54 protein-coding genes and 1 other RNA gene (2 of these 55 running past the window's edge) are annotated in these 56,419 nt (G+C 62.8%); 15 read left to right on the top strand and 40 right to left on the bottom strand.

What is annotated here, in order from left to right:
- The 12 genes from murC to rnpB all read right to left on the bottom strand — a co-directional run.
- On the bottom strand, positions 1-321 hold the start of the coding sequence (gene murC, locus CD932_RS14945) for a UDP-N-acetylmuramate--L-alanine ligase (protein WP_094443320.1). 1,083 nt of this gene lie to the left of the window's left edge; the window shows 321 of its 1,404 coding nt (coding positions 1-321); it begins with the start codon at positions 319-321; its stop codon lies off the left edge, out of view.
- A gap of 10 nt (positions 322-331) precedes the next feature.
- Positions 332-1,423: an undecaprenyldiphospho-muramoylpentapeptide beta-N-acetylglucosaminyltransferase gene (gene murG, locus CD932_RS14940; RefSeq protein WP_254926588.1), complete on the bottom strand. Its 1,092-nt coding sequence runs from the start codon at positions 1,421-1,423 to the stop codon at positions 332-334.
- On the bottom strand, positions 1,420-2,631 hold the full coding sequence (gene ftsW / locus CD932_RS14935; protein ID WP_094443319.1) for a putative lipid II flippase FtsW: 1,212 nt from the start codon (positions 2,629-2,631) through the stop codon (positions 1,420-1,422). Before ftsW ends, murG begins: the two co-directional genes overlap by 4 nt.
- Positions 2,631-4,175, bottom strand: coding sequence for a UDP-N-acetylmuramoyl-L-alanine--D-glutamate ligase (gene murD / locus CD932_RS14930; RefSeq protein WP_094443318.1), 1,545 nt, complete (start codon positions 4,173-4,175; stop codon positions 2,631-2,633). The genes ftsW and murD overlap by 1 nt, the downstream gene beginning before the upstream one ends.
- The gene (gene mraY / locus CD932_RS14925; RefSeq protein WP_094443317.1) at positions 4,175-5,350 is read right to left on the bottom strand and encodes a phospho-N-acetylmuramoyl-pentapeptide-transferase; all 1,176 of its coding nucleotides are present in this window, start codon (positions 5,348-5,350) and stop codon (positions 4,175-4,177) included. Before mraY ends, murD begins: the two co-directional genes overlap by 1 nt.
- Positions 5,351-5,352: 2 nt before the next feature.
- Positions 5,353-6,798 (bottom strand): UDP-N-acetylmuramoyl-tripeptide--D-alanyl-D-alanine ligase, encoded by a 1,446-nt coding sequence (gene murF, locus CD932_RS14920; protein ID WP_094443316.1) that lies wholly within the window; start codon positions 6,796-6,798, stop codon positions 5,353-5,355.
- The gene (locus CD932_RS14915) at positions 6,798-8,321 is read right to left on the bottom strand and encodes a UDP-N-acetylmuramoyl-L-alanyl-D-glutamate--2,6-diaminopimelate ligase (protein WP_094443655.1); all 1,524 of its coding nucleotides are present in this window, start codon (positions 8,319-8,321) and stop codon (positions 6,798-6,800) included. The genes murF and CD932_RS14915 overlap by 1 nt, the downstream gene beginning before the upstream one ends.
- An 8-nt stretch (positions 8,322-8,329) precedes the next feature.
- Complete coding sequence (locus CD932_RS14910; protein WP_094443315.1) at positions 8,330-10,111, bottom strand: penicillin-binding protein 2; 1,782 nt, start codon at positions 10,109-10,111, stop codon at positions 8,330-8,332.
- The gene (gene ftsL, locus CD932_RS14905; RefSeq protein WP_094443314.1) at positions 10,108-10,380 is read right to left on the bottom strand and encodes a cell division protein FtsL; all 273 of its coding nucleotides are present in this window, start codon (positions 10,378-10,380) and stop codon (positions 10,108-10,110) included. The genes CD932_RS14910 and ftsL overlap by 4 nt, the downstream gene beginning before the upstream one ends.
- Entirely contained in the window at positions 10,377-11,354 is a 978-nt protein-coding gene (gene rsmH, locus CD932_RS14900) for a 16S rRNA (cytosine(1402)-N(4))-methyltransferase RsmH (RefSeq protein ID WP_094443313.1), read from the bottom strand. Before rsmH ends, ftsL begins: the two co-directional genes overlap by 4 nt.
- A gap of 9 nt (positions 11,355-11,363) precedes the next feature.
- Complete coding sequence (gene mraZ / locus CD932_RS14895; protein ID WP_094443312.1) at positions 11,364-11,792, bottom strand: division/cell wall cluster transcriptional repressor MraZ; 429 nt, start codon at positions 11,790-11,792, stop codon at positions 11,364-11,366.
- Positions 11,793-12,416: 624 nt separating this feature from the next.
- An RNA gene (gene rnpB, locus CD932_RS14890) (RNase P RNA component class A) lies at positions 12,417-12,756 on the bottom strand.
- Positions 12,757-12,930: 174 nt separating this feature from the next.
- On the opposite strand from rnpB, the gene CD932_RS14885 reads away from it, so the two are divergent.
- Complete coding sequence (locus CD932_RS14885) at positions 12,931-14,628, top strand: thiamine pyrophosphate-binding protein (protein ID WP_094443311.1); 1,698 nt, start codon at positions 12,931-12,933, stop codon at positions 14,626-14,628.
- Between the two features lie 9 nt (positions 14,629-14,637).
- Here the strand turns inward: CD932_RS14885 and CD932_RS14880 are convergent, their stop codons facing one another.
- The 3 genes from CD932_RS14880 to CD932_RS14870 all read right to left on the bottom strand — a co-directional run bounded on the left by CD932_RS14880 (position 14,638) and on the right by CD932_RS14870 (position 18,149).
- Positions 14,638-15,198, bottom strand: a complete 561-nt coding sequence (locus CD932_RS14880) for a hypothetical protein (RefSeq protein WP_094443310.1) — start codon at positions 15,196-15,198, stop codon at positions 14,638-14,640.
- Positions 15,199-15,349: 151 nt separating this feature from the next.
- Complete coding sequence (locus CD932_RS14875) at positions 15,350-16,429, bottom strand: porin (RefSeq protein ID WP_094443309.1); 1,080 nt, start codon at positions 16,427-16,429, stop codon at positions 15,350-15,352.
- 1,156 nt (positions 16,430-17,585) lie between these two features.
- Positions 17,586-18,149 carry a chalcone isomerase family protein gene (locus CD932_RS14870; protein ID WP_094443308.1) on the bottom strand — a complete coding sequence of 188 codons (564 nt, stop codon included), beginning with the start codon at positions 18,147-18,149 and terminating at the stop codon, positions 17,586-17,588.
- A gap of 247 nt (positions 18,150-18,396) precedes the next feature.
- Here CD932_RS14870 and CD932_RS14865 point away from each other — a divergent pair, with 247 nt between their 5' ends.
- The 5 genes from CD932_RS14865 to rpoH all read left to right on the top strand — a co-directional run bounded on the left by CD932_RS14865 (position 18,397) and on the right by rpoH (position 23,603).
- Positions 18,397-19,347 (top strand): MerR family transcriptional regulator, encoded by a 951-nt coding sequence (locus tag CD932_RS14865; RefSeq protein WP_254926587.1) that lies wholly within the window; start codon positions 18,397-18,399, stop codon positions 19,345-19,347.
- Between the two features lie 141 nt (positions 19,348-19,488).
- A complete protein-coding gene (gene ftsY / locus CD932_RS14860) occupies positions 19,489-20,556 on the top strand; it encodes a signal recognition particle-docking protein FtsY (protein WP_094443307.1) in 1,068 nt (355 codons plus the stop codon).
- A 12-nt stretch (positions 20,557-20,568) separates the two neighbouring features.
- Positions 20,569-21,312 carry a cell division ATP-binding protein FtsE gene (locus CD932_RS14855; protein WP_094443306.1) on the top strand — a complete coding sequence of 248 codons (744 nt, stop codon included), beginning with the start codon at positions 20,569-20,571 and terminating at the stop codon, positions 21,310-21,312.
- Entirely contained in the window at positions 21,309-22,229 is a 921-nt protein-coding gene (gene ftsX / locus CD932_RS14850; RefSeq protein WP_094443305.1) for a permease-like cell division protein FtsX, read from the top strand. The genes CD932_RS14855 and ftsX overlap by 4 nt, the downstream gene beginning before the upstream one ends.
- 483 nt (positions 22,230-22,712) lie before the next feature.
- Entirely contained in the window at positions 22,713-23,603 is an 891-nt protein-coding gene (rpoH, locus tag CD932_RS14845) for an RNA polymerase sigma factor RpoH (protein WP_094443304.1), read from the top strand.
- A 46-nt stretch (positions 23,604-23,649) separates the two neighbouring features.
- Here rpoH and CD932_RS14840 read toward each other — a convergent pair whose 3' ends face one another.
- Entirely contained in the window at positions 23,650-23,913 is a 264-nt protein-coding gene (locus CD932_RS14840) for a hypothetical protein (protein WP_094443303.1), read from the bottom strand.
- Positions 23,914-24,051: 138 nt separating this feature from the next.
- Here CD932_RS14840 and CD932_RS14835 point away from each other — a divergent pair, with 138 nt between their 5' ends.
- Positions 24,052-24,498, top strand: coding sequence for a hypothetical protein (locus CD932_RS14835; RefSeq protein WP_094443302.1), 447 nt, complete (start codon positions 24,052-24,054; stop codon positions 24,496-24,498).
- 72 nt (positions 24,499-24,570) lie between these two features.
- Here the strand turns inward: CD932_RS14835 and CD932_RS14830 are convergent, their stop codons facing one another.
- Positions 24,571-25,545, bottom strand: coding sequence for a hypothetical protein (locus tag CD932_RS14830; protein WP_094443301.1), 975 nt, complete (start codon positions 25,543-25,545; stop codon positions 24,571-24,573).
- A 76-nt stretch (positions 25,546-25,621) separates the two neighbouring features.
- On the opposite strand from CD932_RS14830, the gene CD932_RS14825 reads away from it, so the two are divergent.
- Genes CD932_RS14825 through CD932_RS14815 form a run of 3 tightly spaced genes read left to right on the top strand, consistent with a single transcriptional unit; the run spans position 25,622 to position 29,425 of the window.
- Positions 25,622-26,311 carry a helix-turn-helix transcriptional regulator gene (locus tag CD932_RS14825; protein ID WP_094443300.1) on the top strand — a complete coding sequence of 230 codons (690 nt, stop codon included), beginning with the start codon at positions 25,622-25,624 and terminating at the stop codon, positions 26,309-26,311.
- 46 nt (positions 26,312-26,357) lie between these two features.
- Entirely contained in the window at positions 26,358-27,101 is a 744-nt protein-coding gene (locus tag CD932_RS14820; RefSeq protein ID WP_094443299.1) for an ABC transporter ATP-binding protein, read from the top strand.
- Positions 27,098-29,425, top strand: a complete 2,328-nt coding sequence (locus tag CD932_RS14815; RefSeq protein WP_094443298.1) for a type II CAAX endopeptidase family protein — start codon at positions 27,098-27,100, stop codon at positions 29,423-29,425. Before CD932_RS14820 ends, CD932_RS14815 begins: the two co-directional genes overlap by 4 nt.
- A 100-nt stretch (positions 29,426-29,525) precedes the next feature.
- Here CD932_RS14815 and CD932_RS14810 read toward each other — a convergent pair whose 3' ends face one another.
- From CD932_RS14810 to CD932_RS14800, 3 genes are all read right to left on the bottom strand, one after another.
- Complete coding sequence (locus CD932_RS14810) at positions 29,526-30,107, bottom strand: TerD family protein (protein WP_094443297.1); 582 nt, start codon at positions 30,105-30,107, stop codon at positions 29,526-29,528.
- A 76-nt stretch (positions 30,108-30,183) separates the two neighbouring features.
- Positions 30,184-30,759, bottom strand: a complete 576-nt coding sequence (locus CD932_RS14805) for a TerD family protein (protein ID WP_094443296.1) — start codon at positions 30,757-30,759, stop codon at positions 30,184-30,186.
- Between the two features lie 152 nt (positions 30,760-30,911).
- On the bottom strand, positions 30,912-31,982 hold the full coding sequence (locus CD932_RS14800; protein WP_094443295.1) for a DUF475 domain-containing protein: 1,071 nt from the start codon (positions 31,980-31,982) through the stop codon (positions 30,912-30,914).
- A gap of 111 nt (positions 31,983-32,093) precedes the next feature.
- Between CD932_RS14800 and CD932_RS14795 the strand changes: the two genes are divergently transcribed.
- Positions 32,094-32,999 carry a LysR family transcriptional regulator gene (locus CD932_RS14795; RefSeq protein ID WP_094443294.1) on the top strand — a complete coding sequence of 302 codons (906 nt, stop codon included), beginning with the start codon at positions 32,094-32,096 and terminating at the stop codon, positions 32,997-32,999.
- Here the strand turns inward: CD932_RS14795 and CD932_RS14790 are convergent, their stop codons facing one another.
- Positions 33,000-34,019, bottom strand: coding sequence for a serine hydrolase (locus CD932_RS14790; protein WP_094443293.1), 1,020 nt, complete (start codon positions 34,017-34,019; stop codon positions 33,000-33,002).
- A gap of 456 nt (positions 34,020-34,475) precedes the next feature.
- Between CD932_RS14790 and CD932_RS14785 the strand changes: the two genes are divergently transcribed.
- Positions 34,476-35,816: a hemolysin family protein gene (locus tag CD932_RS14785; protein WP_094443292.1), complete on the top strand. Its 1,341-nt coding sequence runs from the start codon at positions 34,476-34,478 to the stop codon at positions 35,814-35,816.
- On the opposite strand, the gene CD932_RS14780 is transcribed toward CD932_RS14785, so the two are convergent.
- From CD932_RS14780 to CD932_RS14755, 6 genes are read right to left on the bottom strand one after another with little or no spacing between them, the layout of a single operon-like run.
- Positions 35,813-36,892 carry an AI-2E family transporter gene (locus CD932_RS14780; protein ID WP_094443291.1) on the bottom strand — a complete coding sequence of 360 codons (1,080 nt, stop codon included), beginning with the start codon at positions 36,890-36,892 and terminating at the stop codon, positions 35,813-35,815. The two genes, CD932_RS14785 and CD932_RS14780, sit on opposite strands and share 4 nt — an antisense overlap.
- Before the next feature lie 44 nt (positions 36,893-36,936).
- Complete coding sequence (locus tag CD932_RS14775) at positions 36,937-37,521, bottom strand: SCO family protein (protein WP_094443290.1); 585 nt, start codon at positions 37,519-37,521, stop codon at positions 36,937-36,939.
- Positions 37,518-38,417: a heme o synthase gene (cyoE, locus tag CD932_RS14770; RefSeq protein ID WP_094443289.1), complete on the bottom strand. Its 900-nt coding sequence runs from the start codon at positions 38,415-38,417 to the stop codon at positions 37,518-37,520. The genes CD932_RS14775 and cyoE overlap by 4 nt, the downstream gene beginning before the upstream one ends.
- On the bottom strand, positions 38,414-39,589 hold the full coding sequence (locus tag CD932_RS14765; protein ID WP_094443653.1) for a heme A synthase: 1,176 nt from the start codon (positions 39,587-39,589) through the stop codon (positions 38,414-38,416). The genes cyoE and CD932_RS14765 overlap by 4 nt, the downstream gene beginning before the upstream one ends.
- An 18-nt stretch (positions 39,590-39,607) precedes the next feature.
- Complete coding sequence (locus CD932_RS14760; RefSeq protein WP_176460956.1) at positions 39,608-40,216, bottom strand: cytochrome C oxidase subunit I; 609 nt, start codon at positions 40,214-40,216, stop codon at positions 39,608-39,610.
- Positions 40,197-40,928: an SURF1 family protein gene (locus CD932_RS14755; RefSeq protein WP_094443287.1), complete on the bottom strand. Its 732-nt coding sequence runs from the start codon at positions 40,926-40,928 to the stop codon at positions 40,197-40,199. Before CD932_RS14755 ends, CD932_RS14760 begins: the two co-directional genes overlap by 20 nt.
- Before the next feature lie 36 nt (positions 40,929-40,964).
- Here CD932_RS14755 and CD932_RS14750 point away from each other — a divergent pair, with 36 nt between their 5' ends.
- Positions 40,965-41,165 carry a twin transmembrane helix small protein gene (locus CD932_RS14750; RefSeq protein WP_065308323.1) on the top strand — a complete coding sequence of 67 codons (201 nt, stop codon included), beginning with the start codon at positions 40,965-40,967 and terminating at the stop codon, positions 41,163-41,165.
- A 119-nt stretch (positions 41,166-41,284) separates the two neighbouring features.
- Here the strand turns inward: CD932_RS14750 and CD932_RS14745 are convergent, their stop codons facing one another.
- From CD932_RS14745 to CD932_RS14720, 7 genes are all read right to left on the bottom strand, one after another.
- Entirely contained in the window at positions 41,285-42,154 is an 870-nt protein-coding gene (locus tag CD932_RS14745) for a cytochrome c oxidase subunit 3 (RefSeq protein WP_094443286.1), read from the bottom strand.
- A gap of 22 nt (positions 42,155-42,176) precedes the next feature.
- A complete protein-coding gene (locus tag CD932_RS14740) occupies positions 42,177-42,380 on the bottom strand; it encodes a DUF2970 domain-containing protein (protein ID WP_094443285.1) in 204 nt (67 codons plus the stop codon).
- An 8-nt stretch (positions 42,381-42,388) separates the two neighbouring features.
- On the bottom strand, positions 42,389-42,979 hold the full coding sequence (locus CD932_RS14735; RefSeq protein ID WP_094443284.1) for a cytochrome c oxidase assembly protein: 591 nt from the start codon (positions 42,977-42,979) through the stop codon (positions 42,389-42,391).
- Position 42,980: 1 nt separating this feature from the next.
- Positions 42,981-43,085 (bottom strand): cytochrome oxidase small assembly protein, encoded by a 105-nt coding sequence (locus CD932_RS29160; RefSeq protein WP_217907263.1) that lies wholly within the window; start codon positions 43,083-43,085, stop codon positions 42,981-42,983.
- A 6-nt stretch (positions 43,086-43,091) separates the two neighbouring features.
- Positions 43,092-44,729 (bottom strand): cytochrome c oxidase subunit I, encoded by a 1,638-nt coding sequence (gene ctaD, locus CD932_RS14730; RefSeq protein WP_094443283.1) that lies wholly within the window; start codon positions 44,727-44,729, stop codon positions 43,092-43,094.
- Between the two features lie 13 nt (positions 44,730-44,742).
- Positions 44,743-45,951: a cytochrome c oxidase subunit II gene (gene coxB, locus CD932_RS14725; protein ID WP_094443282.1), complete on the bottom strand. Its 1,209-nt coding sequence runs from the start codon at positions 45,949-45,951 to the stop codon at positions 44,743-44,745.
- Positions 45,952-46,411: 460 nt separating this feature from the next.
- Entirely contained in the window at positions 46,412-47,302 is an 891-nt protein-coding gene (locus CD932_RS14720; protein WP_094443281.1) for a methyltransferase domain-containing protein, read from the bottom strand.
- Between the two features lie 78 nt (positions 47,303-47,380).
- Here CD932_RS14720 and CD932_RS14715 point away from each other — a divergent pair, with 78 nt between their 5' ends.
- Complete coding sequence (locus tag CD932_RS14715) at positions 47,381-48,103, top strand: ComF family protein (RefSeq protein WP_094443280.1); 723 nt, start codon at positions 47,381-47,383, stop codon at positions 48,101-48,103.
- Between the two features lie 26 nt (positions 48,104-48,129).
- Positions 48,130-48,600 carry a tRNA (uridine(34)/cytosine(34)/5-carboxymethylaminomethyluridine(34)-2'-O)-methyltransferase TrmL gene (gene trmL, locus CD932_RS14710; RefSeq protein WP_094443279.1) on the top strand — a complete coding sequence of 157 codons (471 nt, stop codon included), beginning with the start codon at positions 48,130-48,132 and terminating at the stop codon, positions 48,598-48,600.
- 6 nt (positions 48,601-48,606) lie between these two features.
- Here trmL and CD932_RS14705 read toward each other — a convergent pair whose 3' ends face one another.
- The 6 genes in view from CD932_RS14705 to CD932_RS14675 are tightly spaced (at most 47 nt apart) and all read right to left on the bottom strand, a layout consistent with a single transcriptional unit that may run on beyond the window.
- Positions 48,607-49,359, bottom strand: coding sequence for a hypothetical protein (locus tag CD932_RS14705; RefSeq protein WP_094443278.1), 753 nt, complete (start codon positions 49,357-49,359; stop codon positions 48,607-48,609).
- 17 nt (positions 49,360-49,376) lie between these two features.
- On the bottom strand, positions 49,377-50,564 hold the full coding sequence (locus CD932_RS14700) for a hypothetical protein (protein ID WP_141213255.1): 1,188 nt from the start codon (positions 50,562-50,564) through the stop codon (positions 49,377-49,379).
- Positions 50,565-50,577: 13 nt separating this feature from the next.
- Positions 50,578-54,267: a tubulin-like doman-containing protein gene (locus CD932_RS14690; RefSeq protein WP_094443275.1), complete on the bottom strand. Its 3,690-nt coding sequence runs from the start codon at positions 54,265-54,267 to the stop codon at positions 50,578-50,580.
- 40 nt (positions 54,268-54,307) lie between these two features.
- The gene (locus tag CD932_RS14685) at positions 54,308-54,742 is read right to left on the bottom strand and encodes a hypothetical protein (RefSeq protein WP_094443274.1); all 435 of its coding nucleotides are present in this window, start codon (positions 54,740-54,742) and stop codon (positions 54,308-54,310) included.
- 47 nt (positions 54,743-54,789) lie between these two features.
- Positions 54,790-56,271, bottom strand: a complete 1,482-nt coding sequence (locus CD932_RS14680) for a hypothetical protein (protein ID WP_254926586.1) — start codon at positions 56,269-56,271, stop codon at positions 54,790-54,792.
- Positions 56,268-56,419: the 3' end of a hypothetical protein gene (locus CD932_RS14675; RefSeq protein WP_094443273.1), read on the bottom strand. It continues 1,339 nt past the right edge of the window; only the last 152 of its 1,491 coding nucleotides appear in the window; its start codon lies beyond the right edge, outside the window; the stop codon is at positions 56,268-56,270. The genes CD932_RS14680 and CD932_RS14675 overlap by 4 nt, the downstream gene beginning before the upstream one ends.

Here is a 56,419-nt window from a genome sequence, read left to right as displayed (position 1 = left end):
ACCGCGTTTGAGGCGCATCAATTCGCCCAGCATCACGGCGCGCGGCACCAAAGGGATCTTGCGCGCACGCGCAGCGGCCACTTCGGGATTATCTTGCGGCACCGCACCCGAGGTCACCACCGCGTCGGCGTCGCCGATGTTTTCCGCCGCATGGCCCAGCATGACGGTCGCGCCCAGGCTGGCCAGGCGCTGCGTCGCCGCATTGCTGCCCAGGTCAGAACCCGACACCTTGTAGCCGAGGTTGACCAGCACTTCGGCGATGCCGCTCATGCCGCTGCCGCCGATGCCGACAAAGTGGATATTGTTTACTTTATGCTTCACAGAACTAACCTCATGCCAATTGCTCCAATACGTGTGCGATCGCCTCATTGGCGTCGCGCTTGCCTGCCGCCAGCGCCGCCTGCGCCATCTGCTGGCAGCTGTCGCGGCCAAGCGACGCCAGCATCGCGCTCAGTGACGCCGGATTCATTTCGGTCTGCGGCAAATGAATCGCCGCGCCCTGCTGCGCCATCCATTGCGCGTTATTGCGCTGGTGGCTGGTAGTCGAGGCCACCAGCGGCACCAGCACGCTGGCCACGCCGGCCGCCGTCAGCTCCGACAAGGTGATGGCGCCGGCGCGGCAGATCACCAGGTCGGCCGCCGCATAGGCCCCGGCCATGTCGTCGATAAAGTCGACCACATTGGCCGTCACGCCCGCTGCCGCATACGAGGCGCGCAGGGCGTCGATATTCTTCTTGCCCGACTGGTGCGTCACCAAAGGCCGTGCGGCTTCCGGCATCAATGCCAGCGCGGCCGGCAGATTGTCGTTCAGCGCCCTGGCGCCCAGGCTGCCGCCCACCACCAGGATGCGCAAGGGGCCGCTGCGGTGTTCAAAGCGCGCCGCCGGCGGCGCCATCGCCAGAATTTCGGCGCGCACCGGGTTGCCGGTGACGACCGCCTTGCTGGCCGCGGCGCCAAACTGCGCAGGGAAGCCGAAGCATACCTGCTGTGCCAGCGGAAGCAGTGTCTTGTTCGACAGCAGCAATGCCGCATCGGCATTGACCAGTACCAGCGGCACGCCGCACAAACGCGCCACCAGGCCGCCAGGCACCGTGACATAGCCGCCCATGCCCATCACCACGTCGGGCTTGCGGCGCGACAGGAAACCACGGATGGCAAACAGGCTGGCGATCATCTTAAAGCCGCCCTTGACGGTATGGCCCAGGCCTTTGCCGCGCATGCCGGAAAATGCGATGGCATCCATGGGAATGCCGCTTTTCGGCACCAGCTCCTGCTCCATGCCGTGGGTCGTACCCAGCCAGCTCACTTCCCAGCCGCGCGCACGCATGGTTTGCGCGATCGCCAGGCCGGGGAATATATGGCCGCCGGTGCCGGCCGCCATGATCATCAGTTTTTTCGTCTTCAAGTTGTTTGCAGTCGTCATAGCCGGCCCCCGCGCATCAGGATCCGGTTTTCATAATCGATGCGCAGCAGGATCGCCAGGCCGATACAGTTGATCAGGACGCCCGTGCCGCCATAGCTCATCAGAGGCAGGGTCAGGCCCTTGGTCGGCAACAGGCCCAGGTTCACACCCATGTTGATAAAGGTCTGCACGCCGATCCAGATGGCGATGCCCTTGGCAGTCAGGCCGGCAAAGGTCTGGTCGATGGCGATCGCCTGGCGGCCGATGTCGAAGGCGCGCTTGATAATCCAGTAGAACATGCCGATCACGATCAACACGCCCACCAGGCCCAGTTCCTCGCCGATCACGGCCAGCAAAAAGTCGGTGTGCGCCTCGGGCAGGTAATGGAGCTTTTCCACGCTGCCGCCCAGGCCCACGCCAAACAGTTCGCCGCGGCCAAAGGCGATCAGCGAGTGTGTCAGCTGGTAGGCCTTGTTGAGCGCATTGTCTTCCTGCCACGGGTCCAGATAGGCGAAGAAACGCTCGCGGCGGAATTTCGACAGCGCGATGATGGTGACGAAAATCGCCGTCAGCATGGCGCCGATGCCGCCGAACCAGATGGCGTTCACGCCCCCCAGGAACAGAATGCCCATGGCGATGCAGACGATCACGCCAAAAGCGCCCAGGTCAGGCTCCATCAGCAGCAGCAAGCCAACGAAACTGACGGCCAGCGCCATCGGCATGAAGCCCTTGGTCAGCTTGTGCATGTATTCCTGCTTGCGCACCGTATAGTCGGCCGCGTACAGCACCATCACCACCTTCATCAGTTCGGACGGCTGCGGCCGCAGGCCCGGCAGGTTCAGCCAGCGGCGCCCGCCGTTGACCGACACGCCCAGGCCAGGAATGAGCACCATCACCAGCAGCACCAGGGTGCCGATGAACAGCCACGGGGCCATCTTTTGCCAGGTGGCGACGCGGATACGGAACACCACCGCGCTGGCGATGATCGAGATGCCGATGAACAACGCCTGGCGCACGACGAAATAATTGTTGGTGTAGGCGGCGAACTTGCGTGCGTCCGACAGCGAGATCGAGGCCGAATACACCATCACCATGCCCAGCAGCATCAACAGCAGCACCACCCAGATCAGGGGCTGGTCGTAGTCCATCATCTTCGACTGCCGCACGCGACCGTCCAGCGGCTTGGCAGCCGAGCCGGAACCGAAACCGAATGGCAGCTGGAAGGCCATCAGAGATCCTGTCCGTTGTCCAAGGCGATGTCGCGCACGGCGTCGACAAACACCTGCGCGCGGTGCGCATAGTTCTTGAACATGTCCAGGCTGGCGCAAGCGGGCGACAGCAGCACCGCGTCGCCTGGCTGGGCCAGGATGGACGCCTGTTTGACCGCATCGGGCAAGCTGGCGCAGTCGAACAGGCCGACACCCGAAGGCTCCAGTGCCGCACGCAGCGCCGGCGCATCGCGCCCGATCAGCAGCACGGCGCGCACATGGCGCGACACCGGTTCGGCCAGCGGCGAGAAATCCTGGCCCTTGCCGTCGCCGCCGGCGATCAGCACCAGGCGCTGCTCCGCGCCGCCAAACGCCTTGCCCAGGCCATTGATGGCCGCCACCGTGGCACCCACATTGGTGCCCTTGCTGTCGTCGTAATACTCGACCTCGCCCACCGCCGTGACCAGCTCCACCCGGTGCGGCTCGCCCTGGTATTCGCGCAAGCCATGCAGCAGCGGCGCGAACGGCAGGCCAATGGCGCGGCACAGGGCCAGCGCGGCCAGTGCATTCGAGGCATTGTGCTGGCCACGGATTTTCAGGGCGTCGGCCGGCATCAGTTTTTTCGCCATGGTCGGCACCGGTTCGGGCGCCGGATCGTTTTTCCTGCGTTTTTTCTCGATCACTTCTTCGCTCGGCACGGCTTGCGCCAGCCAGTAGACACCGCGCTCGTTGACCAGGCCAAAGCTGTCGGCTTCCTGGGGTTCGCTGGTGCCAAATGTCACGCTATCGACCAGGGCATGCTTCATGCGCATGACAAACGCATCGTCGCGGTTGAGCACGCGCACGGTGTGCTCGCCGAAGATGCGCGCCTTGTCCAGCGCGTAGGCGGCCATGTCGCCATGCCAGTCCAGGTGATCCTGCGACAGATTCAACACGGTGGCCGCATCGGCCTGCAGGCTGAAGGTGGTGTGCAGCTGAAAGCTCGACAATTCCAGTATCCACGCCTGCGGCAGGGTGCTGGCGACGGGCTCGGCGAGATCGGCTGCAACTGGCGCCGGCTCGGCATCGAGCACCTCGCGCAGCACGTCCAGCGCGGCCGGGCTGATATTGCCGGCCACGCGCGTGGACAGGCCCGCCCGTTCGCACAACAGGCCGACCAGGCTGGTGACGGTAGTCTTGCCGTTGGTGCCGGTAATGGCGACGATTTTCGGCGCATAGCCGCGCTCTGTTTTCAGCGCGGCCAGCGCCTGGGCGAACAGTTCGATCTCGCCCCATACGGGGATATTATTTTCCGCTGCGGCTGGCGCGATGTGCGCCAGTTCGCGCTGCGGCGCCAGGCCGGGGCTGACGGCGACAAAGTCGACGCTGTCCAGCAGTTCAGCGGTGAATCGACCGGCGATGAACTGCGCATCGGGCACTGCCTCGCGCAGGGCGGCCAGGCGTTCCGGCGCTTCGCGGGTGTCGGCCACGCGCACTTGAGCGCCGCAGCGGGCCAGCCACAGGGCCATGGCCAGGCCGGACTCGCCGAGTCCCAGTACCAGTGCGGTTTGATTGGCGTAGTTCATCAGCGCAGCTTCAAGGTGGTCAGGCCGAGCAGCACCAGCATCATGGTGATGATCCAGAAACGCACGACAACCTGCGTTTCCTTCCAGCCTTTTTGTTCAAAATGGTGGTGCAGCGGCGCCATCAAAAATACGCGGCGGCCCACGCCATAGCGCTTCTTGGTGTATTTGAACCACGCCACCTGGATGATCACCGACAGCGTTTCGACCACGAAGATGCCGCCCATGATGAACAGCACGATTTCCTGGCGCACGATGACGGCGACGGTGCCCAGGGCGCCGCCCAGGGCCAGCGCGCCGACGTCGCCCATGAACACTTTGGCGGGGTGGGTGTTATACCAGAGGAAGGCCAGGCCGGAACCGGCCAGCGCGCCGCAGAAGATCACCAGTTCGCCGGCGCCCGGAATATGCGGGATAAACAGGTAGCGCGCATAGGTGGCGTTGCCGGTCAGGTAGGCAAACAGGCCCAGCGCCGTGCCCACCATCACGGTGGGCATGATGGCCAGACCGTCGAGGCCGTCGGTGAAATTGACGGCGTTGCTGGTGCCGACGATCACGCAGTAAGTCAGGGCGATAAACCCCCATACGCCCAGCGGATAGCTGATGGTTTTAAAGAACGGCACGATCAGGTCGGCCTTGGGCGGCAGGTCCATGGCAAAGCCGGACTGCACCCAGGCGTAGATCAGATTCCAGACCTGGCCCGCGTTCGGCTCGGAAATCGACACCGAGAACGCCAGGTAGAAGGCGGCGGCCAGGCCGATCAGCGACTGCCAGAAGTATTTTTCGCGCGAGCGCATGCCTTCCGGGTCCTGGTGCACCACCTTGCGGTAGTCGTCGGCCCAGCCGATGGCGCCAAAACCCAGCGTGACGATCAGCACCGGCCAGATAAAGCGGTTCGACAGGTCGCACCACAGCAGGGTGGAGGTGCCGATGGCGATCAGGATCAGCACGCCGCCCATGGTGGGCGTGCCGTGTTTTTTCAGATGCGTTTGCGGACCATCGGTACGCACGGCCTGGCCGACCTTCAGGCGCGTGAGCATGCGGATCACGGCAGGACCGGCAAACAGGCCGATCAGGATGGCGGTCAGGGTGGCGAAGACGGCGCGAAAGGTGATGAAGTTAAAGACCCGCAATGGGCCAATGTCGTCCTGGAAATAATGAGCGAGCCAGAGCAGCATGATTAGTGAGCTTCCTTGTTGTTTTTGTTTGAACCAATCAAATGCTGCACGGCCCGTTCCATCTTCATGAAACGGGAGCCCTTGATCAATACTGTTGCATCCGGACGAGCTACCAGCAGCGCATCGAGCGCCGCCAGCAAACCGTCGAATTGTTCGAAATATTCCACGACCGTGCCTGACTGCGCCGCATTGACAGAGGCGACCATATGGCGCGCCAGGCCGCCCGTCGCCAGCACGTGTTCGATGCCTTTGGCGGCGGCGTAGGCGCCGATCTCTTCGTGGAATTGCTGTCCTTGCGTGCCCACTTCACCCATTTCGCCCAGCACCAGGATACGCGGCGCGCCGGCTTGCGCCAGCACGTCGATGGCGGCGCGCGCCGAATCGGGATTGGCGTTGTAGGTGTCGTCGATGACGGTGGCGCCATTCATCGCTCGCTTTTGCTGCAGGCGCCCGGCCACCGGCGCGAACGCTTCCAGCCCCTGCCTGATGGCGTCCAGTTTTACGCCGGCGCCGACTGCGCAGGCGATGGCCGCCAGCGCGTTCCTGACGTTATGCTCGCCGGCCGCCTGCAGGCCGACAAAGAACTGCTGCACGCCGCCCTGCCCGTCACGCACGCTGACGAACATGTCGCTGCCAAACGCTTCGGCCACGCGGTGGGTGCAGCTGACTTCGGCGTCTTTCGACAGGCCGAAGCGGATCACGCGGCGCGTGCTGGCAAGTTCCTGCCACAAGGGCGTAAATTCGTCGCCATGCGGAAACACGGCCACGCCATCCGGCGGCAAGGCGGCCAGCACGGCGCCGTTCTCGCGCGCCACCGCCTCCACCGTATGCATGAATTCCTGGTGTTCGCGCTGGGCGTTGTTGACCATCGCCACGGTCGGCTCGGCAATCGCCGCCAGGCGCGCGATTTCGCCCGGATGGTTCATGCCCATCTCGATCACGGCCGCGTCATGATGGGCAGCCAGGCGGAACAAGGTCAGCGGCACGCCGATCTCATTATTCAGGTTGCCGCGCGTGGCCAGGCGGTCCTGCTCGCCGTGGGCGGCGGCCAGGATGGACGACAGCATTTCCTTGACCGTGGTCTTGCCATTGCTGCCGGTCACGCCGATCACCGGCAGGTCGAACTGGCGGCGCCAGAAGTTGGCGATGCGCCCCAGCGCCACCAGGGTATCGGGCACCACGATGGCGGCGACCTGGCTCGCGTCCCAGCCCTCGGGCAGGGCTTCGACGATCACCGCCGCCACGCCCTGGCGCGCCACGTCCGTCAGGAAATCGTGGGCGTCGAAACGTTCGCCGCGCAAGGCGACGAACAGCGCGCCGTTGCCGGCCTGGCGGCTGTCGGTCGATACGCCCGCAAACGGCGTGTCGAGACGGCCAAGCAGGCGCGCGCCGGCCGATGCCAGTACTGGCAGCACTTGTGCAAGTGTGGCGTGCACGGTCTGCTCCATCAATTGGTCCTCATCATGGTCAGGCGCGCCGACAGCGCCAGCTGCGCATGATCGGCGTCGGAAAACGGCAGCTTCTTGCCCTTGATTTCCTGGTACGGTTCATGGCCCTTGCCGGCCAGCAGGATCACATCCGGCTTGGCGGCGTGCTTGATGGCCGACAGGATGGCGGCGGCGCGGTCTTCGATCGCCTGCGGCTGCGGGCCGTCCTGGCGCATGCCGGCGACGATCTGTTCGATGATGGCGTGCGGATCTTCGCTGCGCGGATTGTCGCTGGTCACCAGCACATGGTCGGCCTGCTGGGCGATGGCGCCCATCTGCGGGCGCTTGCCCGGATCGCGGTCGCCGCCGCAGCCGAACACGCACCACAGCGCGCCGCCGCGGTCCTGCGCCACCTGGCGCAAGGCGGCCAGGGTTTTTTCCAACGCATCGGGCGTATGCGCATAATCGATGACGATCATCGGCGCGTCCTGGCCGCCGACCTGCTGCATGCGGCCCGGCGCCGGCAGCAAGGCTTCGATCGTGTCGAGCGCCGCGCGCAACGGCACGCCATGGGCCAGCAAGGCGCCCAGCACGGCCAGCGCATTGCTGATATTGAAGTGGCCCACCAGCCGGGTTTTCACCGGCGCCGTGCCCATGCCGCATTCGAGCTGGAAGTCGGTGCCGGCGTTACGGCTGCGGAACTGGCTGGCGCGCAGCGTCAACACACCCGGCCGCTCGGGCACGCTGGCCGCATCCTGCAAGGTGTAGCCGATGACGGGAATGTCACCCTTGGGCTTGCCCGCCACGTGCGCGGCCAGGCGCTGGCCCATGGCGTCGTCGAGGTTGATCACCGCCGTTGTCAAGCCCGGCCAGTCGAACAGTTTCACTTTCGCCGCCTCGTAGGCCGCCATGTCGCCATGGTAGTCGAGGTGGTCGCGCGTCAGGTTGGTAAACATCGCCACATCGAAATGCATGCCGGCCGCGCGGTCCTGGTCCAGGCCGATCGACGACACTTCGATGGCCACCGCTTGCGCGCCAGCGTCGCGCAGCACCGCCAGTTTCCTGGCCAGCAGCACGGCGTCGGGCGTGGTGTAGCCGGTGACGTCGAAATCGATCTCGCCGCGTGCCTTGCACAGGCCCACGCCCAAGGTCCCGATCACGGAGGAAGTCTCGCCCAGGCGCGCCAGGGCTTGCGCCAGCCACAGCGCGCACGAGGTCTTGCCGTTGGTGCCGGTCACGCCGGCACTGAACATGGCACGGTCGGGCATGCCGTAATAGGTGTGCGCTATCGGGCCGGCCTGGCGTTTCAGGTCGGGTACGGCCAGCAAAGGCACAGTCAAATTGTGCACCTCCAGCGTGACGTCGCCGTCGGCGTCGTCATGCACGATGGCGGCCGCGCCCAGCTTGACGGCCGCCTCGATGAAGCGGCTCGCGCCGGCATAGGCGAAAAACACATCGCCGCGCCGCACGCGGCGGGAGTCGGATGTCAGCTGCGCGCCCGGGGCGGCAGCGGCTATCCACGAACTGATATCTTGTATGGTCATGAGCAGCTTCACATGGCCTCCGGGCCGGCATTGGCCGGAACCACGATTTCGGTAACGGAGGAATCGGGCGGTACATTCATCGCGCGCAGTGCGTTGGTGGCAATCGCGGCGAAAGCGGGAGCGGCGACCTGGCCACCGTAGTGATACAGGCCGGTCGGTTCATCGATCATCACGGCGATGATGAAGCGCGGCGCCGACATCGGCACCATGCCGACGAAAGAGCCGATGTATTTGCGCGGCATCGCATAGCGGCCGTTTTCCACCTTGTAGGCAGTACCGGTCTTGCCGCCCACGCGGTAGCCGGCAACTTGCGCCCGCTTGGCCGAACCATGCGGGCCCGACACCACCAGTTCGAGCATGGCGCGCATGTCGGCCGCCGTCTTCGGCTTGATCACCTGCTGGCCCACGGGCAGCTCGGTGACCTTCTGGAACGACAGCGGGATGGTGTCGCCGTCGCGCGCGAACATCATGTAGGCGCGCGCCAGCTGGATCAGCGAGACCGAGATGCCGTTGCCGTAGCTCATGGTCGCCTGTTCCACCGGGCGCCACGACTTATACGGACGCACGCGGCCGGCCACGGCACCGGGAAAACCCCATTTCGGCTGCTGGCCGAAGCCCACCTTGGTAAACATCTCCCACATTTCCTGCGCCGGCATGCCCAGCGCTATTTTTGAAGAGCCGATATTGGACGACATCTCGATCACCTGCGCCACGCTGATCACGCCGTGCGCGCTGGTGTCGGAAATCGTACGGTCGGCGATGGTATAGCGGCCCGCGCCCGTGTCGATCAGGGTGGTCGGCTTGACCCGGCCGGTGTCGAGCGCCAGCGCCACCGTGATCGGCTTGAGGGTCGAACCTGGCTCGAAGGTGTCGGTCATGACGCGGTTGCGCAGCTGCTGGCCGGTGAGTTTCCTGCGGTCGTTCGGATCGTAGCTCGGGTAGTTGGCCAGCGCCAGCACTTCGCCCGTGTGCACGTCGAGCACCACCACGCCGCCGGCCTTGGCATTGTATTTTTCCACCGCTTCCTTCAGCTGCGTGAACGCGATGTACTGAATCTTGCTGTCGACCGACAACGTCAGGTCCTTGCCGTCATGCGGCTCGTGGATGAAACCGATGTCTTCGACGATATGGCCCAGGCGGTCCTTGATCACGCGGCGGCTGCCGGTGGTGCCCACCAGTGTCTTTTGCTGCGCCAGTTCCATGCTTTCCTGGCCCACGTCTTCCACGTTGGTAAAGCCGACCACATGGGTCGTCACTTCGCCCTGCGGATAGAAGCGCTTGTATTCCTTGCGCTCGTCGATGCCGTCGATGCCCAGCTTGTTGATCTTGTCGGCCACGTCCATCTCGACCTGGCGTTTCAGGTAGACGAAGCTGCGGTCCGAATCGAGCTTCTTGCGCAGCTCGGTGACGTTCATGTCCAGCAGCGCCGCCAGCGCATTGATTTTTTCGGGTGGCGCCTGCAGCACGTCGTCGGGAATCGCCCAGATGGCTTTGACAGGCACGGACGAGGCCAGCACCTGGCCGTTGCGGTCGGTGATCTTGCCGCGCGTGGCGGGCAGTTCGAGCGTCTTCTCATAGCGCGCCGCGCCCTGCTTTTGCAGGAACTGGGTCGACACGCCCTGCAGCCACATGGCGCGCGCGCCCAGGCCAACAAAGGCAAAAAACAGCACGAACAGCACCACGCGCGAACGCCACACCGGCAGGCGCACGGCCAGTACCGGGTTTTTCGAGAAAGGCACGCCCTTCGAGGCCGCCACGCGCCCACCGTTGCCGTTGCCGCCCAGCTTCATGGCCCGCCCTCGGTCAGGTATTGCGTGCGCGCCGCCGTCAGCGGCGTCATGCTCAGGTCGCGCCGGGCGATCGCTTCGATACGCTCATGCTTGCCCAGCGTCGACTGGTCCAGCTGCAGCTGCGCCCAGTCGATGTCGAGCTGGCGCGACAACGCTTGCGCGCGCTCGAGGTCGATCAGCAGGTGGCGCGCCTGGTACTGGGCGTTGACCAGCGACAGGCCGCAGGCCACCAGCAGGGCCGACAACACGATACTGAGCTTGCCGGTCATCGCGCGCCGCCCCGATTGGAAACGGGCAGCGGCAAACGCTGGGCCACGCGCATCACGGCCGAGCGCGCACGGGGATTGCCCTCGATTTCGGCGTCCGACGGCTTCATCTTGACGATCAGTTTCATCTCCGGCTGCGGCAGGTCGACGGCGCGGATCGGCAGGCGGCGGTCGGGCTGCTCCACATTGGCCTTGGAGGCAAAGAAACGCTTGACCATGCGGTCTTCCAGCGAATGAAAACTGATCACGGCCATGCGCGCGCCGGGCGCCAGGCAGGCGTATGCCTGGTTCAGGCCAGTCTCGAGATCCTCGAGTTCCTTGTTAATGAAAATACGGATTGCCTGAAAGGTGCGGGTAGCGGGGTCCTTACCCTTCTCGCGTGTCTTGACGGCCCCTGCCACGATACCGGCAAGCTGTCGTGTGCTTGAAATTGCCTGCACTGCCCTGCCAGCAACAATCGCCTTTGCAATCTGAAAAGCAAACCGTTCTTCCCCATAATCGCGTATCACCTTCTCTAAATTCTGCTCGGTCTCCACCGCCAGCCAGTCGGCTGCGGAGATGCCGCGCGTGGTATCCATGCGCATGTCCAGCGGTCCGTCATTGCGGAAGCTGAAGCCGCGCGCCGCGTCGTCGACCTGGGGCGATGAAATGCCCAAGTCGAGCAGGATGCCGTCCACCTGCTGCACGCCACGCGCGGCCAGGCTGGCCGTCATGGTGGCGAAACTGTCGTGGACGATGTCAAAACGAGGATCAAGAATCTGTGTGGCAGTGGCGATCGCCTGCAAGTCCTTGTCGAAGCCGATCAGGCGCGCGTCGGGCGCCAGGCGCGACAGGATCAAACGGCTGTGGCCGCCACGACCAAACGTGCCATCGACATAAATGCCGTGTGCACGCGCGCCTGACAGGTCGAGTGCATCGACCGCCTCGTCCAGCAGCACCGTGCGATGCTGAAATTCCGGCACCGTGAGTAGTGTCATTACGGAGCCTTAGAAAGAAAAATTGGAGAGTACATCGGGAGTGCCGCCAGCGAGGGCCTGCTGTTCCTGTTCGGCCAGGGTGGCGGCATTCCATATTTCAAAGTGGCTGCCCATACCCATCAGCATCACTTCACGCGACAGGCCGGCGGCGCTGCGCAGTTCGGGCGAGATCAGCACGCGGCCCGCCGAGTCCAGCTCGACGTCGACGGCATTGCCGAGAAAGATGCGCTGCCAGGCGCGCGCCGACATCGGCCAGGCGGCAATCTGCTGGCGGTGGCTTTCCCATACGGAACGAGGGAAAAACAGCAGGCAGCCATCGGGGTGGCGTGTCAGGGTCATGCGGCCTTCGCATTGAATGGCGAGCGCGTCACGGTGCTTGGCGGGGATAGACATCCTGCCCTTGGCATCGAGACTGATAGCGGACGCGCCTTGAAACACGTAAGACCTTTTTGAGCTTGGGCTATGGCGACTTCGACGTCGCCTGGCGAGGGAAAATTTCCCACAAAAACACACTTTTTCACACAGTTGACCACTTTAGAGGAAGCCCCGAGGGTGGTCAAGCGGTTTCCGATTGGTAAAACTTGAATTTTATTAATGAAATTAAGGACTTAGCGCAGATCGTTGAAGAAGCCTCAAATCAAAATACATCGATAAATTAGATACTTATGACAGATAGTGAATGTGCTACCTCATCTGCCTACATGTATTTGCCTACCGTAAACATCGAAAATAACGAAATGAAAAAATTGGAATTTTTGCAGGTAATTGACGTACAACAATAGTTTCGCAATGCCAGCACTTAAAACAGCCCGAATCACGATAGTCTTGTTTTAGAGCAAAGTTTGTTCTTTTTTAGGCCACAAACAAGGATTTTCAGGGCCCGCAAGAGGGCGGGCCTGATATTTTGCATTGCAGCAATTAATTAAGAATAGACAATTTTAAATAAACAATCATCTTGTATTGTCTATACAACTTTATGCTGCCACTTACCTTGAATGCAACAAAAAAGCCTCCTTGCGGAGGCTCTCAAGCGCCTTCCGGCAAGCCGGAAGGCGTAAATTCAAGTGAAGCAGGCCGATAGGCCGGATTTTGTTACGGCGCCTTGCCTTGCGGATCGGCGCTATGACAGTCATTCCTCTAGGCGCCGGATTACTCCGGCGCTCAAGCTTTCTACCCGCACGCTCCGCGAGCAGCATCATCGCGTGCCTATTTGAAATTGCACCAGGTGGAGGTTACCGCGTTTCACCGTAACTTAATACGCTCGTCTCTGTGGCCCTGTTCCTCGCCTTATACTTTGCAGCTTTCAGCGGACGGCCGTTAACCGTCACCCCGCTCTATGGAGTCCGGACCTTCCTCCCGCCAGTGCGTTGCCGCACCAGCCAGCGACTGTCTGGCCTGCTTCACCCGCCATTGTACCGCGCCCCGGCCTGATTGCGCAAAAAGCCGTGGCGTGCGTCGGGCAATTGTGAAATTCGGTGTCGCCATTTCAAAAGCCGGCTGAAAACGGCTCACCTAAAATGGCGCAAGCTGCACGCTTGCCCGCTTTTTTCATCCCACTTGTTATAAAGAGCCGAACATGACGCAACCCTCCCGTACCGGCGGCCAGATCCTGGTCGACGCCCTGCAGATCCATGGCGTCGATACCGCCTTTGGCGTGCCTGGCGAAAGCTATCTCGATGTACTCGACGCCTTGCACGAATCGCGCATCCGCTTCATCATCAACCGCCAGGAAGGCGGCGCCGCCTTCATGGCCGAAGCCTATGGCAAGCTGACCGGCAAGCCCGGCATCTGCTTCGTCACGCGCGGCCCGGGCGCCACCAATGCCTCGATCGGCGTGCACACGGCTTATCAGGACTCGACCCCGCTGATCCTGTTCATCGGTCAGGTTGGCAATGATTTCGTCGACCGCGAAGCCTTCCAGGAAATCGACTACCGCCGCATGTATGGTCAGATGGCCAAATGGGTGGCGCAGATCGACCGCGCCGAGCGCATTCCCGAATACCTGGCGCGCGCCTTCCAGGTCGCCACCAGCGGCCGGCCCGGCCCGGTGGTCCTGGCCTTGCCGGAAGATATGCTGATCTCGCTGGCGACAGTGGCCGACACCCGCCCCTACCAGCCGGTGCAGGCATCCCCCTCGGCCAGCCAGCTCGACCGGCTGCGTACCATGCTGTCAGAAGCGAAGCGTCCGCTGCTGCTGCTGGGCGGCGCCACCTGGACGCCGCAGGCTTGCCTTGATCTGCAGCGCTTTGCCGAAGCCAATCACCTGCCGGTGGCCTGCGCCTTCCGCTTCCAGGACCTGCTCGACAATGCACACCCGCACTATATCGGCGACGTCGGCATCGGCATCAACCCGCAACTGGCGGCGCGCGTGAAACAGGCCGACCTGGTGATCGCGCTGGGGCCGCGCCTCGGCGAAATGACCACCGGCGGCTATACCCTGTTCGACGCCCCCGTGCCGCGCCAGCGCCTGGTGCATGTGCATGCCGACGCCGAAGAGCTGGGCAGCGTCTACCAGGCCGAACTGATGATCAACAGCGGCATGGCCCAGGTCTGCGCCATGCTGGCCGCGCTGGCGCCGGTCGATGCGGCAGCGTGGCAGGCCAGCGTGCCTGAGGCCAAGGCCGAGCTGGCCGCCTACCAGCAGCGTCCGCCGATTTTCCAGGATGGCCAGGCGCCGCTGGACTTGTGGCAAGTAACGCAGGACATCATGGCGCAGGCGCCGCGCGACACCATCATCACGAATGGCGCCGGCAACTATGCCTCATGGGCACACCGTTTCTACCGCTATGGCGGCCTGCGCACGCAACTGGCGCCGACCAATGGCGCCATGGGCTATGGCGTGCCGGCAGGGATTGCCGCCAAAATCGTGCAGCCGCAGCGCACCGTGATCACCTTTGCCGGCGACGGCGACTACCTGATGAATGGCCAGGAACTGGCCACGGCCGTGCAATACGGCGCCGGCGTGGTGATCATCGTCTTCAACAACCAGATGTTTGGCACCATCCGCATGCACCAGGAACGCGACTACCCGGGCCGGGTCTCGGGCACCACCTTGCACAACCCGGATTTTGCGGCGCTGGCGCAAGCCTATGGCGCGCATGGCGAAGTGGTCAATACCACGCAGGAGTTCGCCCCTGCCTTGCGGCGCTCGCTGGCGCACGCGGCCGGCAAGCAACTGCCGGCCCTGATCGAGCTGCGCTATGACGGCAACCTGATCACGCCGAACGCGACCCTGGAGACCATCCGCGCCCAGGCTGAAAAAGCGAAACGGTAAGGGCCGGGATCAAGCCACCGGCATTTCCGCGTTGCCCGGCGGTGCTGCAGGCTGGGACGGCGCCGCCGGTTCTTCCGGCGCCTGCTTGCTGGCAGGACACGGCGTGCAGTTTTTCAGCGGGCGGCCAAAGTCGGTGATACGCGACAGCTTCATGGGCATGCGCACATTGCCGCCACAATAATCGCCCTCCAGGGTCAGCGTCTTGCCATCCCTGGAAAACTTGCCGACGATGGTGCGCTCTTCGTTGTCGGCGCCGGCGATGGTGAAATCGAAGGCGCCGGTGGCGTCATCCAGATTCACGTCATTGGCGACGATGGGCCAGCTCAGCGAGCCGGCCGTGAATTCATAGATGACCGTATCGGCCTCGGCAAAACGATGCAGGGTGACGCGCTGCCCGCCGATTTCGCCGCTGTCCTTCTGCAGGCACAGGTCGGAATACACGGCCACGCCATAACGCGCCAGCCCGCCTGGCGTCTTGTTTTTCGTGACAGCCAGCGCGGCGCCGGCGGCGCCGGCCAGCGTCAGGGCCAGCAGCAAGGCGCCCAGGCGCGGCGATTTTCTCTGGTACATGGCGATTCCCCCTACTTTATTAACAGCAATATTGTAACTGATGCCGCAGATGCAAAAACGCGCCGCCAGACCAGGGTCTGACGGCGCGTTTTTCGCGGCAGGCATCCGAAAAGGATGCCTTGTGCAGCACTACGCTTGCGCGTAGTTCAGCTTAGAACGAGTGACGAACGCCAACGTTGAAAGCTTTATCGCCGGTACCAACATTGCTGTTGTTGCCAACGGTGTAGCCTGCGCTGTTTTTGTTCGAAATCTTGGCGTACGAAGCGTAGGTGCTGGTACGCTTCGACAGAGCGTACGAGTAGCCCAGTGCGAACTGGTTCGCATCGGCGTTCGCGGCGTTCTTGTCGTTCACGTGGATGAACGAAGCCATCACGGTGCCAGCCGGACCCACTGGCACGGTCGCGCCGATCAGGGCGGTGGTGCTGTCGGTGCTGAAGTTTGCCGAGTTGTAGCTGAAAGCATTGGTGTTGGTGTTGTTCGGACCAGCATTGTTGCGGATGGCGCTGTTATCACCTTTGTTCACGCCGTATGCAACGTAAGCTTTCGCCACGGCGAAATCGTAGTTAGCAGCAGCCAACCAGTTGCGGCCGCTGCCGGTTTCTTTGGTTGCGGTGTCGTTGGAGGTGTTGTTGTAAGCCAGGCGGGCGTTCAGAGGACCGTTCGAGTAGCCAACCGATGCGCCAATTTTGCGGCCGATACGGTTCGAAGCAGCGTTTTCGCCGAAGGTGTAAGCGACGTCGCCGTCGAAGCCGTTGTAGCTAGGCGAGGTGTACAGCACGGTGTTGCTGGTGCGGGTGTTCGCTGGGAACAGGTTTTTTGCGGAGCCAGCGTAACCAGCTGCGAATGGATCAGCAACTTTCGACAGGGTGTTGTACCAAGGCGTGTATTGACGACCCAGGGTCAGGGTGCCGGTGGTTTTGCTGCTCAGGCCTACATAGGCTTGACGGCCAAACAGAGCTTCGCCGGTACCTTGCGCGCCGCTGTCAACGTTGAAGCCCGATTCCAGCAGGAACAGTGCCGACAGGCCGCTGCCCAGATCTTCGGTGCCTTTGAAGCCCAGACGCGAAGCCGAAGCAATGCCGCTGTCCAGTTTGTTAACGTTGCCGTTAACGCCGCCGCGCTCGCTGACGAAACCAGCGTCAACGGTACCGTAGATGACGACGCTCGATTGAGCTTGGGCTACGCCGGTGGCTGCTGCCAGGACTGCCAGGGTGATCAGAGTTTTTTTCATTGCATGTTTCCTTTAATTTTTTGAAGCAAAAAGTAATACAGCCTATGCATCTCGAGCTGCGCTCTAGCAGAGCGCTTTTTATGAGTGAGGGCAAGGTCTCCACCTGCCACTGCTGTTCCGGTCAGGGGAACAGTCATATTGGACTCGGCACGCTATTGCGCCGATTAGCTTGAAGGCTGCATAAGACCGTATTTCGTGCGCCAGTTCTGGTGCTCAAGCGGCACCGGAAGCGGCACTATAACGACCGTTGCGCATTCCATCAAGTTCCAACATGTTACTTCCGGTACCAGGCCAGGGGCCTACGCGGCGTCCCGACCATCGCCAACCGTACTATGCGACAGAGCCACCGCCCCTTGCCAATCAATGCATTGGCCTGATTGACCATTTCATCATAGCGCATGCCTCTCTGGAACCCGTTGTATTAGCGCAACAGTAGCAAACGCATGATTAAACCATCAACATGCTTCAGCCATCACCACCGTTACATACTTACGCGACAATGCGGACAATTTGTAAGGTGATAATGGATGAACGGGACGAAGCATACACCGCCCAGTGAAAGTCTGCTGGCGAGCGCCCGAAAGTGGACAAAATGGCGCGTCATTTTGGTGCATGGACGCATGTTTGAGGGGCGTAGCGCGAATTGTCGCGCTCGCTTACAAAACTGAAAAACCAGCCAGACAGACAAGTAAATTGCTGACCCTTGGGTAACTTAAATTAAGTTACTGAAAACATTTACAGTCCTTGACGATGCTGTGGTAAGCAAAATAAAGGCGAAGATGACACCTGCTTTTGCTTGCAAAGTTCAACACTATTGAAACAATTTCTTACAATGTTAATTCCTGAATATTTCATGATCACCGTTGCCTAAAAACGACAATTTGACGTAAATCAACTGCTTTCCTGTTCTGGTCAGCAATATTATCTTTTTCTTTTCAAAAATTTCCCGATCAATCGGCGCCATTCGGGGATGCAGGCGCCCCGTTCAAAGCCAGCCACTTCCCTGATCAGCCAGAAACAGGCGCGGCAGGGCGGCAGCTGCGCCAGGCGCGCTTGCTGAACGTATATGCGGCATGCTGCGCAAGCTCAATCGAAACGCGGAACACATAGATAGACGCGGCTGGACAGCGCCGGCGGGCCTGCCCTGGCAGCCCAGTCATGGCCGTGGCGAGGCGTCGCGCAGCAAGGCGCCGCGCAGCTTCGGCGCGGTGGACGCCGGCGACAGCCAGATGGCAAAAAAGGCGCGCGCAAAATCACCGTCCGGCACATCGGCCAGCACTTTGCCATCCAGATAAAAGCGCAGGCCTGGCGCGACGCCGGCGCGCCAGGCGGCGGCGATGCGCTGGCCCTCTTTCACATCCGGGAAGATGCGTCGCATCAGATCCAGCCAGGCCAGGCGCTGCTGCGGCGTGCCGGCGCCGATCTTTTGCATCTGCTCCACGCTCGCCTCGGCGATGCTGCCGCCATCGAGGCTACGCGCATAGCGCAGTTCCAGCACGAAGGGCGCCGTCGCCGGCATCGCCTCCTGGTAACCGAGCGGCCCTACCCACAGCCAGGCCTGGTAGATGCGCATGCCGAACCAGCTGAACTCGCCTTCGCCAGCCAGGCGCGCCTCGGGCACGTCGACGCTGACAAAAGCCGGCGGCGTGGCCGCAGAGAGGGGCGCGGCTGCGGCGAACAGGCTTAGCGACAACAGAAACAGGGCAAGCAGGCGGCGCATGGTCCATCCTTTATCAAGGCAATTCAACAGATCGGCGTGGTGGGCCCGGTAGGCCACTCCTCATTTGTCCTGGACAAATAAACAGCGAGAGTAGTCTCAATTAAATACTTATGCATGTCAATCACTGCTACCGGGTTCGCAAACGTCTGCGCACGCCATCTTGAATCGGATTGACGCGTTTGGCCGCAGCTGGCGGACGGCGTAAAATGGTCAGATATTCTTCCAGGCATCAAGCAAGCCCACCCGTATGGATACAGACCAGCACAGCATGCCAGCCGCCGCCGTTTACAGCATCAGCGATGTCGAGCGCGATACGGGCGTGGCCAAGGAAACGCTGCGCGTGTGGGAGCGCCGCTACGCCTTTCCGCAGCCGCAGCGCGATATCCATGGCGAACGCAGCTATTCCACGGAGCAGGTGCAAAAACTGCGCATGGTGAAACGCCTGCTGGACATGGGCTTTCGGCCGGGCAAAATCATGCAGCACAGCACCTCACAATTGCGCGAACTGGCCGGCGCCGGCATGGCCGCGGCGCAACCGGCGCAACCGCAACTGGAACACTATCTGGCCCTGTGCCGCGGCCACCAGATGACCGAACTGGGCGCCGCGCTGCGCCAGGCGCTGGCCGTGCTGGGCCTGAGAAACTTCACCATCGACGTAATCGCACCGCTGACCAGCCTGGTCGGTGCAGCCTGGGCCTGCGGCGACCTGGCCATCCATGAAGAGCATGTCTACAGCGAAACCATACAGACGGTGATGCGTCACGCCATTTTTTCCATGCCGCAGAAAAGCCTGCCCAGCACTCGCACCCCGCGCATCGTGCTCACCACCCTGCCCAACGAGCGCCATGGGCTGGGCCTGTTGATGGCCGAAGCGCTGTGCGTGGCGGCCGGCGCCGATTGTCTGTCGCTGGGCGTGGAAACGCCGCTGACCGATATCGCCGCCGCAGCGCGCGTGCAGCGGGCCGATATCGTGGCGCTGTCGGTGTCCGGCGCCAGCAAGGAAAAGCAGACGCGCGACAGCCTGCGGCAATTGCAGGCCAGCCTGCCGCTACAGGTGGAATTGTGGGCCGGCGGGCACAGCCCGGTCCTGTACAAACGTCCGCCCGATTTCCTGCATGTACTGGACTTGCAGCAGGTGGAACAGACGATAGACGACTGGCGCCGGCGCCATCAGGGCGCGTTGCCGGCGGCCCACTGAGCTTGCCGGGCGCCGCGCGATCGGCGCTGCCGCGCGCCATGTTGCCAATCCGTGAAGCGACGGACACGCTCTGGTAAAATAGGCCGATCCATAGCGTCCGGCGCCGCCGGGCCAAGCGCAAGCACCCGCCAACACATACCCATGTTTAGTTTCTTCAAGAAAAAACCTGCCGTCCCCGAGGCCGCGCCTGTCAGCGTCGAGCCGGTCATCCCTGCCGCAGCAATTGCGCCGACCGCGCCGCCCCCCCGGACTGGCGCCCTCTCCGGCGCGCCGGCCGAACTGGTGCCGGTGATCGTGGCCGCCGAGCCGGAAAAGAAATCGTGGATGACCCGCCTCAAGGCCGGCCTGTCGAAAACCTCGAACACCCTGTCGGTACTGTTTGTCGGCGCCAGGATCGATGACGCCCTGTATGAAGAGCTCGAAGCGGCGCTGCTGATGTCCGACGCCGGCATCGACGCCACCGACTACCTGCTCACGGCGCTGAAGAAAAAGGTCAAGGAAGACAAGCTGCTCGACGCCGCCGCCGTCAAGGCCGCCTTGAAAGTGCTGCTGATCGAACTGTTGAGCCCGCTGGAAAAACGTTTCGAGCTGGGCCGCCACAAGCCGCTGGTGATGATGATTTCGGGCGTCAACGGCGCCGGCAAGACCACCACCATCGGCAAGCTGGCCAAGCACATGCAGTCGAACAGGCAATCGGTGCTGCTGGCCGCCGGCGACACGTTCCGCGCCGCCGCGCGCGAGCAGCTGATGGTCTGGGGCGAGCGCAACAATATTACCGTGATCTCGCAGGAATCGGGCGATCCGGCGGCCGTCGCCTACGACTCGGTGCAATCGGCCAAGGCGCGCGCAATCGACGTGGTGATGGTCGACACGGCGGGCCGCCTGCCGACGCAGTTGCACCTGATGGAAGAGCTGAAAAAAATCAAGCGCGTGATCGGCAAGGGCATGGAAGGCGCTCCGCACGAAATCTTGCTGGTGATCGACGGCAATACGGGACAAAATGCGCTGACGCAAGTGAAGGCATTCGACGACGCGCTGCAGCTGAGCGGCCTGGTGATCACCAAACTCGACGGCACCGCCAAGGGTGGCGTGCTGGCGGCCATCGCCCGCGTACGCCCGGTACCCGTGTATTTCATCGGCATCGGTGAAAAGATTGAAGACTTGCAGCCCTTCGTGGCTGCCGAATTTGTCGAAGCCTTGCTCGGATAAGCCACCCACCACATGATTCAATTCCAGCACGTCTCCAAGCAATACTCTTCCGATGCCGTGGCCCTGAACGACATTTCGCTGAACATCGCCAAAGGCGAGCTGGTGTTCCTGGCCGGGCCGTCCGGCGCCGGCAAATCCACCCTGCTGAAAATGATCGCCGCCATGGAACGCCCGACTTCAGGCAAGCTGATCGTCAATGGCCAGGACATGGCCAGGCTGAAACCGGCCGGCGTCCCCTTTTTGCGGCGCAATATGGGCCTGATCTTCCAGCAGCAGAAACTGTTGAATGACCGCTCCATTTTGGCCAATGTGATGTTGCCGCTGCTGGTGGTGGGCGCGCACAAGGTGGCCGCCGAGCAGCGCGCGCGCCGCGCGCTCGACAAGGTCGGCCTGCTCGACCGTGCATTGGCCCGCCCGCTGTCGCTGTCCGGCGGCGAGCAGCAGCGCGTGTCGATCGCGCGCGCCATCGTCAACCGCCCGCAAATCATCCTGGCCGACGAACCGACGGCCAACCTGGACCGCGCCAGCGCCAACAAGGTGCTCGAAGCGCTCAAAGCGTTCCACTCGGTGGGGGTGACTTGCCTCATTTCCAGCCATGACGAACAGATGCTCGACGCCGCCGCGCGCGTGATCCACCTGAAAAACGGCCAGCTGGTGGCCATCGACAAGGCCACCGAAGCGCCCGTGTTTGCCGCCCCCGACCCCGACTTCGCGCCCAAGCCCGATGATGGCGACGCGCAAGGAGAAGACGCATGAGAGGCTGGTTCCGCCAACACCGCTTTGCGCTCGGTTCGGCGCTGATTCATTTACGCAAGTCGCCCGGCGGCTTTCTGCTCAACGTTTTCGTGGTGGCGATCGCCCTGTCGCTGCCGTTCGCCGGCCTGACCATGCTCGACAATGTGCGTCCGATGTCGGAGCAGATGTCGGTCGCCCCGGAAATCAGCGTGTTCATGAAAATCGATACGCCACGCGCGCAGGCCAGCGGCCTGGCCGGCGAGATGCGCAAGATCGTGCACGACCCGAAAGCCAGGATTGTCTTCATTCCCCGCGAGGACGCGCTCGAATCGCTGAAAAGCAAGAGTGGCCTGGCTGACGTGCTCAACACCCTGGGCGACAACCCGCTGCCCGACAGTTATGTGCTGAAACTGAACGCGTTCAATACCGCTACCGAAGCGCAGGAGGTCGATGCGGTGGCCGAACTGCTGCGCCAGCTGCCCGGCGTGGAATCGGCGCAAGTCGATTCGGCCTGGGTCAAGCGCCTGGCGGCCCTTCTGGGCGTGCTGCGCCTGGTGCTGCTGCTGCTGGCCATTACCCTGGGCGTGGCCGTGATCGCGGTGGTGTTCAATACCATCCGCCTGCAGGTCATGACGCAACGCGACGAGATCAGCATCTCGAAACTGATCGGCGCCACCGACACCTTTATCCACCGGCCGTTCTACTATACGGGCGCGCTGCTGGGTCTGTGCGCCGGCGCGCTGGCCCTGGGTGGCGTGGCGCTGGCCCTGCAGCCGCTCAATACGGCGATTGCCGAATTTGCCCGCCTGTATGCTTCCGAATTCCAGATGACGCCGCTCGCGCCACTGCCGATGGCGGGCTTGCTGGCCCTCAGCGCGGGCCTGGGCCTGATCGGCGCCTTCCTGTGCGTGCAGCGCCACCTGGCGAGCGTGAACTGAAGCAAACCTGGGCGGCGCTGCCGGCGCCGTCCACCTCTCTATTTCCTATTCGCAATACCCTTGATTTCTGACAAGTATTCTTAAGGCTCACTTCAGTTAGTCTGCGTAGAATCTTGACATTGCCATAGGGAACAAAATGCAGTTCCGCCATAGTTGACGTGGACTACTGTGCGGCGCTTTCAAGTCAGCCATTTTGGGCGCACACTGACGCTCGCCCCCACAGCAAGAGCTTAATCAACAGACGCCATCAACCTTTCAAACGCCATAGTATTTTGGCTATCGAAGTGATTGGACCAGCTGATTGGCACTCTCCACCAGAGAGTGCTAATATATGTCATGGCGTTTGCAGCGAGGCCATGGCCGCCAGATAAAGATGGCGGCGCCCGTTGCAAACCGCAAGACCGGATACAGTAAAAAAGAACGAAACTGGTCCCTGCCGTGTGGCAGGGCCGTATGGAACGAGCAAGACTACGAGGAGTAAACATGACTACGATGTCCGCATTGGTTCCCACCAAAAATAATGCGCTGAACCTTGGGTTCACCGGCAACCTGGGCAATATCGACGCCTATATTTCCGCCGTGAACCGTCTGCCCATGTTGACCCACGATGAAGAAATCTCGCTGGCGACGCGCTTGCGCGAAAAAAATGACCTGGCCGCCGCGCAGGAACTGGTGCTGTCGCACTTGCGCCTGGTGGTGTCGATCGCCCGTGGCTATCTGGGCTATGGCTTGCCGCATGCCGACCTGATACAGGAAGGCAATATCGGTCTGATGAAAGCCGTCAAGCGTTTCGATCCGGACCAGGGCGTGCGTCTGGTGTCGTATGCCATGCACTGGGTGAAAGCCGAGATGCACGAGTACATCCTGAAAAACTGGCGCCTGGTCAAAGTGGCGACGACGAAGGCGCAGCGCAAGCTGTTCTTCAACCTGCGCAGCCACAAGACGGGCCTGGACGCGATGACGCCGAAACAGATCGATGCACTGGCCAAGCTGCTGGACGTGAAACGTGAAGAAGTAATCGAGATGGAAACGCGTCTGAGCGGCCGCGACATCGCGCTCGAATCGCCAACCGACGATGAGGACGACAAGTTTTCGCCGATCGCCTACCTGTCGTCGGAGCAAAGCGAGCCGACCAAGGTACTGGAAGCGGAACAAGTGACGCGCTTGCAATCGGAAGGCCTGGAAACGGCGCTGGGCAAGCTCGATGCGCGTTCACGCCGCATCGTCGAAGCGCGCTGGCTGGCCAACGACGACGGTTCCGGCGCCACCTTGCACGCGCTGGCCGAAGAGTTCGGCGTATCGGCCGAGCGCATCCGCCAGATCGAAGTGGCGGCGCTGAAGAAAATGAAGGGTGCGCTGGCCGCCTACGTGTAAGGTCGCTCGGCATGCAGCAAAAAGGCGCCGCAAGGCGCCTTTTGTTTTAAGCCGTCAGGCCCTTGGCGAGCACTTCGGCCACGACCTCGTTCAGGTCCGCGCCACGCTCCTTGGCCAGGGTTTGCAACTGCAATACCAGATCGCTGTTGAGTTTGACGGCGAACGGCACCAGGCCCAGGGCCTGGTCGCGCTTGCGCTGTTCGCGGCGGTCAACGACCACCGCTTCTTTGCCGAAGGCGCCGGCGCCGGGAACATTCATTTTCCCCATCAACTTCTTGGCATCGCTTTTCGCCAGGGCGGTTTTTTTCATGGTTGTTTCCTGATTTTCAAAACAGCCATTCTACGCCATCGCCGCACACCAGGCGTGCGCCGCAAAAATATCATTTTGCTATGATCACCAGTCTCATCCTTGAATACCACACAGAGGACGCTATCTGAAAGGAAAAGCATGCATTACCGCAATCACTTGTTACAAACCATATTCTGGCCGTTGATGCTGTGTCTGGCCTTGGCCGGCTGCGGCGCCGCCAGCAGCAGCGGCGAGGCGCACAATACGCCGCGCAGCGTCACCCACGTGCTCTCGCCCGGCGAGCAGGTCGCCATCACCGCCACCGACACCCTGAAACTCGACCGTGTCAACGACAGCCGCTGCCGCGCCGGCGCCGTGTGCGTCTGGAAAGGCTATGTCAGTTACAGCTTTACCCTGCTGCACAGCGCCGGCGCCACCGACCTGGTGCTGTCCGATTCCATGCCCAATGGCGCCAGTTCCATCACCATCAATCACCTGACCTTCACTTTGCTTGATGTCGATCCGGCCACGCCACCGCCAGTCGATGCGCCCCTGCCCGTCTACCGCGTCAAGGTCAAGATCACGCAAGGCGCGCTCAAGCACTAGGATGGTGGCGGCAACGGCTGTCCGGCGGCGCCTGTTCCCGCTCGTGCAAGCCATAGTCGCGCAGCACGACGATCATGCGGCACCTGCATCGCCAAATACCGGGATGCGGGCATTCGGCGAAGCACGGTAATGCCAGTGCAACGTCAAGCGCGCCAGCGCCCCGGACCAGGCCGACAGAATGGCCGCAACGATGGTCTGCGCCACCGCCTGCCCCGGACAACGATGCACGCCATGGCCAAAACCCATCGCCTCGCCGGCCAGCAGCACCAGCACCATTTGCCCCTCGCGTATCGTCACCCCTTCCAGCGCCACATCGCAGGCGGCAAAACGGCGCGTATTGTGGATCGCCAACACAGGCGCCCGCGATGCGCGCAGCGCCAGCACGCTGTTGCCCAACAGAGCCGCCGTCGCTTCGCAGGTCTGCATCAGCAAGCCGATCAGGTTTGCCCTTTGATTAGCGTCAGCGTCGGGACGCAAAATGCTGAACGCCGCCAGCAAATTAGTGGCCGCCAGCTCGGCGCGCGCCATGGTGGCGCTGTCGGCCGTCACCGGCAGGGCGGCGACAACGTCCTGCGTCCACCCGGCAATCTGTGGCCCGTCGGCCGGCACAAAACCCAGCAGCTGCGCCACGGCCAACAGGGGCACCTCAAAGATCAGGGTGTTCAATTGCCCGGCGCTGAGCGGCAGATGGTCGCCCGCCAGGCACACCGTATCGACATACAAGGCGGCCATATCGACCTGTGCCAGCTCACGCATCAGCGCCTGCCTGGCTGCGGCGTGGCGCGCGCCATCAGTCATGCGCGCCAGTTCGGCAAAGATCGCGCCGCAAGCCGTGCCGGTCAGATGCAAGGGCACCGGCAACGCGACTGGCCGCACGCGCAAGTTGGCATGCTCGAGCACGGCGCGCACGCCGCTGCCGGTCGCCAGCCAGCAGTCCAGTGCGGCATCAAAGCGCAGCGGCGGACCGTCCGCCAGGCGGCGGTAGTAAGCGTCAGGGGCGGCGTGCGTGACGGCGGCCAGCAGATGGTCGGGATCGTGGGGAAACATGGCAACTCCATTGCAGTGATGAATGGACGCGAGTATGCTGGCCCTTCCACCTCAATACTTCGCCCGGGAGCGAATCATGGATGTCACCACTCATGCCGACACCGGCCTGGCGCAACTGGCCGGCGCGATTGCCGAGCCTGCCCGCGCGCGCATGCTGTGCAGCCTGCTCGACGGCCATGCGCGCACGGCAACAGAACTGGCGGTGCTGGCCGAGGTCGCTGCATCGACCGCCAGCGCCCATCTGAGCCGGCTGTGCAAGGACGGCTTGCTATCCGTGCTGGCGCAGGGCAAGCACCGCTATTACCGCCTGGCCAGTGGCGAAGTGGCGCAGGCGCTCGAAGCGCTGCTGGTGGTGGCCGGTGTTGCTCGCCCCTTGTTTACGCCTTCCACGCCGGAGCGCCTGCGCCATGCGCGCACCTGCTACGACCATATGGCCGGTACGGTGGCCGTGGCCCTGCACGACCAGTTGCTGGCGCAGCAGTGGCTGCTTGGCGACGACGGCAACTACCGCCTGAGTGTAGCGGGCACCACCGGCATGGCGGCGCTGGGCCTTGCCGTGGCGCCGCTGGCCGGCCAGCGGCGCCGCTTTGCCTGCGCCTGCCTGGACTGGAGCGAGCGGCGCTTTCACCTCGGTGGCGCGCTGGGCGCGGCCGTGCTGCAACTGGCACTGCGCCAGGGCTGGGCCGAACGCGAACTCGACAGTCGCGCGCTGCGTGTCACGCCCGCTGGCCAGCAGCGTTTGCTGGCCGCATTTGCTGCCAGCTGACTGGCGGCGTTATCATCGTGTATTGATTTTATTGACCAGGCGTACCATGATCGAGTTCCAGGCACTCTCCAAACGCTACGGCAGTTTCGATGCCGTCCAACCCTTGACCATGCAGGTAGGGCGCGGTGAGGTCTTCGGGTTCCTGGGGCCGAACGGCGCCGGCAAGACCACCACCATCCGCATGCTGATGGGCATTTTGGTGCCGAGCGGCGGGCGCGTGCTGATCGACGGCCTCGATTGCCACCGCGATGGCGCCGCCGTCAAGCGCAAGGTAGGCTATCTGCCCGACAATCCGATCTTCTACGACTACCTGCGCGGGCGCGAAATCCTGCAATTTGTCGCCGAAATGCACGGCTATCGACGCGTCGAAGCAGCCGCCAGGGCTGCAAAGCTGCTGACGGAGTTCGGCCTCGATGAAGCGAGCGAGGACTTTGCCGTCAATTATTCGCTGGGCATGAAAAAGAAGCTGGGCCTGGCCTGCGCGCTGATCCATGAACCCGCCGTGCTGGTGCTGGACGAGCCGATCAACGGCCTCGATCCGCGCGCCTCGCGCGACGTGCAGGAGCGTTTGCTGCGCATCGCCGCCGCCGGCACTACCATCTTTGTCTCGACCCACTTGCTCGACATGGCGCAAAAGCTGTGCAGCCGGGTCGCCATCATCCACCGCGGCGCGCTGGCGGCCAGCGGCAGCCTGGACGAGATCCGCCAGCAGCTGGCCAGCGCGGGCAGCCTGGAAGATATCTTTCTGCAGCTGACCGATGAGGCCGGCGTCGCCGCTACCGCGCCATGATGGCGCCGCCATCGGCCTTGCAGGCGATCTGGCTGCTGACCCGGCTGCGGCTGCGGCGTTTGCTCAACTTGAGGGGGGCCATGTTCCAGCGCCGCCCGGCCGGCAACAGCCGCGCGGCCACAGCTGGCAAGCGGCGCGGCCGCTGGATCATCGGCGTGTTGCTGCTGGCGCCGATGCTGTTTTCGTTCGGACACATCGCCCGCGACAGCGTGCTCAATCTGCATTGCCAGCTTGACGCCGTGGCTGCCTGCAGCCTGCCAGACGCCATCCCGGCCGTGACCGCGCACATGATCGCGCAACTGAAGAGCACGCCGTTCAGCACGGCGCTGCTGGCCGGCCTGACGTTCCAGCTGAGCCTGATGTGGCTGGTCAGCGTGCTCGTGCCGCTGGGCGCCGGCGACCTGGCGCGCCCGGACTGGGACCTGGAATGGCTGGTCACCCTGCCCGCCTCGACCAGCACCGTGCTGTGGGCGCGCGTGGTCGAGCGCAGCGTGGCCAATCCGGTGGGCGTGCTGGCCGTGCTGCCCAGCACCACCATGATCGCCTGGTATTCGGGCCTGAGCTGGCTCTCGCCGGTCGTGGCGCTGGCGGCCAGCCTGGCCCTGTTGCTGCCGGCCGCCATGCTGCGCACGCTGGTCGACACCGGTGTTCGCCTGTCGCTGGCGCCATCGAAGCTGGCCAATCTGCAGGCGCTCATTTCGATTATGGCGATCTTCCCGCTGTATGCCGGCATGTCCTTCGGCATGGGGAAGAGCGGTTTTATCTTCGGCGCAATTGCTTCACTTCCGTCCTGGATCAGCTGGACGCCGCCCGGCCTGATCGTCGCCGCCCTCAATGCGCGCGATGCCGGCGCTGCCGTGCTGGCTGCGACCGCCTTGCTGGCGCAATTGCTGCTCTTGCTGGCACTGGGCATGGCGATTCTGCGGCATCAGTTGCGCCACGGCGTGGTCGGTTCAGGCCAGCGCGCCAGCGTGCGCAAGACGGCCAGGGCAGCCCAGGCCCAGCCTGGCCGCTGGCAGATCGGCAGCGTGATCCAGCGACGCGAGCTGACTTTGCTCGCACGCGACCGCAATTTCCTGGTGCAAACCATGTTCCTGCCCTTGCTGATACTGGGCGGCCAGGTCGCCTTCACCGGTCGCCTGAAGGATTTGCACGGCCTGCTCGACAGCCCTGCCCTGCTGGCCTCGACCGGCTTTTTCCTCGGCACCTACACCCTGATGATGTCGGCCTTCCAGAACCTGAACAAGGAGGGCAGTTCGCTGTGGCTGCTGTACACCTTCCCCGTCGGCGTGGAGCAGGCCTTGCGCGAAAAGGCGCAGCTGTGGGCCGTGCTGGCGATGGTCTATCCCGTCATCCTGTTTGGCGCGGCACTGGCGTGGATGCCCGCCTGGCGCTGGGACATGGCGGGGCTGATGCTGCTGGCGCTGGCCGGCATTGCCCTGTATGCGGTGATCGGCGTGGCGCTGGGCGTGTTTGCCAGCGACCCGCTGGCCACCGAAGCGTCGGCGAAAATGCGCCCGACCTATATGTATCTGTACATGCTGCTGACAGGCTTGTATATCGCCGCACTGGCGGCCGGCAGCGTGGTGCAGCAACTGGTGTTCGTGGTGCTCACTGGCGCGCTGGCCATTGCCTTGTGGCAAAAGGCGCGCGACGAAGTGCCGTATCTGCTGGACCCGGCCGCCTCGCCGCCGGCGCGCGTCTCGTTCGCCGACGGCCTGATGGCCGCCATGCTGTTTTTCGTGCTGCAGGTGCTGGCCTTGCTGTTGCTCAAAGGCGAAGGTCCGCCGGACTTGCAGCAGATAGCCATGGCCTTCGGCATCGCCGGCGCGCTGACCTATGCCATGACGCGCCTGGTCTACTGGCGCAGCAAGGCCGCTGGCGTGCCGCACATTCGGCAGGGCCGCCCCGTCTGGCGTCTGGTGCTGGCCGGCGCCGCGCTGGCCGCCGTGACCGGCGTCGGCTACACCATGCTGCTGCACGCGTACGGCCTGGCGCCACCGGCGTCGCCCCTGCTCGATGGCCGCTGGAGCTGGCTGTGGCTGAGCGCGCTGGCGGTGCTGGCCGCGCCCCTGTGCGAGGAATTCATTTTCCGCGGCCTGATCCAGGGCGGCCTGCGCCGCTCGCTGCCGGCCTGGCAGGCGATCATGATCGGCGCGGCCATCTTTGCCATCGTCCACCCGCCGGCATCGATGCTGCCGGTGTTCGTGCTGGGACTGTGCACGGGCTGGGCCCATGAGAAAAGCGGCGCGCTGCTGGCTCCGATGCTGGTGCATGGAGTCTATAACGCGGTGCTGCTGGCCTGCCAGTTTGCACTGTTCTGAACTGAAAAGAAAATGGCCCGCACGATTGCTCGTGGGGCCATGGTCGAGCATGGAGCAGCGGAAAGGATACGGTATCCGGTCCGTCCCCGCCCGCTGCGCCTTATAAGTGCACGGTGATCTGCGGCATTAGATCGTCGAAGGTACGGCCATTGCCGTTTTCGCCGATCGCGTGCATTTTCCATTCGCCGTTATGGCGGTACAGCCTGGCCATGATCTGCGCCGTGTGGGCGCCCTGAACCGACAGGTTGAAACGCGCGATTTCCTGGCTATTGCTGGCATTCAAAATGCGGCAATAGGCGTTCTCCACCTGCGAGAAGTTCTGGCCGGTAAAGCTGTTGACGGTAAACACCAGGCTTTTCACGCCGGCCGGCACATTGGCCAGGTCGACATTGATCTGCTCGTCGTCGCCGTCGCCCGCACCGGTGCGGTTGTCGCCCGTGTGCACAATGCTGCCGTCACGGCTTTTCAGCTGGCGGAACCAGACGATATCGGACACCTTGTTGCTGTCGTCAAACATCACGCACGAGGCGTCCAGGTCGACCGCTTCGGTCTTCGAGCCAAAACCGAGGAAACCCTTGGTCTTGACCGAATCCCAGCCCAGGCCCATGGTAATGCGGGACAGGCTGGTGCCAGCTTCCTTGTCCAGAGAAATCTTCTGGCCCTTGCTCAAATTGACTGACATAGGCATAACTCCTGTTTGCATGGTTGATGATACCGGCTTGCCGCCGGTTCAGGCCGGAAAGGCCGCGCCTGGCGACTTATACGCCGACGCCGAACGAGGCGGCGAGTGGGCCCAGGCCGCCCTTGTAGCCCTGGCCGATGGCCTTGAATTTCCAATCGGCGCCGTTGCGGTAGATTTCACCGAAGACCATCGCCGTTTCGGTCGAGCCGTCTTCCGACAGGTCGAAGCGGGCAATTTCCGTGTTGCCACTGGCATTGATGCAACGCACATAGGCTTTCGAGACCATGCCGAAGTTCTGCTTGCGCGCTTCGGCATCGTGGATCGTCACGCAGACGGCGATCTTGTCGACCTCGGCTGGCACGGTCGACAGGTCGACGGTGACGGTTTCATCATCGCCATCACCGGCGCCGGTGGTGTTGTCGCCCGAGTGGGTGACGGAGCCGTCGCTCGACTTCAGGTTGTTGTAGAAAATCATGTCGACGTCGGCGCGAACCTTGCCGTCGGCTTTCAGCAGGAAGATCGAACCGTCGATGTCGAAAGCGGCGCCATCGGTGGCGCGCGCATCCCAGCCCAGGCCGATGGTCATTTTGGTGATGCCGGGAGCTTCCTTGCTCAGGTTGACGTTGCCGCCTTTTTGCAGACTGATTGCCATGATGTATTTCTCCTATGTGAAATGAAGGTACCGCATATGTCACAAAACACCTGGCGCCCTCCACCGGCCCGACTCCCCGGGCCGGCGGCGACGCTTGCTACCTATCACAGCAAACCGGTGTAGTCGTTTGCCGCGCATTCTTTTTTGACCGCTTATGCCTTGACTGATTCCAGCGCTTCGGTCTTGCCCTCTTCCAGCGCCATCCTGCGTTTGTAGCGGATCGACGACCACAGCGAGGCGAGAATAAAGGCCACGCCAATCAGGCCGGTAAAGATCTCGGGTACATGGAACTTCATGCTGACCAACATGATCACGGCCAGGATGCCGATCGCATAGTGGGCACCGTGTTCCAGATAAACGAACTCATCCAATGTACCCTTGCGGACCAGAAACACCGTCATCGAACGCACGAACATCGCGCCAATGGCCAGGCCCAGCATGATGATGACCACGTCCTTGGTGATGGCGAAAGCGCCGATCACGCCGTCAAAGCTGAACGAGGCGTCGAGCACTTCCAGGTACAGGAAGCCACCAATACCGCCGCGCTTGACGATGTCGCCCATCGTGCCGTCACCGTTGTCGCCTTCAAGCAAGCCGCTGATCACATCGACGCCGACGTAGGTCAGAATACCCCACAGGCCCGCCGTCAGCACCACCAGTTTTTGCCCATCTTCGATCATGCCCAGGCTGGCCATCAACGTGCCCAGCGCAATCATCACGGAAATCGAGGAAATCTTGCCCAGCGCGCCGAGCTTTTCTTCGAAGCGGCCCAGCCAGTGGGTTTCTTTTTCATGGTCCAGCAAGAAGTTCAGGAAGACCAGCAGCAGGAAGATGCCGCCGAAGGCCGCCACTTCCGCATGGTGATTCGTCAGGTGCAGCGAATACTGTTCGGGGTCGCTGAGCGCCAGGTTCCACACTTCCAGCAGTCCCAGATCGGCCGCTTGCGCCACGATGACCAGCGGAAACAGCAAGCGCATGCCGAACACGGCGATGATGATGCCTACGCCGAGAAACAGGCCTTGCCAGAATTTGTCCCAGTTTTTCAGGACAGAAGCATTGACAACCGCATTGTCGAACGACAGCGACACTTCCATGACGCCCAGGATCACGGCAATACCGAGCGCCGACAGCATGGCGGACACACCGCCATGGGTGTAGCCCCACCAGGCGGAAATGCCCAGGCAGATAAATGTCACTAAAAATGACACTCTGAAATGCTTCATCAATTCTCCTATGAGTTTGCAAACATCGGCAAAGTATAGGTGCGCACGATTGATTTAAAAATGGAAGATAATGGAAGCATTACTTCGTAAAAACAGAAGATACGGTCAACCATGAAAACCACGGGCTTCAATTACCGCCATTTGTATTTCTTCTGGGTCGTCGCCAAGGAGGGCGGCGTGACGCGCGCCGCCGAGCGCCTGGGCCTGGCCGTGCAGACCATCAGCACCCAACTGGCGCTGCTGGAAAAGGAGCTGGGCAAGTCCTTGCTGCAGCCGCAGGGGCGGCGCCTGGTGCCGACCGAGGCCGGCCGCCTGGCGCTCAGCTACGCGGACCGGATCTTCTTGTTGGGCGAACAGATGCAGGATGCCCTGGCCGACACCGACGCGGAAAAGATGCGCCTGACGGTGGGCATCTCGGACTCCCTGCCGAAACTGATCGCCTACCGCATGCTCGACGCCACGCGCACCCTGGGCCAGCCGGTCAAGCTGGTGTGCCTGGAAGACGAATTCGAATCGCTGCTGGCGGACCTGGCCCTGCACAAGCTGGACCTGGTGCTGACCGACCGCACCGTGCCGGCCGGCGCCAGCCTGCGCGTAGCGAGCCATCTGTGGGGCGAAAGCGCCATGAAGCTGTTCGGCGTGCCGGCGCTGGCCGAGCGCTACCGCGACAACTTTCCGCAAAGCCTCAATGGCGCGCCATTTTTGCTACCGACGCGCAATAACGCCTTGCGCGGGCGCATCGACGAGTGGATGGTGCACGAAGGCGTGCGGCCCGACGTGGTCGGCGAATTTGAAGACAACGCCATGCTCAACGCCTTTGGCCGCAAGGGCCTGGGCCTGTTTTTTGCATCAGCCAGCCTGGCGGCCGAGATCGAGGAACAGTTCGGCGCCTTGCTGGTGGGCGAAGCGTCGTCGCTGCGCGAACAGTTCTATGTGATTTCCAATGAGCGCAAGATCATGCATCCGGCGCTGGGCGTGATCCTGGCGGCCGTGCAAAAACCGCCCGCCGCGCCCTGATCAACTGTCCAGATCAGCCGTGATCGCCGCCAGCAGGGCCGGCTGGTCCGGTTCGGCCGTATCGCAATTTGACAGTTGCAGCACAGACAGGCCGGCCTGCGGCAGGCGCAGTATCAGGCTACGAAATCCCCACAGGCCGCCGCCATGAAACACTACCTCGCGCCCAGCGTGCTCGACCACTTCCAGGCCAAAGCGGTAGGGCCAGCAGTTGCCGTCAGGTGCGCTCGACGGTTGCAGCAGGGAACGCACCAGGCTGTCGGGATCAACGTACTGGTGATGCCATGCGCGCTCCCACAAGGCCAGGTCATGCAGCGAGGCATACACACCGCCATCACCGACGGTATTGGCATTGCCCAGGTGCTGGCGGTAGCCGCCCGGCAACGACGCATCGCTTGTATAGCTGCGCACGCGCTGCGGCATGACGGCTTGCCGCTCCGCATCGAACATGGTGGCGTGCATGCCGAGCGGCGCAAACAGGGTGCTGCGCGCGTGTTCCGTCAACGATTGTCCACTCAGTACTTCCACCAGCCTGGCCAGCAAGATGTAATTGCAGTTGCTGTAGGCATGGGCGCTGCCGGGCGCAAACGCCAGCTCATCCATTTTCTCGATGATGCGCAGCAAATGCGCATTATTGAAATAGTCGCTGTCGTGCCGGCCCAGCTGGCACTGTAGAAAAGCAAAATAATCGGGGATGCCGCTGGTGTGGTTGAGCAACTGGCGCACACTGATCGCCTGCCCGAACTGCCGCACTTCCGGCAAGTGCGGCGCGACATCGTCATCGAGGCCGATCAGTGCCTGGCGCACCAGATCGAGCATGCAGGCGGCCGTAAACTGCTTCGATTCGGACGCCAGGTAATAACGCGACCTGCCCGTCAGCGGCACGCCCAGTTCCAGGCAAGCGAGGCCGTGGTGCAGTTCGAAGACGGGCTGGCCGTGGCGCAGCACCAGTGCGCTGAAGCCGGGGCCGTCGGCAGGCAGACGCGCCTGCAGGGCCTCAAAGTGAAGAGCAAGATTTTTCATGGCGACAAGATTAACATGCTGACCACTACCTGCAGTGGGAAACTGATATGGCCGCTCGTACCGTACGCCACTACAACGTTGCATGTTGTACGCGATCAGGAACCACTGGATGCCTGGCACCGCATGTCGGTTGGCGGCCCCATCGATGGCGAGCATGCCGCACTGAGCGCCATCATCATGGCGCCCAGCCCGCACTACCCGAAAGAATATGGATTTGTCTCGGAAAAATTTTCCTTCTTGCCGATTATCGGCCTGAGTGCCGCCGAGCAGGCGCATGGCCGCGCGAACGACTCGAGGGCTTGCTGCAGGCGCTGGGCGAACGAAGCGCCGCACCCCTGGTCGACGCCACACGCGGCAGCATCGTGTAACAGCGCAGGGCCGAATTGCCGGAAATTAGCATACTGTGCCCTTCGTCGTTTAAGATGACGTTTTAACAGCCCATCTTTTTGCGTCCCCATGCATAATGTCTTGCTCGTCCTGCTCGCCTTTTTCCTGGTCGCGCTCAACGGTTTTTTTGTTGCCGCCGAATTTGGCATCGTTACCTTGCGGCGCACGCGCATCCGCGCCATCGCCAAGACCCAGGGACTACGGGGCCGCATCCTGGCCAAGGTGCATGGACAGCTCGACGCCTACCTGTCGGCCTGCCAGCTGGGCATCACGCTTGCCTCGCTGGGCCTGGGCTGGGTCGGCGAGCCGGCCTTTGCCGGCCTGCTCGAACCCGTGTTCGGCGCCCTCGGCGTGAGCTCGCAGGAGCTGATCCACGGCGTGTCCTTCGTGATGGCTTTCAGCGTGATTTCCTTTTTGCATATCGTGGTCGGCGAACTGGCGCCCAAGTCGATGGCGATCCGCAACCCGGAAGCGGTCGGCCTGTGGAGCGCGATTCCCCTGTACGGCTTTTACTGGGCCATGTATCCGGCCATCTTCCTGCTCAACGCCAGCGCCAACTGGGTGCTGCGCATGGCGGGCCTGTCCGGCAAGGGCGGCCATGACGCCCATTATTCATCGGAAGAACTGAAACTGATCCTGCGCACCAGCCAGCCCGGCGAGAAATTCACGCGCGACGAGCGCAATATCCTGGCCCAGTCGCTCGATTTCGAGCAGATGACGGTGTCGGACCTGATGCGTCCGCTCAATGAAGTAGTCGCCCTGTATGCCTCGGAAACCCTGGAGCAGAACCTGGAAACGGTGCTGCGCAACCGCTTCAGCCGCTACCCGTATTTCGACACCAACGAAGACGACGTGCTGGGCGTGATCCACCTGAAAGACCTGTTTTTCGCCCAGCAGGCCGGCAAGACCATCAGCTCGCTGATTCCTTTCCTGCGCCCGGTGGACATCATTTCGGCGCGCACGCCGGCGCTGGAACTGTTCCGCCGCTTTCGCGACGGTGCGCCGCACTTCGCGCTGATCGGCGAAAAAGGCAAGCGCCCGGTCGGCTTCATTACCCTCGACAATTTGCTGGGCGCCATGGTGGGGGAAATCCGCGATGAATTCCGCCGCAATGAAAACGACTGGCTCAAGCAGAGCGACGGCACCCTGATCGGCAAGGCCAGCCTGCCCATCTTCTCGCTCGAACGCATCCTCGGCATCGATATCGAAAACGAGGAGCTGGGCCTGGACGACGTGGAATCGGTCGGCGGCCTGATCATGGTCAAGCTCGGCGATATCCCGAAACAGGGACAGCGCATCACCTTTGTCGACTTCGATATCGTCGTCAAGAAGATGAACGGACCGCGCATCGTCCTGATCAAGGTGATACCAAAAGTTGAGCGCGAGCTCGACGCCGACCTGCGCGACTAGGTTTTTTGATCGCTCAATGAATCTTTACCCTGCGGCACGGTGGTCACGCCCAGGGTCCAGGTCTGCAGCAGGCTGTACAGCACGGCCAGCAGGGTCGGGCCGATAAAGATGCCGACAAAACCGAAGGCCAGCACGCCGCCGAGCACGCCCAGCAGCACCAGCAGGAACGGCAGGCTGCTGCCACGGCTGATCAACAGCGGCTTGACCACGTTGTCGACGCCGCTGATCAACAGTGCGCCCCACACCAGCATGAAGATGCCCCAGCCCGTCTGACCGCCGTTGAACAGCCAGATGGCGGCGCCGCCCCATACCAAGGGCGGGCCGACCGGCACCAGCGACAAGACAAACGTGGCAATGCCCAGCAAGGCCACGGCCGGCACGCCGGCAATCAAAAATCCCACCACCGCCACCAGCGCCTGCGCCAGGGCAGTGCCGAGCAGGCCATACATCACGCCGCGGATGGTGCGGCTGATGGTCAGCGCCACGCCGGGCGCGCTGTCGCCGATAATCCGCGCGCTGCCATTGAGCAAAGCAGTACGCAGCAATTGCCCATCGCGGTACAGGAAGAAACTGACGAACACGGCCAGGCTGGTCTGCGCCACGCCGCTACCGAGCACGATGCCGCCGGAGGTGAGGAAATGGCGCGCCGGCTCCAGCATGTTCTTGCCCAGGTTCAGCAGCTCTTCGCGGTCGCCGATAATGCGGCGGATATAACCATCGATGGTGTCGCCGATCAGCGGAATATCGGCCAGCCAGGCCGGCGGATGCAGCGCGCCTTCGTCGAGCGCCAGCCGCGCTTGCTCATAGATGCGCGCGACATTGTCGGCCAGGTTGTAGGTGACCAGCACCAGCGGCAGCACGATCACCAGCACCAAGGAGGCCGTCATGATGGCGGCGGCCAGGTTGCGCCGCCCCTTGACCCGGCCCAGCAGCAGCAGATACAAGGGCCAGCTGGAAATACTGACGCAGACGGCGAACAGCATCGCCGGCAAGAAGGGACGCAAGACGAAAAAGCAGCCGATCACCAGAAAGATGACGGCTGCCAGGCGGGCGTGAGGCTCGAAACGTTTGTCCATGTACTGCGTGCATCCTGAAATGGCGCCCCGGTGGCGCCGCTGGCTCAGGATAGCAGAAGTTTAAGGTCGTGCGCGATGGCGGCCGGCTTCTCGCCGTGGCGCACGAACAGGCGGATCTTGCCCTGGCGATCGAAGACATAGGTGCCGGCCGTATGGTCGACCGTGTAGCTGCTGTCGGTTTCGCCTTCGACCTTGGCGTAATACACCTTGAATTCCTTGGCCACCCTGGCGGTGGCGGCGGCGTCGCCATACAGGCCGACAAAGCGCTTGTCGAACGCGGGCACATATTCGGCCAGCAGCGCCTGCGTGTCGCGCTCGGGGTCGACCGTGACGAACAGCACCTGTACCTGGTCGGCCTGCGGCCCCATGTCCTTCATCACTTGCGCCATGTCGGCCATAGTGGTCGGGCACACGTCGGGGCATTGCGTGTAGCCAAAGAACATCAGCACGACCTTGCCCTTGTAGTCGGCCAGGGTGCGCGGCTTGCCCGTATGGTCCGTCAGCGCAAATTCGCGCGCATAGCCCAGGCCCGTCACATCGGTATTCTGGAACACGGGCTTGGGCGCCTCGGGCTTGCCGCAGCCGGCCAGCAGCAAGGTCGTCAACAACAGGCAGAAGAGTTTTTTCATAAGCCGAGAGGAAGGTAGTGGTCCACCAGCAGCGCCGCGAACAGCAGCGACAGGTAGATGATGGAATAGGTAAACGCCTTGCGCGCGATCAAATCCGTGTACTTGCGGTACATCTGCCACGAATAATACAGAAAGCCCGCATTGAGCACCACGGCCGAGGCCAGGTAGATCAGTCCGCTCATGCGCACGGCGTATGGCATCAGGGTGGTGGCGGCCAGCGCGATCGAATACAGCCACACGTGAAACTGCGTGAACTTCAGGCCGTGCGTGACGGGCAGCATCGGCAGGCCGGAACGGGCATAGTCATCGCGGCGGTACATGGCCAACGCCCAGAAGTGCGGCGGCGTCCAGACGAAAATGATCAGGACCAGCAGCCAGGCCTGCATCGGCACATCGTTGGCCACCGCCGCCCAGCCCAGCGCCGGCGGCATGGCGCCGGACAGGCCGCCGATGACGATGTTTTGCGGCGTGGCCGGTTTCAGCACCATGGTGTAGATCAGCGCATAGCCGACAAACGTCACAAAGGTCAGCCACATGGTCAGCGGATTGACCAGGTAATACAGGATGCCCATGCCCAGGCCGCCGATCACCAGCGCGAACACCACCGTCTGTTTCACGGTGATATCGCCCATCGCCATCGGCCGGCGTGCCGTGCGCGCCATGCGCGCGTCGATCTCGCGCTCGGCCAGGCAGTTGACGGCAAACGCCGCGCCGGCCAGCAGCCAGATGCCGAGGGTGCCGAACACCACCGGCTGCCAGTCCGGCAGCTCCTCGCTGGCCAAAAACATGCCGATCACGGCGCAAAAGACGGCCAGTTGCGTCACGCGCGGCTTGGTCAGCGCCCAATACTGGGCGATGCGAGGGGAAGGTTTACGGCTGATGGTCTGAGTAGTCATTTCTGGGAGCGTGCGGAAGGTGCTGTCGCGAGGGCGTCGCGGTGGATGCCGTGTGCAGCATCGAGCTGGAATTTAGCCTTGTAGTTTAACATGGTCAGCAACAACACGAGCAGCGCCGCGCCACCGTTATGCATCACAGCAATGGCCAGCGGCCAGTTCAGGTAGATCGTCGCCATGCCGGTGGCCGCCTGCAGCGCCAGCACCAGAGCGATCAGGCGCGCCGTGCCGCGCAGCGATGGCAGCGGCCACGCGCGCAACACGGTATAGCCGATGCCAGCCAGCACCACAAAGGCAAAATTGCGGTGCACCCAATGGATCGCCGTCAGGGCCGAGAACGGCAGGTAGTGGCCGGCGGCCGTCTTGCCCAGTTCGCGCCACAAATAAAAGCCGTGCTCGAAATCCATCGCGGGGATCACCTTGCCGCCGCACAGGGGGAAATCGGTGCAGGCCAGCGCCGCGTAATTGGTGCTGACCCAGCCGCCCAAGGCGATCTGCAGCGCCAGCAGCACGGCAGACATGATGGCCAAGGCGCGTACCGGGCGCAGCACGGACGCCTCGGCATCGGCCTTTTGCACGGGCGAGACCGCATGATCCTGGCGCCCGCCCAGCCACACCAGCAGCGACAATAGCCCCATGCCCAGCAGCAAGTGGATGGTGACGATGACAGGCTGCAGTTTCAGGGTGACCGTCCAGGCGCCGAACGCGCCTTGCAGGCAGACAAAGAAAAACAGCGCGGTCGGCAGGGCCGGGGCGAATTGCTCGCGGCGGTTGCCTTGTCCATCCTTTTTTCGCCACTGGCGCCAGGCCTGCACCATCATCGCCACGATCAACACGCCAATGGCCATGGCCAGGTAGCGGTGCGTCATTTCGATCCAGGCTTTCGCCACCGTGACGGGGCCGCTTGGCATCAGCGTTTCGGCGGCCACGATATGCTCGTGCGCGAGGAAAGGATTGGCCGAGCCGTAGCAACCGGGCCAGTCGGGGCAACCGAGGCCGGAATCGGACAGGCGCGTAAAGCCGCCAAACATGATCAGGTCAACCGTCAGAAAGACGGCGATCCACACCAGCTTGCGGTATTTGTTGGCGTCGGCGGAGACCCACACCATGGTCAAAGGCAACAGGGCCACCAAGAGACCCGTCAGGCCCAGCTGGGCCAGTGCGGAAAGATGCATCGTCGGCATCAGGACTCCTTAGCCGATCGCCGAAGCTTTGAGCAGCTTGGCGATATCTTTCTTGACCTTGGTCGGGTCCGCGTCTTTCGGGAAACGCATCATCAGGTTGCCCAGCGGATCGATCAGATACAGATGATCTTCCGGCTTGCCGCCCGGCTCCACCGGTAGCCAGGCCTTGAGCGCCGCGTCGTTGACGCGCAGCATATTGGTGCCGTCGTATTCGCGCATGACGAGGGTATCGATCGGCTGCGGGTCCGTGATCAGCCAGACGCGTTCAATGCGCTCGCGCTCCTTGCCCTGCGTCAAGCGCAACTGCTGCATGGCGAACAGCTGTTTCTTGCACGCTTGCTGGCAATCGGACGGGCCGGCTTGCAGCATCACCCACTTGCCCTTGAACTGCGCCAGCGGCGACGGCTTGCCGTCCAGTTCCGCTACCTGCAGTCTGGCTTCCGGTATCGGATACTGGCGCGGGTCGATCAGTGCGCCGTAATTGTTGCGCGCGCTGGGCTTGATGATGTAGTACGTCACATACGAGGCAATAATGGGAAACGCGCACACGGCCAGCACGGCCAGCAGTTTCCAGCGGCCAGTGGTTTGCGCTTTGCTATCAGACAGATTTTTTTGCACGTCGACATCCTGTAAAGACAAAAAATAAGAAGGCCGTCAAAGCCAGCGCGTACCACTGGAAGGCGTAGCCGCGATGCTTGTCCGCCCCCAGGTCGGGCGCCGGCCAGTCGCGCACGGGCAAGGTGGCGGACTGTGGCGAGGTCTGCTCGATCAGCAGCGGCTGGAACGCCAGGCCGCTGGCCTGGGCCAGTTGCCCGATATCGGCATTTTGCACGATGGCCTGCGGCGCCAGGCGCGCGGCCGTGCCCAGCTGCATCACGTGGCCGGCAGTCAAGCGCGCCACGCCCTGCACCGTGACCGTACCGCTGGGCGTGCTGTAATCGGCGATGCGGCTACGGTCGGCGTTATTGCGCGGCAGCCAGCCCTGCGCCACCAGCACATGCATGTTTGAACCCTCGATCTGGAAGGGCGTGAGCACATGAAAGCCGGCCTGGCCCCGATATGGGCGGTTGTCGAGGTAAATGGTCCACGCCGGCACGAAGTGGCCAGTGACCGTCACGCGGCGGTATTCGATGGCTTGCGCGTCTTGCGGCAACATGGGCGCGGCGCGCAAGGCCAGCGGCGCGGCCAGGTTGCCCGCCTGCAGCCTGGCGGCGCGCGCGATTTTTTCGTCCGCGCGGCGCTGCTGCCACTGCGCCAGCGACAGACCGAGCGCGACCAGCAGCAACATCACGATAAATGGAATCAAACGAAATTGAAAGCGTATTGGCATTACAATGGACCCTCCTCGCAGCGGGCCTTGTCATCCATGAAAATCGTCGTCGCCATCGCTTTTATCCTGATCCTGGGCAGCCTGGGTTCGGCCTTGTTCTTCCTGATGCGCGACAAGGGCAAGAGCAACCGCACGGTGCAGGCGCTGGCCATGCGTGTGGGTTTTTCGATTGCCCTGTTCCTGTTGATACTGCTGGCGCACAAGCTCGGCTACATACAGCCTACCGGCATCCATTAGACGCCACCATTGCCTGATTGGCAAATTTGACAGTTCAAGAAAAAAGCCGTACACGGATCGTCCGGTACGGCTTTTTCACTGCCCGGGCACACGGCTTGCGCCATGCACCCTGCTGCGCATTATAACCAATACACGACCACGTACAGGCCCAGCCAGACGACGTCGACAAAGTGCCAGTACCAGGCGGCGCCTTCGAAGCCGAAATGATGCTCGGGGGTAAAGTGGCCTTTGAGCACGCGGTACAGGATCACCGACAGCATGATGGCGCCCAGGGTCACGTGAAAGCCGTGGAAGCCGGTCAGCATGAAGAAAGTGGCGCCGTAGATGCCGGACGTCAATTTCAAGTTCAGCTCGCTGTAGGCGTGCATGTATTCATACACCTGGAAGCCCATGAAGACGGCGCCCAGCAAAATCGTGGCTGCCAGGAACAGGGCCGTCATGCCGCGGTGGCCGGCGCGCAATGCGTGGTGCGAAATCGTCAGGGTCACGCCCGAGGTCAGCAGCAGGGCCGTGTTAATCGTCGGAATCCAGAACGGCGTCATGGTGGTAAATTCCTGCACCGTGCCGGCCGGCCCCACCGTGCCCCAGTGAGCGGCAAAATCGGGCCAGATCAGCTTGTGGTCCAGGTCGCCCAGCCAGGGCATGGAAATGCTGCGCGCATAGAACAGGGCACCAAAGAAGGCGGCAAAGAACATCACTTCCGAAAAGATGAACCAGCTCATGCTCCAGCGGAAGGAGAAATCGATGCGCTCGCTGTACAGGCCTTTTTCCGATTCGCCGATGGCGTCGCCGAACCAGAAATACAGCACCAGCAAAATGCCGGCCAGGCCAAGGTAGTTCACATACGGACCCCAGGCGACATCATTGACCCAGGCCGACGCGCCTATCATGGTCAGCAGCAGGCTGGCGCCGCCCAGCATCGGCCACTTCGATGGACCGGGTACAAAATAATAGGGTGCAGAGGACGCCGTAGCGTGGTTGGAACTCATTCTCATCTCCTCATGTATATATTTATGGTACGACCAGGCTGACGATGGTAATCAATATGCCGACCAGGCAGGCCACCGCCAGCAGGCCGGCAATCACGATATGCACCGGGTTCAGCTTGACCGAGTCCGTATCGAAATCGCTCTTGCGCCGCAAGCCGGTAAACGACCAGATCACGGCCTTCAATGAATACAGGAACGACGCTTGCGGCTTGCGCGGTTCGTTCATGGCTGCTCCTATTGCACTACCGGCGTCTGAGCCTGGCTCAGACCGGCAATCTCGAAAAACGTGTATGACAGGGTAATGGTCTTGACCTCTTTCGGCAGCGCCGGATCGAGGAAGAACACCACCGGCATCTGCCGCGCCTCATGCGGTTTCAAGGTCTGCTGCTGGAAGCAGAAGCACTCGACCTTCTTGAAATGCGGCGTGGCGCTTTGCGGCGCGTAGCTGGGAATGGCTTGCGCATTGACCGTGCGCCCCTGCGTGTTGACGACTTCATACAGTACCGTCACCAGTTCGCCCGGATGCACCTGCATGCTGGAAACCACCGGGCGAAAGCGCCACGGCCCCTGGGCATTGCCGTCGAATTCCACCGTGATGCTGCGGCTGGTATCGACTTGCGTGTTCTTGTCGTAAGCGACCGTGCCATCCTTTTGCGTCAGCACATTGATGCCCATCACTTCGCAAATCTGCTTGTAGACGGGAATCAGGGCATAGCCGAAGCCGAACATCACGCAGGCAATCACCAGCAGCTTGCCCAGCAACTGGCGGTTCAGTCCCCGCGTTTGCTGCTGCTCCTGCGGCTGCGGCTGCACTGGCGTCGTCATGTCACAGCCACAGCCGCTTGGCAAACACGGAAAGGAAGAAGAAGGCCGCCAGTGCCGCCAGGATCAGGCCGGTGCGCAGGTTGTTCGGTTTTTTACGCTCGCTCATGTCAGCCTACTTCACGGTCGGCGGTGTTTCAAAGGTATGGAACGGCGCCGGACTCGGCACGGTCCATTCCAGCCCTTCCGCGCCTTCCCATGGTTTCGCCGGTGCCGCCTTGCCGCCACGAATCGTCGGGATCACGACGAAGACCAGGAAATACACCTGCATCAGGCCAAAGCCGAAGCCGCCGATCGAGGCGATCATGTTGAAGTCCGTGAACTGCGCCGGGTAATCGGCGTAGCGGCGCGGCATGCCGGCCAGGCCCAGGAAGTGCATCGGGAAGAAGGTCACGTTGAAGGTGATCAGCGACAGCCAGAAGTGGATCTTGCCGCGCGTTTCGTTGTACATGTGGCCGGTCCATTTCGGCGACCAGTAGTAGAAGCCGGCGAACAGGGCGAACAGCGAGCCGGCCACCAGCACGTAATGGAAGTGGGCCACCACATAATAGGTGTCCTGCAGCTGGATGTCGATCGGCGTGACGGCCAGGATCAGGCCCGTGAAGCCGCCCATGGTGAACACGAAAATGAAGCCGACCGAGAACAGCATCGGGGTCTCGAACGTCATCGAGCCCTTCCACATGGTGGCGATCCAGTTGAACACTTTGACGCCGGTCGGCACGGCGATCAGCATGGTGGCGTACATGAAGAACAGCTGGCTGGTGACCGGCATGCCGGTGGTAAACATGTGGTGCGCCCAGACGATAAACGACAGAATCGCGATCGACGCGGTGGCGTAGACCATCGAGGCGTAGCCGAACAGCGGTTTGCGGGCAAACGCCGGCAGGATCTGCGAGACGATGCCGAAGGCCGGCAAAATCATGATGTAGACCTCGGGGTGGCCGAAGAACCAGAAGATATGCTGGTACATGACGGGGTCGCCGCCGCCGGCCGCGTTGAAGAATGACGTGCCGAAATGACGGTCGGTCAGGGTCATGGTAATCGCCCCGGCCAGCACCGGCATCACGGCGATCAGCAGATACGCCGTGATCAGCCAGGTCCAGCAGAACATCGGCATTTTCATCAACGTCATGCCGGGCGCGCGCATGTTGAGGATGGTGACGATGATGTTGATCGAGCCCATGATGGAAGAGGCGCCCATCAGGTGCATGGCGAAAATCGCCATGTCCATGCCGGGGCCCATCTGCGTCGACAGCGGCGCATACAGGGTCCAGCCGGCGGCGGTGGCGCCGCCCGGTACCAGGAAGGAGGTGGCCAGCAAGATGGCGGCCGGCGGCAGCAGCCAGAACGAGAAGTTGTTCATGCGCGCAAAGGCCATGTCGGAGGCGCCCACCTGCAGCGGGATCATCCAGTTGGCGTAGCCGACAAAGGCCGGCATGATGGCGCCGAACACCATCACCAGGCCGTGCATGGTGGTGAGCTGATTGAAAAATTCAGGCTGGAAGAACTGCAGGCCCGGCTGGAACAGCTCGGTGCGTATCATCAGCGCCAGCACGCCGCCCGACAGCAGCATGGCGAAGGAGAACCACAAGTACAAGGTGCCGATATCCTTGTGGTTGGTGGCAAACAGCCAGCGGCGGTAGCCCGTCGGATGCTCATGTGCGTGATCATGGGCGTGATCGTGCCCATGTTCGCCTGCGTGCAGATCGTGACCGGTGCGGTCCAGGGTGCTAGTGCTCGTGCTCGTACTCATCTGCGGCTCCTGATTACTGGCGTGCAGCCACGATTTCGGCTGGTTGAACGATATTTTCCTCGGCCTTGTTGGACCAGGTATTGCGTGTGTAAGTGATCACTGCCGCGATATCGGTGTCGGACAGTTGTTTCCAGGCTGGCATTTCCGCCGGATACTTGCCGCTCTTCTGGCCGTTCAGCAACACATGGATCTGCGCCGCTTTCGGACCGTTGACGACGGGCGAGCCGTCGAGAGGCGCGAACGCGCCCGGCACGCCCTTGCCGGTGGCCTGGTGACAGACCACGCAGTTGGCGGCATAGACTTTTTCGCCCTTGACCTTCAGCTCGTCGATGGTCCAGGTCTTGTTCGGATCGTCGGCCAGTGCCGCCATTTCCTTCTGTTTCACGTCGACCCAGGCCTTGTAATCGTCACTTGATACGACTTTGACGACGATGGGCATAAAGGCGTGTTCCTTGCCGCACAGTTCGGCGCAATTGCCGCGGAAGGTGCCGATATGGTCGGCCTTGAACCAGGTGTCGCGCACGAAACCGGGAATCGCATCCTGCTTGACGCCAAAGGCGGGCACGGACCAGGCGTGGATCACGTCATTGGCGGTCAGTACCATGCGGATCTTTTTATTGACCGGCACCACCACTTCATTGTCGACTTCGATCAGGTAATTTTCGCCGCGCTTTTCCGTCGGCGGCGCGCCCGGTGCGCCCACTTGCGCGCGCGGCGTGGACAGGTTGGACAGGAAGGAGATGCCCTGCCCATCGCCTTTCAGGTAGTCATAGCCCCATTTCCACTGCATGCCGGTGGCCTTGATGGTGATGTCGGCGTTGGACGTGTCTTTCATGCCGACCACGGTGCGCGTGGCAGGCAATGCCATGCCGATGACGATCAGGAAAGGCACGACCGTCCAGGCGATCTCGACGGTGGTACTTTCGTGGAAAGTAGCCGGTTTGTGGCCCAGCGATTTGCGGTGCTTGAAGATGGAATAAAACATGACGCCGAACACGGCCACGAAGATCACCAGGCAGATGACCATCATCCAGGTGTGCAAATCGTAGATTTCGTGGGCGATCTGTGTCGCCGGCGGTTGCAGATTCATCTCGAACGGCACCGGACCGCCCGTGCCAGGATAGGTGGAGGCGGCAGGCGCCGCCATGGCCCACTGTCCGCTGCCAGCCGCTAGCAGCAAGAGTCCCGGCATCGACGATAGCAGTCGCTTTGCATAAGTCATGTTTTCCCCAACCACCTAAAAAATAACGATATTTTAAACGGCTGCGGAAACCTCCGTACTTGCCCGCTGCCGCTCCTCCATGAAAGCCCAACGGCCAAACCGCCGCCGCAAAGCCTGTAGCATCAGCAGATTACATGCTGGCGATCCGCACAAGACACTGTGGGAGCACCATGCTGCAACCCTGTTTTTCCAGCACCGCCATCATAGCGACCGGTACAAGATGATTACTATACTAATGCACTAACTTCGCGCGTGGCTTGCTTTGCGTTTTTATTTTTTGCACGGCCCTTGTTTTTTAGCTTAACAAGCTGACAAAACAATCAACGATTATAAGCAAGAAAAGTTGAATCCATCAAGAAATATACGGCGCATGCGGGGCTACGCCAACGATGGCGGCGCGGATTGCAACGGTTGCAGCCATTTCAGCCGCCATGCTGACGAAGTCTTGGTTTTTATCCGCTTATTTACGCGGCAAGTCAAAACGAATGATCGCTTCGCCGTTGCGCGTCACACGCGGTGCCGGACGAAAAGCATGGCCATAAAGCACTTCAAAAGTAAGCCCCAGCTTGCCATCAGGCCGACGCATTTTCTCGAGGGCAGCCAGCATGCGCTGCCATGCCTGCTTGCCCATCAGCCCGCGCCGGCGCGTGGTCAAGGGATTGCCGCCAAAAGCACGCACATCGGCCAGCAGTTTTTCCGGCGTGTCATAGGTGACGGTAATGATTTCCATATCGAGCACCGGCGTGGAAAAGCCCGCTTCGACCAGCATGTCGCCAAAATCATGCATGTCGACAAACGGCAAGGCGTGCGGCGTCAGATCAGCCTCGGCAAAGGCGTCGCGCAGTTCGCGGAACGTGTCGGGGCCAAAACAGGAAAACATCAGCAAGCCGTCCAGGCGCAGCACGCGGCGCCATTCGGCAAACACGCGGTCGGGCTGGGCATGCCAGTGCAGCGCCAGGTTGGACCAGACCAGATCGACGCTGTTCGGCGCCAGCGGCAAGTCGCCCAGGTCGCCGCACAGCAAGTCCACGCCGGCCTTGGCCGGCAGCAGCTTGCTGAGGAACTGGTTCAGGCCGGACAATTTGCTGGCCGGCGCGCGCGCCGCCAGCACCATCGCTTGCGCCGCGTCGAGACCGATAATCTGTGCGGCCGGATAATCCTTGTGCAGTTGGGCCAGGTCCGCGCCGGGACCGCAACCGGCGTCGAGCACGCGCAAGGGCGCGATCTTGACCAGCTCCAGGCGTTCATGCATGCGCGACGACACTTCGCGGCGCAGGAAATCGGACGGCGCCACGCGCGCCGGGCGGGAAAAGAAATCACGGACGTGCACCGCATCGATGGGCGCACTCATTTTGGGCGGAGTAGTGGGAACTGACATGTCGAATCGGGTGAGATGAGATAATGTCGGCAGTGTACATGGAACGCGGCCATGGCGATCAACAGCCTTTTTTGCCTCGCTGTGCTGGGCAGCCTGCTGCCGGCCCAGTGCGCGCTGTGCGCCGGCAGTTGCCGCGCCATCGTGTGCCAGCCTTGCCGCCGGCAATACCTGGAACATCGGCGGCGCCGCTGCCGCCAGTGCGCCAATCCGCTCGATGACACGGCGTTGCTGTGCGGCCGATGTTTGCGCCGCCCGCCCGCCTACGACGCCACCTGGACGGCGGCGGACTACGCGGCGCCGGTCGACCAGCTGTTGCTGCAACTGAAATTTGGCGCGCGCCTGGCGCTCGCGCCGCTGTTTGCGCAGCTGCTGGCGCAAGCGGTACAGCACGAAGGTGACTGGGACGCGCCGCAAATGCTGTGCCCGGTTCCGCTGGGACCAGGCCGCCTGGTCGAGCGCGGCTATAACCAGGCGCTGGAAATCGCGCGTCCGCTGGCGCGCAGGCTTGACATTGTCTTGCAGCCAAGGCTGGCCCTGCGCGTGCGCGAAACGCGCGCGCAAAGCGGCGTGGCGCCGCGCGAACGGCGCGCCAACCTGGCGCAGGCCTTTATGGTGGCGCCGCAACATGCCGGCCATGTGCTTGGGCGCCATGTCGGCATCGTCGACGACGTGATGAGCAGCGGCCATACCGTCCACGCGCTGGCAGTGGCATTGAAACGCGAAGGCGCGCGCAAGGTCACGGTGCTGGTGGCGGCGCGCACGCCGCCGCGCTGATCGATTACTTATATGAGGAGAACATCTTGTTTCACGTAGTGCTGGTCAACCCGGAAATCCCGCCCAATACGGGCAATATCATCCGCCTGTGCGCCAATACAGGCGTGCAGCTGCACCTGATCGAACCGCTGGGCTTTCCGCTCGACGACGCCAAAATGAAGCGCGCCGGTCTCGACTACCACGACTACGCCAGCATGAAGGTGCACAAGCACTGGGACGCCTTTATCGCCGACACGCAACCCGACCCGGCGCGCATGTTTGCCATGACCACGCACGGCTCGCGCCCGTTCGCCGAACTGGCCTTTTTGCCTGGCGACGTGTTCGTGTTCGGCTCCGAAACCAGGGGCCTGGACCCGGCGCTGCGCAACAGTTTTCCCGGCGAGCAGCGCATCCGCCTGCCGATGCGCCCCGACAACCGTAGCCTGAATCTGTCCAATACGGTGGCGGTGGTGGTGTATGAAGCGTGGCGCCAGCACGGCTACGCGGGTGGCGCCTGATCAGATTTAACGCAGCGCCAGCTGCGCGTTGGCGCCCGTCTCCACGTCCAGGATCACCAACTGCGTGCGCAAATCGCGCGTGGCGGCCAGCTTGCCGTTGACATACAGATTGGTCTTGACGCCGTACACGCCCTGCGACACGCCGGCCGGCAAGGTCAGCTCGAACGAGTTTTCAAAGCGCCCGCCGGTGCTGTTGCTGCTGGCCAGCGACTTCGAGCCGGACTTGAAGGGCTGGCCCTGCGGGTCGAACACCACCAGTTCCTCGCGCACGTCGGTGACGCTTTGCGCGCTGCCGTTGACCAGTTCCACCACCGAGTTGACCTTGAAAGGCTGGCCGCGCTTGACGGTGGCCGCGCTCACTTGCGGCGTGTACGACACCACTTGCGGCTCGCGCGGCAAGGCACCGCGCGCGCGGATATAGTCGCGGTCGGCTTGCGCCGCCGTCTTGGTCTGGCGCGAATTGACATTGATCGCCAGGCAGCCGGCCGCAGCCAGGCCGCCGCCGATGGCGGCGCCCTTCAGCGCGCCATTCTTGCCGCTGACCAGGGCGCCGAGCAAGGCGCCCACAGCCGCGCCGGCCGCGGCCGTCGCGCCCACGCTGCACGGGTCGTCGCTGGTAGCGGCCTGCGGTGCCTGCCCGCCTTGCAGAGTTGGTGTGTCCTGGCGCACGCCGTTCGGGTTGCCGGGCGCCGTCGCGCAGCCGGCCAGCATGGCGGTAATCGTCAGGGCGGCGGCGGCGCGCAAAGTGGTCTTGTTCATGTGAGCTCCAAAGTGACTTATTTGATCGTGGTTTCCGTCTGCAGCACCTGGCGCTCGCGCTCACGCACGCGGCGCGACAGATTGTCGATACGCGGGTTGTTCGGGTCGACCCGGCGCGCACTGTCCAGATAGGTCTTGGCGGCGTCGAAACGGCCATCGGCCATGGCCCGTTCCGCGTCGCGCAGGAACGATTGCGCCATCTCGTTGCGCATGGCGGCGCCATTGTCGACGGCGGGCGCCGGCACCGGGACAGCCGCAGGTACCGCACGTTCGACCGCACGCGGCACGGCAAGTTCAGCCTGTGCCGGGCGGGTTGGCGCCGGATCAAGCGGCGCAGGCGCGGGTGTATTCAATGCCTGCGAATCGGCCTTCAATTGCTTCAGTTCCGGATACTCCCGGTCGATCGCTTCGAGTCTGGCGATGCCGCTTTGCGCCGCCGACGCATCCTGGTTGTCGAGCGCCTGGCGCACACCCACCTGCACCGACGCGGCCGCCGCCTGCTGGCGCGCCAGCTGCTTGCGCAAGGACTCCACGGTGGCGGCCCCCGCGCAATCGACGTCGAGCTTGGCGATGGCCTCGCCCGCGCTTTGCAAACGCTTGCCGTCGAGTGCCTTTTCAATTGCCTTGACGCTGCGCTGGCAGCCGCTGCTGGCCGCGCCGGCCTTGGCGATGGCCGCCTGCAAGTCCTCGGCCTTGGCGCTGGACTTGCCAGTGCAGACGTTTTTCGCCGTCGCCAGCTTCTGGCGCGCACCGTCCAGGCTGCCATTGGCAACCAGTTTCAGACCGCTGTCGATGGCGTCATTGCAGGCCGATTCGCTGTTGCCGCCGGGCTTGCCGTTCATATAGACGATGACCAGCGCCAGCACGGCGATGGCAGCCAGCCAGCGCGGCCATTTCCTGGACGCACCGGGTGGCACCACCACCTTCGGTTCGGCTGTTGGCGCCGGCGTGGGTTCGGCCTTGGGTTCGACCTTGGGTTCGACCTTTGGCGGCGCTACCGGGATCACCGGCGGCGGCTTCGGCGCGGATACCGGTTCCGGCCTGGGCACAGGCACAGGCTTGGGCACCGCTGGCAACGGCGGCGGCACGGCGGCGACCGGCTTGACCGGCGGCGGCGCGACAGCACCGGCCACGCCCTGGCCGCAAAACGGACAGAACGGCACGCCGCCCACCAGCACCGCTTGACACTTGACACACTTGTTCACGACGCATCCTTCATCAAAGCGGGGGTGGCGCCGCGCTCAAGGGCGGCGGCGCACTGAACAGCACCGAAGCCAGTTCCGGGAACTGCGACAGGTCGGCCCAGGCCGGCATGCCTTCGCGCCAGACCTTGGTGGCGGCCGGCACGATTTGCCCGGCGCGCACGAATTGGCCGATATGCTGGGCAGTAAACGGTCCCTGCTGCTTGCCGTCGATGCCGAGGAAATACTGATATTCGACCAACTGCGGCGCCATGGCCGGCGTCAATGACGGCGCACCGAACGGCGACGCCACCGGCACGGACACCGGTACCGGCGCAAACAGCGATTGCAGCGCACCTGGCTCCAGCATTTCCGGCTTGATCGCGAACTTCAGGCGCGGCAAGCCATCTTCGCCCGGCTCGCGCACTTCCCATTCATGCGTGTCGGCATCGGAATCGGCAACGACATTGGCCCAGGCTTTGAGGTCGGCCAGCAGCTTTTCTTCCAGCTTGCGGATCTCGGCGTCGGTGAGGCCCTTGCGGCGTGCGCTCTCGCGCAGGTCGGCGGCGATTTCATGGGCGATCGAATTGCCGAAGCCCTTGTTGTCGAGCTGGGCGCCGCCCGTCATGGAAATCAAGCGCGGCGTGTAGACGTCGGTGGCGTAATAGCTGGCCAGCGCGGCCAGCGCCACGGTCTGCACCTCGTCGAGTTCGGCCAGGCGTTCGGCCACGCGCGACTCGATCAGGCCGTGGAACACATGGTGCAGGCCGCTCTGGCGGATCGAGCGCTCGTTGCCGATGCGGCGCACGTCGCCGCGGCCCATGGCAAACAGATACTGGCCCAGCGGCACGATACGGCCATTGTGGCGCGTCAGCACGCCCAGCATGATGGCTTTCAGGAACAGCGCGAAATGGTCGGCCAGCAGGCGGATTTCGTCGGTGCCCGGCGCGATCGGGTGATTGAACTGGGTGGTGTCGATATGCGTGTGGATCGGCGCCTTGTCGTTGTCGCTTTCCTTGCGATAACTGGTGCGCCAGCCTTCGAGCCCGCGCAGCACCGTCAGCGGCACGCCGGCCAGCTCGCAGTAGCACACGGCGCGCCCCGCAATGCCGGTCTCGACAATATCGAGCTGGCTCTTGGTAATGCCGGCCTGGGTTTGCACGCAGGCGTCGATTTCGGCCCCGAACCTGGCCTTGAAGCGTTGCGCGCCGGCCACGCCGATCACGCATTTGTATTGATCGGCCACCACATTGAATTCGCCCACCATGTTGGCGTCGATCCACGGCATGGCGCAGGCCAGCAATTTGCGGAAATAATCCTGGCGCCGCGCCGGTTCCATCTGGTCGAGGGCCGCGAACAGGGGCTCGACCTGGTTGCCGTCCTGGTCGTTCACGCCCATGGTGGCCAGGCGGTTTTCCGCCATGCGCTTGACCTTGTTCAGGATGTCGCTGCGCTGGGCCGGATCGCCCAGCATCGGGAACAGGGTCTTGGAGCCGCCGATATCCTGGAACGCTTCATCGGCCCATACCCGCAAGGTCCTGGCATCGGGCATGGCGATATCGGCCACCGTGACGGGCACCACGATGGCGGTCGCATGGTCTTTCTGCAAGTCCTTTTGCACGATCACATTTGCGGTCTGCAATTGCGACAGCATGTCGAGCACGGCGGCGCGGCCATTCTGCAATTCGCCCACCAGGCCGTTCCATACGGCGCGGCCTTCCGCATCGACGCCGGTGCGGTTACCCAGCCAGCGCGAGATGTCGCGCAGCAGCAACACGGCCTCGTCGGCGGCGCGCGCGCGCAGGTGGAACTTGAGCGCATTGGCGATCTCGGTGCGCAGATGATCCATCACCGAGGCCGCCTGTTTGTCGCCGCTGCCGAACAGGCCGCCACGCACCTGTTCCAGGTTGTTCAGCAAGCGCTCGTATTCGCGCGTGCGCACCGCTTCCTTGATTTCGCGATAGCGTTCGGCATTGGTGTCGATCTGCGCGATCAGGCCGCTGCCGGGCGCTTCGATGCGGTCCTTGATCTGCTCGACCAGCGACAGCACATATTCGAGGCCGCCGAATTCCTTGTTGTCGAGGTAGCCATACAGCTGGTCGCGCACCACCTGTTTGATATTACCGAACAATTCGGCGCGCCGCTTGGCGATGCGGTCTTCGGTGGTGTCGGCGGTGGAATCCTGGTCGCGCACGGCGTCGCGTTCGAGCTGGCGCACGGCTTCGCGCACCTGGGTCGGCCATTCCTTGCGGTCGTAGCCGGTGCGGATTTCGTCGATGCGGCGGTTGACCCGCTCTTCCACGCCGCTGAGCAGGCTGCCCTGGCGCTCGGCCAGCAAGTCGTCGACGACCTGGAAGTCGTCGAACGGACCGTTGGATCGCTTCAGTTCGATGCTCTTGTCGGAAAACACGGGAAAGTCGTTGAACGGCGTCGCGCGCAAGCCCATGTGTGCGCCGATAAAGGTATTGCGCTGGTCGTCATTGGCGCGGTTGGCGCCGGCATCGACGCCGCCCACGCCAAAGAAGGCTTTCAACATGGCACCGGCCCAGCGGTGGGAGCGCTCATCGCGCGCCGCTTCCTGGCGCGTATCGAGCACCGCCATGCCGAACGAGGAATAGCGCTGCGAGAAATACAGGCGCATGTCGCCGAAGCGGTTTTGCGGCACCGGCGCCTTGTACATGGCGTTCTTGTGCTGCGCCTGGTTGACGGCGATCGAGCGCTTGGCGCGGGCGAAGTCGGCCGAGGCGAAGTCTTCGAACAGGGAATCGGCCACCATATGATAGATGTCGTCGACGCTGTCCGTATGCTGCTGGGCCAGGTTGCCCGAGTCGACCAGGAACACTTCGTTGTAGGGCACGCGCGGCAACTCGGGGCGGTCGTAGGTATCCCAGCGGCTCAGGTAATTCTTGTTGCCCATCATCGCCGATTCCAGTTCCATCAGCGCCGCATAACCATTGCCTTCGGTACGGTCCTTGTTGTTCTTGGTAAAGCCGCTGGGCAGGAACAGCATCAGTTCCACATCGGCCCGCTCGACTTCGGTCCTGGCGATCCAGCGCGCCAGATAGCCCATGTCGAGGAAGGAGCCGGAGCCGGTGCCGCCGGCCACCGAGCCGACCACCACGATGCGAAAACGCCCCGGCTCCATGCGCAGGCCCAGTTCGCTCAGCTGGCGCTCGTGCGACAGGCCGGCCTTCAGGGTCTTGAGTTTCAGGCGGATCTTGTCGCGCACCTTGCTGTATTTGTCGAAGAAATACAGGCGCGAGACGGCGCGCACCTGGCCGGCGCCCGACTGCATGTCGAAGTTCAGGTCGCGGATCTTTTGCGGCGTCAGCGGCAGCCATTCCTTGATGTGCGGATAGCGTTCCAGCGAGTCGTCGTCGCGGCCATATTTGTCGGCGTCGAACGAGCCGACGATTTTTTCATCGTCGGTAAATTTCAGCAGGTCGAATTGCAAGTCCTGCGCCTGCGATTCGCCGCTTTCCACCAGCGCGCCATTGTCGAGGTCGAAATGAATGAATTGCGCCACCGGAAACTCGGTCAGGTTTTCAACGCGTGTGCGGTGGCCGGCGCCGCCCCATAGCGTGTTGAGGATGCGCCGGCGCACGCGCATCAGCACCTGCATGCCGGTGCCGCCCACGCCGATGAACAAGGTGGGGCGCAAATCGATGATCTTGTCCTGCTTGCGCTCGCCCGGCGCGGCGGTGGTCTGGTTCAGGGTGTCTGACATGGTGTTTCCTTAACGGGAGTGCGATGGCCGGTGCGGGCGCTTAATTTTTGCTGGAAGTAAATGTGAGCACCAGCGCCACCAGGCCGACCAGTACCAGCGGACCCATGAACAGCGGCGCGAGGAATTTGTGCGCGTTCACGGCCGCCAGCACCACGGCGGTGGCCAGGCTGGCGAGAAAAATAAACAACCACCAGCCCGAGGCATTGGCCTTGTTCGGCGACACGCGCTTGGCCACCAGGCCGTTGGCGTAGGCGTTCTTGGCAAAGAAAAAGGCGACAAACAGGATCAGCAGCACGGCGCCGCCGATCAGGGTGTCGCGCGAGGAGGTGTCGGTGGCGCCGACCTGCTCCAAAGCGGGTGCGGTCTCGACGGCAGCCGTGGTCGCCGGCGTGGACGCGGCGGCAGAAGCTGCCGGTTCGGCCGCCGGCGGTGGCAAGGTAAAGCCTGCGTTGTCTTTGGGAGTATCTTGTGCCATCGTCTGCCTCGAAAAGTGAAATAGGAATCAGGAATTGAAAAACGCGGTCAGCCCACAGTGACGGCATGGCCGTCGGCCACGCGCACGACCGACGGCTTGCCCAGGCCACGCTTGAGTTCGCCAATCTCGCGCCCGCCATCGTCGCGCAGGAGCACGCTCTTGAACGGCTTGAGCAAGACCTGGCGCGGCACGCCGTCGACCACCACGCGGTAGCGCTTGCTGCGCGTGCCCAGCAGACCGAACACGACAAACGCCAGCAGCAGCAACAGGATGGCGGCTATCATCAGCAGCACCGGCAGCAGCGGATACTGGATGCGCACCAGCAGCGGCACGGTGGCCTGCGAGGCGCGCACGCTGTCGGGCGGGGTAAACACTTCCGAGATCGGGTCGCCCGGAAACAGTTCCTGCAATTGGCCGGCAAAGCCGGAGGACAGGGCCAGGCGCTGCTCGGACAGGCCCACCGTCGCGGTCATCGGCAGCAGTACCTGCTTGCCCATGGCGGCCAGGGCCTGGGCCGACCAGGGCGAAGGAATCTGCGCCATCGGCAAGTCAAACCGCACTTCGACCGCCTGGCTGGCGCCCGGCTGCAAGCCCTTGATGACGGCCGGGCTCACCTGCAGCGGCGCGGCCTGGCCGGCCAGCGCGGCGTGCACGGTGGCGCCTTCGATCACATACGGGAAAAACATGTTCTGCAAGGACGCCTGCAGCACCACCTGGGGCACCAGGCTGGCCGCTTCCACGTCGAGCACGATGGTGCGGCCGTCGCGGCCCAGGCTGGCATGCACGTTCGGGGTATTCCTGACCGACTGCGGCACGATGCGCACGGCGTCCTGGTCCACCGGTTTCAAGCGGGCCGGCGCGCGCGTGAGCACCCTGGACAAGCGCCCGTCGGCCTGGATGCGGCTCAAGGCGTCGGCGGCCGGCTGGCCATAGGCCAGCGCATACACCATCAGACCCTTGGCGCTGTAGAGCTTGCCCTGCACTGGCATGCGCAATGGAAACACCAGGGTCTTGGTGATCGACGGCTCCAGGTGCAGCAGGCGGTAAAAATCGCGGTTGCGCTCGGCCGTCTGGCTGTCGTTGTTCGGGCTGTTCTTGTTATTGGTAAAAATCCACACAATGCCGGACGCCGAACGGAAGGGGCCGGTAATGGTTTTGGTCACGGCTTCCTGGAAGTCGGTGTCGGCCAGCGCGCCGCCGCTGCCCTTGCGCGCCAGGCCCAGGGGCGCCAGTTGCGCGGCAATGCTGGCCGCGCCACGGCCCTGGCCCAGCAGCGCGGGCGAAACATTGCTGCCGCTGCTCTGGCTGAAGGCCAGCAGGAACAGTTGATCTTCGGGCGTGCTGGCGGCCTGCGCCACAGCGCCGACCAAGGCTTTCAGCTGCGAATGCTGGTCCGTGTAAAACGGCTCCATCCAGCCCGAGTTCTGCACCAGGAAGGCCTGCTGGATGCCGGCCGCCTGCGCGGGAGCGGCCAGAACCAGGGATGCCACTGCGGCGACGGCGGCCAGGATGCGCTGTATCAGATTCATGCCTGCAGCTTCCAGCCATTGATACGGCTCAGCAAGGGATGGTAGGCCCACAAGGTGCCCTGGTGGGCGAACAGGCGCATGCGCCACGGTTCGGCCACCGAAAAGGCGTGAAACGGCAGCGGGCGCACGCCGTCGTCCTGCAGCAGTT

It is taken from the genome of Janthinobacterium sp. PC23-8 (assembly GCF_002250505.1).
Taxonomy (GTDB): domain Bacteria; phylum Pseudomonadota; class Gammaproteobacteria; order Burkholderiales; family Burkholderiaceae_D; genus Janthinobacterium.
This window is presented reverse-complemented; position numbering and strand designations above follow the sequence as displayed.

Coding starts and splice junctions, on each gene's coding strand:
- murG (WP_254926588.1), bottom strand. CDS start 1,423: ATGACGACTGCAAACAACTTGAAGACGAAAAAACTGATGATCATGGCG.
- ftsW (WP_094443319.1), bottom strand. CDS start 2,631: ATGGCCTTCCAGCTGCCATTCGGTTTCGGTTCCGGCTCGGCTGCCAAG.
- murD (WP_094443318.1), bottom strand. CDS start 4,175: ATGAACTACGCCAATCAAACCGCACTGGTACTGGGACTCGGCGAGTCC.
- mraY (WP_094443317.1), bottom strand. CDS start 5,350: ATGCTGCTCTGGCTCGCTCATTATTTCCAGGACGACATTGGCCCATTG.
- murF (WP_094443316.1), bottom strand. CDS start 6,798: ATGGAGCAGACCGTGCACGCCACACTTGCACAAGTGCTGCCAGTACTG.
- CD932_RS14915 (WP_094443655.1), bottom strand. CDS start 8,321: ATGACCATACAAGATATCAGTTCGTGGATAGCCGCTGCCGCCCCGGGC.
- CD932_RS14910 (WP_094443315.1), bottom strand. CDS start 10,111: ATGAAGCTGGGCGGCAACGGCAACGGTGGGCGCGTGGCGGCCTCGAAG.
- ftsL (WP_094443314.1), bottom strand. CDS start 10,380: ATGACCGGCAAGCTCAGTATCGTGTTGTCGGCCCTGCTGGTGGCCTGC.
- rsmH (WP_094443313.1), bottom strand. CDS start 11,354: ATGACACTACTCACGGTGCCGGAATTTCAGCATCGCACGGTGCTGCTG.
- CD932_RS14885 (WP_094443311.1), top strand. CDS start 12,931: ATGACGCAACCCTCCCGTACCGGCGGCCAGATCCTGGTCGACGCCCTG.
- CD932_RS14880 (WP_094443310.1), bottom strand. CDS start 15,198: ATGTACCAGAGAAAATCGCCGCGCCTGGGCGCCTTGCTGCTGGCCCTG.
- CD932_RS14875 (WP_094443309.1), bottom strand. CDS start 16,429: ATGAAAAAAACTCTGATCACCCTGGCAGTCCTGGCAGCAGCCACCGGC.
- CD932_RS14870 (WP_094443308.1), bottom strand. CDS start 18,149: ATGCGCCGCCTGCTTGCCCTGTTTCTGTTGTCGCTAAGCCTGTTCGCC.
- CD932_RS14865 (WP_254926587.1), top strand. CDS start 18,397: ATGGATACAGACCAGCACAGCATGCCAGCCGCCGCCGTTTACAGCATC.
- ftsY (WP_094443307.1), top strand. CDS start 19,489: ATGTTTAGTTTCTTCAAGAAAAAACCTGCCGTCCCCGAGGCCGCGCCT.
- CD932_RS14855 (WP_094443306.1), top strand. CDS start 20,569: ATGATTCAATTCCAGCACGTCTCCAAGCAATACTCTTCCGATGCCGTG.
- ftsX (WP_094443305.1), top strand. CDS start 21,309: ATGAGAGGCTGGTTCCGCCAACACCGCTTTGCGCTCGGTTCGGCGCTG.
- rpoH (WP_094443304.1), top strand. CDS start 22,713: ATGACTACGATGTCCGCATTGGTTCCCACCAAAAATAATGCGCTGAAC.
- CD932_RS14840 (WP_094443303.1), bottom strand. CDS start 23,913: ATGAAAAAAACCGCCCTGGCGAAAAGCGATGCCAAGAAGTTGATGGGG.
- CD932_RS14835 (WP_094443302.1), top strand. CDS start 24,052: ATGCATTACCGCAATCACTTGTTACAAACCATATTCTGGCCGTTGATG.
- CD932_RS14830 (WP_094443301.1), bottom strand. CDS start 25,545: ATGTTTCCCCACGATCCCGACCATCTGCTGGCCGCCGTCACGCACGCC.
- CD932_RS14825 (WP_094443300.1), top strand. CDS start 25,622: ATGGATGTCACCACTCATGCCGACACCGGCCTGGCGCAACTGGCCGGC.
- CD932_RS14820 (WP_094443299.1), top strand. CDS start 26,358: ATGATCGAGTTCCAGGCACTCTCCAAACGCTACGGCAGTTTCGATGCC.
- CD932_RS14815 (WP_094443298.1), top strand. CDS start 27,098: ATGATGGCGCCGCCATCGGCCTTGCAGGCGATCTGGCTGCTGACCCGG.
- CD932_RS14810 (WP_094443297.1), bottom strand. CDS start 30,107: ATGTCAGTCAATTTGAGCAAGGGCCAGAAGATTTCTCTGGACAAGGAA.
- CD932_RS14805 (WP_094443296.1), bottom strand. CDS start 30,759: ATGGCAATCAGTCTGCAAAAAGGCGGCAACGTCAACCTGAGCAAGGAA.
- CD932_RS14800 (WP_094443295.1), bottom strand. CDS start 31,982: ATGAAGCATTTCAGAGTGTCATTTTTAGTGACATTTATCTGCCTGGGC.
- CD932_RS14795 (WP_094443294.1), top strand. CDS start 32,094: ATGAAAACCACGGGCTTCAATTACCGCCATTTGTATTTCTTCTGGGTC.
- CD932_RS14790 (WP_094443293.1), bottom strand. CDS start 34,019: ATGAAAAATCTTGCTCTTCACTTTGAGGCCCTGCAGGCGCGTCTGCCT.
- CD932_RS14785 (WP_094443292.1), top strand. CDS start 34,476: ATGCATAATGTCTTGCTCGTCCTGCTCGCCTTTTTCCTGGTCGCGCTC.
- CD932_RS14780 (WP_094443291.1), bottom strand. CDS start 36,892: ATGGACAAACGTTTCGAGCCTCACGCCCGCCTGGCAGCCGTCATCTTT.
- CD932_RS14775 (WP_094443290.1), bottom strand. CDS start 37,521: ATGAAAAAACTCTTCTGCCTGTTGTTGACGACCTTGCTGCTGGCCGGC.
- cyoE (WP_094443289.1), bottom strand. CDS start 38,417: ATGACTACTCAGACCATCAGCCGTAAACCTTCCCCTCGCATCGCCCAG.
- CD932_RS14765 (WP_094443653.1), bottom strand. CDS start 39,589: ATGCATCTTTCCGCACTGGCCCAGCTGGGCCTGACGGGTCTCTTGGTG.
- CD932_RS14755 (WP_094443287.1), bottom strand. CDS start 40,928: ATGCCAATACGCTTTCAATTTCGTTTGATTCCATTTATCGTGATGTTG.
- CD932_RS14750 (WP_065308323.1), top strand. CDS start 40,965: ATGAAAATCGTCGTCGCCATCGCTTTTATCCTGATCCTGGGCAGCCTG.
- CD932_RS14745 (WP_094443286.1), bottom strand. CDS start 42,154: ATGAGTTCCAACCACGCTACGGCGTCCTCTGCACCCTATTATTTTGTA.
- CD932_RS14740 (WP_094443285.1), bottom strand. CDS start 42,380: ATGAACGAACCGCGCAAGCCGCAAGCGTCGTTCCTGTATTCATTGAAG.
- CD932_RS14735 (WP_094443284.1), bottom strand. CDS start 42,979: ATGACGACGCCAGTGCAGCCGCAGCCGCAGGAGCAGCAGCAAACGCGG.
- CD932_RS29160 (WP_217907263.1), bottom strand. CDS start 43,085: ATGAGCGAGCGTAAAAAACCGAACAACCTGCGCACCGGCCTGATCCTG.
- ctaD (WP_094443283.1), bottom strand. CDS start 44,729: ATGAGTACGAGCACGAGCACTAGCACCCTGGACCGCACCGGTCACGAT.
- coxB (WP_094443282.1), bottom strand. CDS start 45,951: ATGACTTATGCAAAGCGACTGCTATCGTCGATGCCGGGACTCTTGCTG.
- CD932_RS14720 (WP_094443281.1), bottom strand. CDS start 47,302: ATGAGTGCGCCCATCGATGCGGTGCACGTCCGTGATTTCTTTTCCCGC.
- CD932_RS14715 (WP_094443280.1), top strand. CDS start 47,381: ATGGCGATCAACAGCCTTTTTTGCCTCGCTGTGCTGGGCAGCCTGCTG.
- CD932_RS14705 (WP_094443278.1), bottom strand. CDS start 49,359: ATGAACAAGACCACTTTGCGCGCCGCCGCCGCCCTGACGATTACCGCC.
- CD932_RS14690 (WP_094443275.1), bottom strand. CDS start 54,267: ATGTCAGACACCCTGAACCAGACCACCGCCGCGCCGGGCGAGCGCAAG.
- CD932_RS14685 (WP_094443274.1), bottom strand. CDS start 54,742: ATGGCACAAGATACTCCCAAAGACAACGCAGGCTTTACCTTGCCACCG.
- CD932_RS14680 (WP_254926586.1), bottom strand. CDS start 56,271: ATGAATCTGATACAGCGCATCCTGGCCGCCGTCGCCGCAGTGGCATCC.